Genomic DNA, 57,671 nt, shown 5'->3' on the forward strand with positions numbered 1-57,671 from the left:
TTTGCAAAAGTAACATAAAGCGAGTAGAGGTGCAAATTTTATTCATAAATCTTATTAATTTTAAACCGTATTTGCTATTTGATGAAGAAATAATACCTTTGTTTAAAGGTACAATAAGGAAGACTTCTGTAATCAAATTTTAAATTTAAGACATATGCTAGATACACATTTTGAATTTGAATTTGAGATAAAATCCTCACCTAAAGTACTTTACCCTTACTTAAATACAGCATCAGGCCTACAACAATGGTTTGCAGATAAAGTAACAGTACAAAATTCACAAAACTTTAGTTTTTTTTGGGAACAAGAGAATCATCCTGCTGTATTAATTGCAAGTAAATCAAATAAGTTTGTCAAATTTCAATTTCAAAATGCCAATCAATCCGAAAACTCAACCATCGAATTGATTTTGGAAGTCAGCGAATTGAGCAATACAACCTATTTAAAAGTCATAGACAAAGCATCCAATTTTAAAACGGAAGAAGATGCAACTGAGCTATGGGATTATTTAACAGACAAATTGAAGGAAATTGTTGGGAGTTAATATTCGTAAAATCGACAAATTAGTTTTAAATGCATTCTGGGGGCCATTTTTCCTGACCCTTGTTGTCGTTATATTCATTTTTCTACTCCGTTTGGTACTCTTTTATTTTGCAGATTTATTTGGCAAAGATTTAGGATTTGGTATCTATGTCGAGTTATTTTTTTACTTTTCTCTGATTACCATTCCCTTAGCAATGCCACTGTCTGTATTGCTCTCATCCTTAATGACTTTTGGAAAATTAGGGGAAAACTTTGAATTAACAGCCTTAAAAAGTGCCGGGATATCCATCTATCGAATTCTTAGACCTATATTTATTACTGCTTTCGTTCTGAGTATTTTCATGTTTTGGTTTACGAATGTGGCATTACCTTGGGCAAATCTAAAGGGTTGGAGCTTGATGTATGACATCAAAACCACTAAAACAACCTTGAACATCAAAGAAGGTATTTTTTATACGGATTTACCTGGATATACCATTAAAGTGGTCAAAAAATATCCAGATAACAAAACGTTGAAATCCTTGATCATTTATGACCACACACACAATGATGGAAATAGGCACGTCACCCTTGCCGACTCCGCTTTGATGTACACCATTTTAGATAAAAAATACCTCATTTTTGAGTTATTCAACGGAAAGGATTATTTGGAGGATGCGGATAAAGGTATTAGCAATGATCAAACAGACCTAGCAGTTCATAGCTTCAAAAAGAGTAAAATTGTGATGTCATTGGATGCGTTTGATTTACATAAATCACAAGAGAATCAATTCGCGCATCACCAAATTATGCGAAATAGCAATCAACTGTACGATGATGCCGATTCGATAAAAACGGTTATAAACAACATCAAAGAAGGTTTTATATCGGGCTCCAATGTTTATTTCATCTATTACAATAAACCGATAAAACCTTCTTTACAAAAATTAAAAAATTCAAATTGGGTTGAAAAAAGGATCCATACAGGTTTAGGAAGACCACTTGATAGACCACCATATGAATTAGCCCAACAACAGTCCAATAACATCATCACTTTTAGTGAGACCAATTTCATCAATCTAGAAAGCAAAATTGGAGATTTACGTAGAACGGAATTGGAATGGCATCATAAATTAACCACTTCATTGGCTATTTTAGTTATGTTTCTCATCGGTGCACCCTTAGGTGCTATTATCAAAAAAGGAGGATTTGGAATACCCGTTGTCGTAGCAGTTTCATTCTTTATAATTATGTATATTTTAACCCAACAAGGGGATAAAATGGCAAAAGAAGGTAAGGTTGTCGTTCAAATTGGCGCTTGGATTTCCAATATAATTTTGACGATAATTGGTTCCTATTTTATGAAAATTGCTTTACAAGATTCTCGATTATTTGAAGCTGATTTTTATAAAGTGGTTTTGGACAAATGGAAAGCAAGGTTTTCAAAAGAGAAATGAAGCAAGAGAGAAGATAGAAAACGGGAAAAGAGAAAATAAGAAAACAGTTTTCAAATTGATCCCGTAGGGAAGTAAAATTTGTAGCCTGTACTTTAGTCCGTGAGAAAGAAAAGAGCCCTTGATTCGCAATAACAAGTTTTAGTGAAGTTGCAAAATTAAGATGGTCAAGAGAAATAGTCAGATAAATATTATCCTATTTAATTAGGGATTTCAAATTTGCAATTTCCACTCAAAATGTGTATTTTTGCCAATTAATTTTTTATAAACATTTAAAACTGGTAAAAGATGTATTTGTCACCTGAGAAAAAACAAGAAATTTTTGAATCAAAGGGAAAAGCAAAGTCAAAAATCGATACTGGTTCTGCTGAGTCGCAAATTGCGTTATTCACATTCAGAATCAATCATTTGACTGATCACCTTAAGAAAAACAAGAAAGATCACAGCACTCGTTTGGGTCTTTTGAAATTAGTAGGTAAGCGTCGTCGTTTACTAGATTATTTAACTCGCACAGATATTTTACGTTATCGTGCAATTATTGCCGAATTAGGTATTCGTAAATAATTTCAAACAGGGTTTCATTCCAATGAAGCCCTGTTTTATTTACCTTTTTACCTGTTTGAACTCTTCAAACAAGCTTTTAAGCCGAGTAAGGTTACTCGGAAAATTATTCAGAAAACGATATGTCATTTAACATTATTCAAAAACATATTTCAATGCCTGATGGCAAGGAAATCCAAATTGAAACTGGCAAATTAGCCAAGCAAGCGGATGGAGCTGTTGTTGTAAGATCGGGAAATATGATGTTGCTTGCTACAGTGGTAGCCAACAAAGAGGCCAAAGAGGGAGTTGACTTCCTTCCATTATCAGTTGATTATCAAGAAAAATTTGCGTCAAATGGACGTATACCAGGTAGTTTCTTAAAAAGGGAAGCACGCCTTTCTGATTATGAAATATTAATATCTCGTTTGGTGGATCGCGCATTGCGTCCTACTTTCCCAGATGATTACCATGCTGATGTTCAAGTATTAATCAACTTGATTTCAGCGGATTCAGAGGTTTTACCTGATGCATTCGTTGGTTTAGCAGCTGCGGCAGCTTTAGCCGTTTCAGATATTCCATTCAATGGTCCTATTTCTGAAGTTCGTGTTGCTAAAATCAATGGTGAATACAAAGTAAATCCAAGTGTTAGCGAATTAGCTGGCGCCTCTCTAGAATTAATCGTTGCTGCCAATGAAAATGATATTCTAATGGTAGAAGGTGAAGGAGACGAAGTTTCTGAATCTGAAATGTTAGAAGCATTAAAGATCGCACATGATGCGATTAAAACTCAATGTGCTGCTTTAAATGAATTAACCATTGCTGTTGGTAAAACGGAAAAACGTGTTTACAGTCATGAAACGCATAATGAAGAATTACGTGCAGAACTTTGGAAAAACTATTACGAAAAATATTTAGCGGTTGCCAAATTGGCTAATCCTAAAAAAGAAGATCGTAAAGCAGGTTTCAAAGCGATTGTGGAAGAATTTATTGCGTCTTTACCTGAAGATCATACAGTTAATCTTTCTTTAGCAAAGGTTTACCTACATGATATCGAAAAAGAAGCTGCTCGTCAATTAGTATTGCAAGAGCGTTATCGTTTGGATGGTCGTAAATTAAATGAAATCCGTCAAATTACTTGTGAAGTTGATTATTTACCTACTCCACATGGTTCTTCCGTATTTACTCGTGGCGAAACTCAATCGTTGACCACGGTAACTTTAGGAACCAAGATGGATGAGCAAATTATTGATCAACCAATGACACAAGGATATAACAAGTTTATGTTACACTATAACTTCCCAGGTTTTTCTACAGGAGAAGTTAAACCTAATCGTGGCGTAGGACGTCGTGAAGTTGGACATGGTAACTTAGCTATGCGTGCCATCAAAAAAGTTCTTCCAAAAATGGAAGATTTCCCTTACACTTTACGTGTGGTTTCTGATATTTTAGAATCCAACGGCTCTTCATCCATGGCAACTGTATGTGCAGGAACTTTGGCATTAATGGACGCTGGTGTTAAAATCAAAGCACCTGTTTCAGGTATTGCAATGGGTTTAATTTCAGATGCTAAAACAGGAAAGTATGCCGTATTATCGGATATTTTAGGTGATGAAGATCATTTAGGTGACATGGACTTTAAAGTTACTGGGACTGAAAATGGAATCACAGCATGTCAAATGGACATCAAAGTTCAAGGTTTATCCTATGAAGTATTATCCGAAGCATTAACCCAAGCAAAAGAAGGTCGTTTACATATCTTAAATGAAATGAAAAAGGCCATGCCAGGTGTTAGAGAAGATTTCAAACCTCAAACTCCAAGAGCTACGGTTATTAAAATCAATAAAGACCAAATTGGATCGGTCATCGGGCCAGGCGGTAAAATTGTTCAAGATATCCAGAAACAATCAGGTGCAACTGTTACCATTGAAGAAAAAGATGATGCTGGTTATGTAAGTATTTTCTCATCCAATGGAGAAGCAATGGATAAAGCCATTAAAATGGTGAAAGGCATTGTAACAATTCCGGAAGTAGGTGAAATCTACGAAGGAAAAGTGAAAAACATTCAAGCTTTCGGCGCATTCGTAGAATTCCTACCAGGCAAAGATGGTTTATTGCACATTTCTGAAATTTCATGGGATCGCATCGATACCATGGATGGTGTTTTTCAAGAGGGTGATAAAGTGAAAGTGAAATTAGTAGAAGTAGATAAAAAAACGGGTAAATTCCGTTTGTCAGCGAAAGTGCTTCTACCAAAGCCAGAGCGTTCTGAGAAATCAGAAAACTAGAAAATAGTTTATGGGCTATTGGAACAAATAGCCCATTAATTTTGTAACAAGATTATGAGACAGCTAAAAATTAGTAAACAAATTACCAACAGGGAGAGTCAATCCCTAGATAAATACCTTCAAGAAATTGGTAAAGTAGATTTGCTTACACCAGACGAAGAGGTAATTCTTGCTCAAAAAATTCGTGATGGCGATCAATTGTCTTTGGAGCGTTTAACGAAAGCCAATTTACGTTTCGTCGTTTCTGTTGCTAAACAATATCAAAACCAAGGTCTAAGCCTAGGCGATTTAATTAACGAAGGAAATCTAGGATTAATTAAAGCTGCTCAACGTTTTGATGAAACACGTGGATTTAAATTCATTTCTTATGCGGTATGGTGGATTCGTCAATCTATTTTGCAAGCATTAGCTGAACAATCACGTATCGTTCGTCTTCCTTTGAATAGAGTTGGATCTTTGAATAAAATTTCCAAAACGTTTTCCGAATTAGAACAAAAGTTTGAACGCGAACCTTCACCAGAAGAATTAGCCGAAGTATTAGAAATATCCACTGGAGAGGTTGTCGATACCTTGAAAATATCAGGTCGTCACGTTTCAATGGATGCACCATTTGTTCAAGGAGAAGAAAATTCTTTGTTGGATGTTTTGGAAAATGATTCAGAAGACAAGCCTGACTCAGGTTTGATCAATGATTCACTTCGTCGTGAAGTTCAAAGAGCCTTATCAACACTTACTCAACGTGAAGCAGATGTTGTAACGCTTTATTTTGGATTAAATGGCGAACACGCTATGACATTGGAGGAAATTGGAGAAAAATTTAATTTAACACGTGAACGTGTACGTCAAATAAAAGAAAAAGCTATTCGACGCTTACGTCACACCTCAAGAAGTAAAGCATTAAAAACTTATCTTGGATAATTTTAAAGCCTCTCTTGAGGCTTTTTTTTGATATGGCCTTTCCAAATGGACTTGTAGATTTAGTTGAAATTCTAGCTTTGCATGGGGTAGAAGATGCCGTTATTTGCCCTGGTTCAAGAAACGCACCCATCATGCTTGCCTTGGCAAGGAATCCCACCATAAAGTGCTATTCTATTTCAGATGAAAGATCTGCTGCGTTTTTTGCCTTGGGATTATCCCTTAAATCGCATAAACCTACAATTGTATGTTGTACCTCAGGATCCGCTGGACTCAATTTTGCTCCAGGAATTGTAGAGGCTTTTTTTCAAGAAATCCCCATCATTGTTCTAACTGCTGACCGACCTAAAGAGTGGATTGGTCAATGGGATGGACAAACCATTTATCAAGAAAATCTTTTTGGAAAACATGTAAAAGGGTTTTGGGATTTTAATACCCAGAATAAACAATCAGAGGAAGATATTTTGAGTCAAATTTCAGCCTGCTTTATCCACTCAATGGCAGAACCTAAAGGCCCAGTACATATCAATATACCCATTTCAGAGCCATTTTACCCTGAATTGAAGGAAGATTTACCAATCACACAAATTTCAAGTGTCAAAAAATTTAATGTCGAATCGAAGGTATTAAATAAGGAAGAAAAGAATTTTATTCAACAACATATTACTCAATCGAAAAATATCCTTGTGACAGTTGGACAAAATGAAAAAAACGAAGAATTTTCTTCCCTCATTAAAGAACTTATCCATTTAGGAATACCTGTTATTGGTGATTCTACTGCTAATTTACCTAATGAATGTTTGCTTTATCATGACCTAATTTTAGTCAATGAAGAATTATGGCCATCATTAAAGCCTGATTTACATATTCATTTCGGCAAGTCCTTTGTCTCTAAAAGAATTAAACAATTTTTACGCAGTCAAAAACCTCAACAATCTTGGTTAATTCATCCAAATCCTATTGAAAAACCTGATCCATTTCAATGTTTAACTAGGATTTTTAATGTACCTGCAACCCAATTTTTAAAAGAATTGATATCGCTTCATTCGAATAAATCGGATGAATTTTACCAAAAATGGTTAATCGAGAAATACCACATTATTAAAAAACAAAAAGAATTTAACCAATCAAAAAATTGGACAGAGATTTACATTTTCAATTATTTGACTAAAATATTAAATGAAAATCCTGCCGATTTACATGTAGCTAATTCATTAGCCGTCAGGTATTTAAATTGGACTGAAGAGCAAATAGATCAGTTGGAAATATTTTCAAACCGAGGTACAAGTGGTATTGATGGCTGTTTAAGTACAATGGTAGGAGCAAGCCAAAGAAATGATCATTTAAGCATTTCCATCATTGGAGATGTAGCATTTCATTATGACAAAAATGCACTTTGGAATAATTATATTTCAACTAATGTAAGAATCATTGTTTTCAATAATCAAGGAGGAGGAATTTTCCGAAACTTAGCTGGAGCTAAACATTTACCTGAATTAGAAGAATTCATGGAAACCAAACAAATGTTCACAGCGGAAAATACAGCGAAAGATGCTCAAATAAATTATTTTGGAGTAAGCAATTGGGAGGATTTAAATCAAAAATTACCCACATTTTTATCGCAATCAACGAAAGCAGGCATCTTAGAAATCTTTACTTCATCACTTGAAAATGCGGAAGAATTAAAAATCTACATGGATTTAATTCGAGCTTGATTGCTCTTCAATTTTCGCTAAGTTTTTTAAATACAATTCATTTTCAGGCGACATTTTTAACGCTTTTGTAACCCATAAATGAGCTAACTTCCATTGCTTTTTTTGTATCGACAAATAACCTAAGTTATTATAAATCAAATCTTTATACTTATTTTTGGTCAGAGCTTTTTGGAAGGTTGCTTCTGCTAAATCCAACTCATTCATTTCTTGTAGCACAACACCTTTATTGATCAAAGCTTCTACTAAATTGGAATCTATTTTCAAGGCAATTTCATAAGAAGCCAAAGAATTAGTCAACTCCTTTTTTTGAAAAAGTACATCGCCTTTTAAACGATGATTTGCAGCAGAATCTGGAAACGCCTGAACCAATTTATTAGCTTCTTCAGTCGCTAAATCGAATTGCTCCAAAGACTGTAATATTTCGACTTTTTTAAATAGGGCAGGTGAGAATTTAGAATCTAAATCGAAGGCAAGTGAAAAATCCTTGAGTGCTTCCTCATTTTTTTCCAAAGCTTGAAAACATAGCCCTCGATTATAATAAGCATCTGAAAAGCCCTTTTGTTTATTGATTGCCTCTCCAAACCATTTAATGGCTTCGAAATATTCTTTTTCCTTCAACTTTTGATTTCCGCGCAAGAAAAAGTCGCTTGCTTCTTTTTTATCCTTATCTGTTGAACAAGCAGTTAAAAGAACAAAACTCCATATAATTAGTAAAATGTACTTCATACTTTGAAATTAAGGCAATTTTTTCAGAAAAGGAGAGAAGTGAATAAGAATAATTTGAAATTTCATTCGCATCTTTGTAAACAAATTTAAAATAATAATATGGCATACGCAGAAATGTTAACGGATAAAGGTTTAATGAAAATTGAATTTTACACCGAAGACGCACCCATTCACGTTAAAAATTTCATTGATTTAGCAGAAAAAGGATTTTATGACGGTGTAACTTTTCACCGTGTCATCCCTAATTTCGTTGTACAAGGTGGTGATCCAACTGGAACAGGAGCCGGTGGACCGGGTTATACAATTCCATGTGAATTAACAGGGAATAACCAATACCATGATAGAGGTGTTTTATCAATGGCACACAGAGGACCTAACACAGGTGGCTCTCAGTTCTTTATTTGTCATTCTCGTGCAAATACCTCTCATTTAGATCGTAAACATACCTGCTTTGGTAAAGTAATTGAAGGATTGGATGTCATTGATTTAATTCGCGAAGGTGATGTGATCCAAAGTGTAACCATCATTCAAGACTAATGCACTTCATCAAAGAAATTCCACACGAATCTATTCGTATTTCTCTATTTGAGTGGAATTCTAAATATATATTAAAGTTTGAGACACCACATTTAGAACAGAGTTATAAATTTTCGGTTTTAGATTTTGGTTCTCAGAAAGAAATAGAGGAGCTTGCAATAAGCTCCTCTTTTAATGATTTTGTGACAAAAACCTTTACCGACATGTATGCTGAAATGGCTAAAGCCACTTCATACTAAATTCCTAACCAAACTTTACGAAAGGCTTTTTGTTGATCACTTACATTATTGGAAGGATTCAAGACAAAATTTCGAATGGGACTTTGAGCAATTGTAATCATGAAATTTCGCTCAATTCCGTCTCTTTTCACAGTAAATAATACCGCGTCATTTGGTTTTTTATTTGCCAGAAGTTTATCAACCCCTTCGAAATCAGCATTATTCACCTTCAAAATTTCATCACCCACATTTAAACCATATTGATAAGCTGGTCCACCTTTAAATAATTGGGTAATTCGATTATTTGAAACATTGAAACCCAAAAATGGAGTTATTTTTCCTGCATTTGCGTTCGTCCAAGTGTAACCAACTTGATTAAATAAATCCTCGTAATTGGGAGTAGTTAATCCATAAATATAAGTATCAAATATCGTTTTGGCAGATTTTCCAGCTATTTTGGTAAATGCATCTTCCAATTCAGCATCGGTAAAACCTTGTTGTAATTTTTTATAATAAGTAACATATAAATATTTGAAAACATCATCCAATGATTTTTTTCCTTCCGATTGCTGAATGATCCATAGGTTAAGAACGCTACCTAAAACAGAACCTTTGTCATAATAAGAAATGGTAGAGTTTTTAGAATTTTCATTCGGACGATAATATTTTATCCAAGCATCCCAACTTGCTTCAGCAGCAGATTCAACTTGGTTTCCTGGTTGATTTTCGACAGCCGAAATTTCTTCGCCTAAACCTGTTAAATATTCAGAAGAATTAATGAAACCAGCACGCTGACTAATCATATCGGCATAGTAACTTGTAATGCCTTCTGATAACCATAAATTATGGGTATAATTTTCATTTTCATAATCGAATGGACCTAAAGCCTTTGGACGAATTCTCTTTACGTTCCAAAGATGAAAATATTCGTGAGCCAAAAGGTTTAAAATTCCTTTATACCCTTTATCTGTCTCATAATTACCTCTGCTAACTTGACATGTCGTAGAATACAAATGCTCTAAGCCACCACCACCACGGAATAAATTATGAATAATGAATAAATAATGATCACAAGGGTGTTCACCAACTACATTTTGGGCTGTTTCACACATTTTTTTTACATCCGCAATAAATTTTACCGAATCAATTTTAGCAGGCCCATAAAATGCAATTTCGTGTGGAACATTACCAACTTTAAATGCAAATATTTTATGATTTCCAATTTCAATGGGAGAATCGATTAATTCATCTAAATTTTTTGCCTGAAAAGTGAACCTATTAATTTCCTTAAGTGCGGTGGAAACCTTTTTAAAGTCCTTAAATGGCAAGATTTCGACATCCTGAGATTCATTTTTTAATTCATTCACATACATTAAAACACTCGCAGGATTTATATAGCCATGTGAATCGTCTAAAAATGATGTTCTAACAGATAATTCATTGGCGTACACTCGATAGGATAAATCAATCGGAGAAGCACTGTTTTCCTTATTGAAAGATACTCGCCAAGTATTTTTGTTGATTTTTTGGACATTTAATTTTCTCTGATTTGAATTTGCTGAAACAGTTTCAACATTTTTTGCAAATTCTCGAATCAAATAAGAACCTGGGGTCCAAGCAGCCATCTTAAAATCAACATAAGATTTAGCGATCATCTCTTTTGTCAAATTCACTCGGGTTGTCACCTCAAAATAATGAGTATGAGGTTCTGGCATTGCAATTTTATGGCTAATTCGACTTGCAGAAAAAAGAGAGAAGCTTAGAAAAAGGAAAGAAAACAAACAGGTGGATTTCAAATAGAATAATTTATTGTTCATTGATTGTCAGTGTATTGAATGAATATAGGTATAAAAAACAAATATAGAGGATTAGAAACTTTAAAACCAATTTTAAGGCTTTTGAGTACATTTATGAGTAATTAAATAAGCCCTCACATACAATTATTCGCGAAAAAAATCGTATTATTGTAGTAATTGTGAATGCTGTAATCATTAAATAATGAGAAAACATACTTCTTTAGCAGGCTTATTTTTAGCACTGATATTTTTACTAATCAATTTTTCCATATTTGCTCAACAAACGTTCAGTTATAAAGATCATACTTTGCACTTCAGGCAAGCGAAAGAGTATTTTGATTCAAAAAACTATGTTGCTGCGAAAGAAGAATTTTCTGCCTATCTGGCAAGTTTAGAACCGTTGACGATTAGAGAACAAAATGGTCAAAAGGTTTTAGCTGAATATTACATTACCATGTGTTCATTGTATATGAGTCAGCCAGAAGCTGAAATATTAGCTGAACGCTTTATCGCGGAAAATCCTGAACATCCTCAAGCAGTCAAATTATTAAGAGGAATAGGTACATTTTTTTATGATAATGGTGATTATTTGAAGGCCATTAAATATCTAAGTAAATCATCTGAGACAAATTTAGAAGCAAAATATAAATTGGCTGTAGCCTATTATGAAATGAAGGATTTCAGAAATGCTTTACGTTATTTTAATGAAATCAAAATTGAACCTGAAGAAGAATACGCGTTTGCGGCATCTTATTATGCTGGAATTTTAAATTTCAAAGAAAAAAGGTACGCGGATGCGGTCAAAGATTTTAGTAAAGCAGAGGGTAGTAGTAAATATCGAATGGATATTCCGAATTGGATCGCCATGTGTTTTTACCATCAAGGAAGATTCAATGAATTATTGAGTTATGCTGAGCCACTTTTAAAGCAAAAAAATTCTCAATATAAATTGGATGAACTTTCATTATTAGTTGCTGAGGTACAATTCAAATTAGGATATTACGAGAAATCAGCGGTTAGTTATCAAATTAATAGTAACCTGAACCCTCAATCGGTAACCAACCAAGTACATTATCGATACGGTTTTTCTTTGTACAAAATTAATAAATTCAATGAAGCAGCTGATGAATTGAAATTTGTTGTGGACACAAAGGATAGTTTATCGCAATATGCAGCATTTACTTTAGGACTTGCCCAATTAAAAGCTGGGAATTTAGAGGCCACCTTATTGGCATTTGAAAAAGCAAAATCATTGAATTTCAACAAGGAAATCCAGGAAGAGGCAGCATTTAACCACGCCAAAGTCCTTTTAGATTTAGGAAAAGCAAGCGAGACTATTTATGAAATTCAAGAATTCAATAAAAATTATCCAACTAGCAAATTTACCGAAGAGGCGAATGAAATCGTGGCTGATGCCTTTATCAGTTCAAATAATTTAAATGCTGCGATGGATTATTTAAAATCCTTACCCAATCGCTCCAGTAAATTAAATGCGGCCTATCAAACATTGAGCTATAATTTGGCGGTAAAAGCTTATAATTCAAATAAATTCACGGAAGCTATTGAATATTTCAATACATCGATCAGTAATTCAGAAATTGAAGAATTAAAATTTCAATCCAATTTTGGGAAAGCAGAGGCACTTTCTCAACTGAAAAAATACCAAGAAGCTATTCAAGTTTATAGTCCACTTTTGATCAATAATCCTCCGGTTGCTAAAGCAGGTGAATTTATTCAAAAAGTTAGAATTGGATTAGCCTATGCCTATTTTAACACCAAAGACTTTAACAAGGCAAATACACTTTTCAAATCATATGTTGATAAAGAGTTATCATCACCTAATGGTAAAAGTAATTCCAATGTTTTGTTACGTTTAGCTGATACCTATTTGGTTTCTAAAAATTACGAAGAGGCTTTAACTTATTATACCAAAGCTTTTGATCAAATAAAAACGGAAAAAGATTATGCCTTGTATCAAAAAGGAGTAACATTAACCTATCTAAATAAGGAAGCAGAAGCTAAACAAACTTTCAAACAAGTTCGTTTAGATTTTCCAAATTCCAAATATGTGGATGATGCTGTTTATCAAGAAAACGTAATCTCGTTTGATAACAATAAGTACAAAGATGCCATCATGGGTTTTACCGATTTGATTGATAATAAATCAACTAGCCCATACTTTACTCAAGCATTATTGAAAAGAGCCCAAGCATACGCTAATACAAGTCAACACGAACTATCCATAACAGACTACAAGAAAATTATCAATGAATTCCCAACCGATAAAACAGCAAAAGATGCATTGATTGGTCTTCAAGAAGAATTAAATGAAGTGGGCAGACCTGAAGAATTTGGACAATTATTAACTACTTTTCAAAAAAATAGTCCAAATGAAGCAGAAAATATTGATTTAGAATTCAGAGCTGCTAAAGGTATTTATTTAGGAGAAAAATACGACAAAGCTATTGCTCCATTAAAATCCTTTATAGAAAAATATCCAAACAATGAGAATATAGTAGAAGCCACATATTTAATTTCTGACGCAGCATATCGTGTAAATAATAAAGAGGATGCCCTTACTTATTATAAAAAAATGATTGAGCAAAATGCTCATCCACAAATCAATAGAGCGATACAAAGATCCGCAGAAATTGAATTGAGTAATAAAAACTATAACTCAGCGATTGAATTATTCAAAAAATTCAAAACCAAAAATTTAGAATTGAAAGAACTACAAATAGCTAACAATGGATTAATAACAGCATTCCTTGAAAGTAATTCCGTTGATTCGGCATCTATTGTGGTAGATGAAATTATTGGTATGCAAAATATCACTGATGTAGAAAAAGCAAGTAATGCATTAAAAATAGCTGATGTTTATTCTTCAAAAGGGGATATTGAAAAGGAAAAAGCTTGGTTGAACAAAACCATTGCTTTAGACAAAAATGATCTTGGAGCTGCATGCCAATTGCGATTAGCACACCAATTATTCAAAGAAGGTAAATTCAAAGAGTCCAGTGATATGATTTTGGATAAATTTAGAAATCAATTTTCTGAAGCATCCGATTCAATTTTAGGTAAAGCCTATATTTTATTGGCAGACAACTTTGTAGAGTTGAAAAATTTACCCCAGGCTAAAGCTACTTTAAAATCAATCATTGACAATTCAAGTGATACGGAAGTGGTTGAATTAGCCAAAACAAAATTAAACGCGTTACCAATTAAATAACAGCTTAATTAAGAAAAAATGAGATTCAGCGGTTTAGCAAAAAAGTTTTATTTATTAACAAGCATTAGTATGTGTGCGTTTTCTTTCCAAGGAATTGCTCAACAAACTAAGAAGGAAGGTTCTATTCAAAATGAAGATATCATCATTGACAAGGAACGTAAAATTGAATTACAACCACAAGTAAGCAGGTCGTTTGATCCTTTAAATGAGATAGAAAATCAAAAGAAGGGCAGAAAAATGAAGTATGATTTTTTAGAAAGAAGATGGGAGGGATTAAGTTTACCGACTTTAACGAATACTATCTTAGGGCCTAGAGATGGAGATGAATTAATTTCAGCATATGGTTCTAAATTTCAAAATGTCATTAAAGCAGGTGTGGGTAATTATGGCCATACTCTATTAAATGCTCATTTTGGTTTTACACCTTCCGAAAATCAATTTAGAGGTATTTACGTGAGTCATGATGCCAACAGAAAAGGTCCGAATTTATCAACCAATTCCGCTCGCAATGACAATGAAATTAAAGTTTACAGCAAAACTTTTACCGAAAACTATTTATTAAACGGTTCAATAAATTACAAAAGAACTTCTGCCTCTTTTTATGGAAGAAAAGATTTCGTTAATGTACCCAATGACGATTATCTAAATATCAATTATGACAAATTTAATTACATTGGAAGTATTAGCAACTCTAAGAAAGATGCCAAAATTGATTACAAAGCTACTTCTGGCCTTACGTTTGTGACAAGTAACAAATTGGATAAAGAATGGGTTTGGGATAGTAAAATTCAAGCGGTTATGAAATTGAATGATAATTTATTCGCCTATTTTAATGGGGATATGTTATTATCAGAATATACCAGTTTAGAGAACAATAGAAGACAATTGTACCGTGTAAAACCTAGCTTTTTATATAAAAACAATCGTGTATCTGTTCACGCGGGAATCAATGTTGTGAATGAAAAGGATCGTATCGAAGGAGATAATCAAACAAGTTTATTCCCTGTGGTGAAAGTCGATTTTAAACCGACAGAATTTCTACATGTTTTTGCAGGTTTAGGAGGGGATACCTATTTCAATACCTATGATGCCACTATCAAGCAAAATCCTTGGTTGAATAGAAATATTAAATTGAAAAACACACAACAAACTGCTAATATCTTTGGAGGATTGAAAGGCAGTAATGAAAGAAATATTGATTTTGAGGTGAAAGTGGATTATTCTGAGTTTAGTAATTTGAATTTCTTTGTTAACTCAGCTTCTGATTCTTCAAAATTTGAATTGACATACGTTGGGGGGCAAAAGAAATTACAACTTTTAAATTTATCAGGTCAATTGAACTACCAAATAAATGAACGATTTTTATCAGTTTTGAAATTTGATTATAATTCCTATTCCAATTTAACCGAGATTGAAAAACCTTATGGTAGACCATTATTTAATATTTCATTTACTAATTCCATCACTTTTAAGGATAAGATAATTATTTCTCCTGATGTTTATTATATGAATGGATTATATGGTTGGAATCCAAAAGAAAAAAAATCCGTTCAACTTGATGATATCCTTGATATCAATTTGAAAGTAAATTATTTAATCACCAAAAAAATCAATGCCTTTGTAAGTACCAATAATTTGTTGGGCAAAAACTACCAACGATATTTAAATTATCAATCTTTAGGTTTAAATTATACAGTAGGTTTAGCATATTCGTTCTAAAAATGAAAAATTATCAATCGATTATAACTCTTATTGAAAATTTAATTAATGAACATGATTGTATCATTATACCCAATTTTGGAGGATTTGTTGTCAAAATTGAAGATTTTAAATTAAATCAAAATGATTGGGTGATCAGTCCTAGGAAAAGATGGATTGCCTTCAATAAACAATTAAAATCAGATGATGGATTGTTGGCCACTCAATGGGCCAACATGAATCAGATAAGCCATAAAGAAGGATTTCAAGAAATAAATCAATTCAGTAAATTCATCACTGCTGAATTAATAAAAAATGAGCAATTAGCCTTCGGAAATATTGGAGAATTTCAATTAAGCGCTGAGTCCAAAATTACTTTCATACCTAATTCAGAAAAAAATTATGACTTGAGTATGTTTGGATTAACTTCGGTAAATATCGTTCCAATCACTTCTACTAAGAATAAACCTGAATTAATAGAACCAAAAATTGACACTACCTATCATGAAGAGATAAGTCAAGTGGAATTAGAATCAGAAATATCTCATTCAAAATCCATCTTACCTAAACATATTATTTATACAATTCTTGCTTTCATTTTCGCCGGATTTAGTGCCTATTTTCTCACTGAACCTAACTCAAGGTATGTCAATAGTTCTTTTAGTCCATTTACAATTAAAATAGCTAAAAAAAATATTGAGACGCCAATTAAGAAAAAAGTCGCAAATCAAACGATAAATTCAGGATTAGAGGAAAACGAAATTCGTCCTGCCATAGATTCGAATAAAATAACGCAAGTACCAGCTAATAACATCTCATTGGATAAAATTGAGCTAATTGCTGCTAGTTTTTTAACGATGGAAAAAGCAGAAACTGCTTTAGCAGAATTCCAATCAAAAGGATTTACCGATGCTAAAATTTTAACAAAAGGCGAAAATGAAAAATTTTACCGTGTCAGTGTGGGGATTGAATCAACTTTTGAATCTGGATACAAAACAGCGGCAAGGCTAAAAAAAGAAAATAAATTAGATATTTGGGTATATAAACCAACGGCATTATGAATCAAATCCTTTCACAACAAGAAGAGGAAAAAAGAAATCGAATAAAGGCATTAATCTATACGATTTTGATTAATGGCTTATTGTTTTTTATTTTTTTGACGGTTAATATTTGGTCTGGTGAAGAAATTAAAATGGAATTACCTGCTGGAGGTTTTGAAATCAATTACGGCAATTCAGATATTGGAGGGGGAGATATTCAAACTAAAAATCAGGTGAACGAACTTCAAAATGATGATGAGTCAAAACCTGCTGAAACAATTGCTAGTACAGTAAAAGAAATTAAAAAAGAGAAAATAGAAGAAGCTACGTTGATAACTTCAAAGGTAAAGAGTCCTGTAAAATTGGAAGCGAAACCCATTGAAAAGAAAATTGAAACGGCTAAAGTGGTAAAAAAAGAAATAGTTCCAGTTGAAGTTGCTCCAAAAATAGATGAAAATGCCTTATTTAAGAAAAAATCATCCAGTAATGGAACTAAAGGTACTAACCCCAACTCGGGTGGAAATTCCAATGGTACAGATGTTGGTAAGATAGGAGATAAGGGTCAATTAAATGGTGATATAAATAATTCCGCGATTTATAAAGGACCCAAAGGAAATAACGGCGGGGCAAATAATGGTTTAGGTGGTGGTAATGGCCTTTCTGTGAACTTAACAGGTTGGGCGTTAGCCTCAAGACCACAAGTAAATGATGATTCAGACGAAACAGGAATTATTCGTTTTTCCATTAAAATTGATGAAAATGGTTCTATCATTTCATTGAAAATTGTTGAAACAACTCTGTCGGCAACAGTTGCTCAAAAATATAAAAGAGCCATTGAAAAACTAAGTTTTAAACCGACTTCATCTGGTGAGAGGCCTGAGGTTTCTACAGGAACAATCATGTTTAAAATAAATTCCAAGTAATTAAAAGATTTGTTGATTTATGAATTATAAAGAAGTAATCACTTTTTTATATTCCCAACTTCCTGTTTTTCATCGAGAAGGGAAAAAAGCCTACAAACCTGGCTTGGATAATATTATAGCACTCTGCAATCGATTTGATAATCCTCAAAACAATTTTAAATCATTGCACATAGCCGGAACAAATGGAAAAGGCAGTTCATCGCATTTTATGGCTTCCATTTTGCAAGAAGCAGGTTTCAAGGTTGGCTTATACACATCGCCTCATCTAAAATCGTTTACGGAGAGAATAAAAATCAACGGATTAGAAATAGACGAAGAATGGATTGTTGATTTTGTTACAAAAAATCAAACCATTATCGAAGATATAAAACCATCTTTTTTTGAATGGACAGTAATTTTGGCATTTTGTTATTTTAGCGAGCAAAAAGTCGATTGGGCTATTATTGAAACAGGATTAGGTGGACGCTTAGATTCGACGAATGTGATTTCACCCGAAGGATGTTTAATCACCAATATCAGTTGGGATCACCAGGATATTTTAGGAAATACGTTAGAAGAAATTGCCAAAGAAAAGGCTGGAATTATAAAAGAAGGGATTCCTGTGACAATCAGCGAATTACAGATTGAAACAAAAAATATTTTTATAAAGCATTCTCAAGCGCTTCAGTCTGACATTCAATTTTCAGAAGATCTAATTGAACTAAGAAAATTTGAGAACAAAAAACAAAATTTACATCTAACGTATCATTCAAGTTTTTTGGGAGAAATAAATTTAACTAGTCCTTATGCTGGTAAATATCAAATTAAAAATATTCAAGGAATATTAGCGTGGTGCCAACAATTGATTCAACACCAAATTATAAATATTTCATTGGACCAAATCATTCATGGCATAAATAATGCCCGAAAGAATACCCATTTAAAAGGTCGTTGGGAAATTTTACATGAATCTCCAAGAATGATTGCTGATACAGCACATAACGAAAGTGGGATAAGTGAATTAATGAATCAAATATTCATAGAAGATTTTGATCAATTATACATCATTTTAGGAATGGTGGCAGATAAAGATATTGATAAAGTATTATCGAAACTACCTCAAAATGCCATTTACCTATTTGCCCAAGCAGATAATCCTAGGTCTCTTAAAGCTGAAGAACTTCAAAAAATAGCTAGAAAAGCCCATTTAATAGGAGAGGTGTGTACTGAAATTAATCAGGCCATTGCACATGTAAAAAAATTGGCCAAAGAAAATGATTTCATTTTAATAACCGGAAGTACTTATTTAGTTGCCGAGATAGATCTGATTTAAATTGAGCAGAAGAAAACAACATAAATACGATTTGGCATTTGAATTGGAAAATGTCATTCAAAGTCCAATGGAATTTCATGAAAATTGCAAAGGAAAATGGAATAGCACATTTTTTAAAAATAATCATCCTATCGTTCTAGAGTTAGGTTGTGGAAAAGGTGAATATACCTTGGGACTAGGTAAATTATTTCCAGAAAAAAATTTTCTTGGAATTGATATCAAAGGAGATCGTTTAGCTTCGGGTGCCTTAAACGCTCAAAAGCTTAATCTCACAAATGTTGGATTTTTAAGAATTCAAATTCAATTTATAACAGATTTTTTCGAAGAAAATGAAATTGATGAAATCTGGATTACCTTTCCAGATCCTCGACCGAAAGATAGAGATGAAAAGAAAAGACTTACCAATCCTTTTTTTCTAGATAAATACCAGTCTATTCTAAAATCAACAGGCCTTATCCATTTGAAAACTGATTCAGATTCACTTTTTGAGTATTCTCTTGATACACTCAATCTACCTAAATGGGAAAAAATGGTTGTTACGAATGATCTATATAAATCAAAATGGAACAATGATCATTTTGGAATAAAAACAAGATTTGAAGATATGTTCTTTAATAAAGGATTCTCTATCAAATACATAAGAGCCACAAACAAAAAAGAGGCTTAAAAAGCCTCTTTCCTGTATAGTATATATTTTGGATATTATCCAACACGAGCAATTAAATCAGCTGCACGAGAAGAATAACCAAATTCATTATCATACCAACCTACTACTTTTACCAAAGTACCCATAGTAGAAGTTAATTTTGAATCAAAAATACATGAATGAGGATTTCCAATAATGTCGATTGAAACAATTTCATCTGTTTGGAATTCTAAGATACCTTTCATGGAACCTTCTGAAGCTGCTTTCATTGCTGCGTTAATTTCGTCAGCAGAAACTTCTTTTTTCAAGATAGCAGTGAATTCAGTAACTGAACCATCTGGAGTAGGAACACGCATAGAACTTCCATCCAATAAACCTTTTAAGTGAGGCAAAACTAAACCTACTGCTTTAGCTGCTCCAGTTGAAGTTGGAATAATAGAGTAAGCTGCAGCACGAGCACGACGTAAATCAGCATGGGGAGCATCTTGTAAATTTTGATCTGCCGTATATGAGTGGATGGTTGACATATATCCTTTCTCTAATCCGAATGCATCATCTAAAACTTTAGCCATTGGAGCTAAACAGTTAGTCGTACAAGAAGCATTTGAAATAATTGTCATTTCATCTGTTAATGTATCTTCATTAACACCTAAAACCACTGTAGGTACATTTCCTTTAGCAGGAGCAGAGATAATAACCTTACGAGCACCAGCAGTTAAATGTTGACCAGCACCAGCCTCATCTACAAAACGACCTGTTGATTCTAACACAACATCAATTCCTAAAGCACCCCAAGGTAATAATTTAGGATCACGCTCGGCTAAAGCTTTGATTGATTTACCGTTAACAGTAATTGAATCTGAATCAGATGTAACAGTACCATTGAAACGACCATGAACCGAATCGTACTTTAACAAATGAGCCAATGTAGCATTATCTGTTAAATCATTGATAGCCACAATCTCAACATTTTCCTTTTCTAATAATCTGCGAAAAGTAAGTCGACCAATACGACCAAAACCATTAATAGCAACTTTAATTTTTTTCATTGAATAAATTAATTTGATTTCCTGTAAAGCTCAAAAATACCAAAAAATCATCAGAATTACAAAACAAGAAAAGCGATTATACTTTCTAGGTATCACAATAACCTATATACAAAAGTAAACTGAATAAGATATTAATTACCTTATGTGCTAAATAATAAAGCATGTCGATTTTTTTTCACATGAATACGTTTTTTATTCAAAAAAAATATGCATATTTGTATAGCAAAGACATTGCAAATCCAATAGGAGAGTGCTACTGCCAGAATGTCACTTGTTCATTTTGCTAAATTCATTCCATATTTCGGCAAAATAATATTTGGAACAAATTATCAATTAACTGATAATCAATAAGTTAACTTATTAAAGTTATAGTTAAATTTTACATACAATTATGATGAATACATTGGAAAAAATCATCCAAGAGGCTTGGGATAAACCCGAATTGCGCCAACAAGCAGAAACCATTAAAGCAATTGAAGAGATTGTTGATTTAGTTGACAAAGGAGAATTAAGAGTTGCTCAACCCCTACCCGATGGGAGTTGGCAGGTAAACGAATGGGTAAAAAAGGCCATTGTGATGTATTTTCCTATTCGTCAGATGGAGGTAAGCGAGATCGGTATCTTTGAATACCACGATAAAATGCTTTTGAAAAAGAATTATAAGTCGCTAGGAGTTCGTGTAGTTCCACCAGCGGTAGCTCGATACGGTGCTTACTTAGCTAAAGGGACAATATTAATGCCTTCTTATGTCAACATAGGAGCTTATGTGGATGAAGGAACAATGGTAGATACTTGGGCAACCGTTGGGAGTTGTGCTCAAATAGGTAAACATGTCCATTTAAGTGGAGGTGTAGGGATTGGTGGAGTATTAGAACCGCCACAAGCGGCGCCAGTAATTATTGAAGATGGTGCATTCATTGGATCAAGATGTATTGTTGTCGAAGGTGCCCATATTGGCAAAAAAGCCGTTTTAGGAGCAGGAGTAACTATTACAGGTAGTTCTAAAATCATTGATGTTAGTGGTCCGGAACCAATCGAATATATTGGATATGTACCTGAAAACTCAGTGGTCATTCCTGGTACGATCCAGAAACAATTTGCTGCTGGTACATATGGAGTACCATGTGCCTTGATTATTGGTAAAAGAAAAGAAAGTACTGATCTTAAAACTTCCCTTAACCAAGCACTAAGAGAAAACAATGTTGTAGTTTAATCTAGACAATTTACTGTACCTTTATACCCGGTTTTAAACACCGGGTTTTTTTATGGAAAATGAATTAAAATTAGGCGAATACAATAGCCTTCGAATTATTAAAGAAGTACCCTTTGGACTATATTTAGACGGGTATGAAGATGAAATACTTCTTCCTTTGCAATATGTCCCAGAAAATTATGAGATAGATGCTTTTATTGAGGTATTTATTTACCGAGATTCAGAAGATCGAATCATTGCTACTACATTAAAACCATTAGCAACCATTAATCAATTTGCTTACCTAGAAGTTAAAGAAGTAACGCCATTAGGCGTATTTTTAGAATGGGGTTTAGCCAAGGATTTATTAGTACCCTTTGGACAACAATGGCAGAAAATGTCGGTGGGCCGCTCTTATATGGTATATGTTTATATCGATGCTCAAACTGACCGAATAGTGGCTTCTGCTAAAATCGAAAAATTTCTTATCGATGAATCAGAATTAGATTCAGAACTATTTACAATTGGAAATAAAATAACAGTTATACCGTATGAATTCACAAATCTTGGAATCAAATGTTTAATACACAATTGTAAAATTGGTTTGTTATTTAAAAATAAAGTGTTTACAAATGTCACATTAGGTTTACCTATGGAAGTTTACATTGATAACATTCGTGAAGACGGTAAATTGGATTTAAGATCTGAGGAAATTGGAATTGTTCGTATTGATAAGCAAAGAGATGCATTATTGAATGCCTTGAATACTCATAACGGAGTTCTCTATTTACACGATAAAAGTCCTGCAGAAGAGATCTATCAACAATTAGGTATGTCGAAAAAAGACTTTAAGAAGGCAGTAGGCGGTTTATACAAAAGTAAATTAATAGCTTTACACCAAGACTGCATTTCACTTTTGTAAACATTTTATTTTTGTGTATCTTTTGAATTAATTTACAAATGACATTTGTTTTTTACTCGGAATAATTTAACTTTGTTACATCTTAAATTTAACAAAGTAAATTTCAATGAACTTAAGTAGAAAGATAGAATTGTTAATTCAGAAGAAACAAATGTCATCTTCTCAATTTGCTGATAAAATAGGAATTCCTAGGAGCAGTATATCCCATATATTATCTGGGAGGAATAAACCTAGTCTAGATGTAGTTCAAAAGATACTGAGTAATTTTCCTGAAATATCAGCTGAAGAATTACTGTTCGAGGATCAATCTTTGAAAATATTAAGTGCATCTTCTATTTCATCGCTTGATCCGACCAAGTCCAAAGAAGATTTTGTATCAGGAACACTTTTTGATCCAAAATTCATAGAGCCTCTAGAATCCGATAAAAAAAATCATCCGGAGTCAGTTACTGTACAACCGATTCTCAGGCGACAGAAAGAATCACAAGAAAAAAGCGTTACTCAACCCAATAATCAACTCAAAGCCCTTGATTCTATTGCCAAGTCATCTCAAATAAATGAATTCAATGAGTTTGTTCATTTGAAAAAAGATCAAAGCCATTTGGCTAAACAAATTGAACGAGTTATCATTTTTTATTCAGACGGTACATTTTCTGAAAGTAAGAGTTCCAATTAATAATTGTCTCTCATCTTAAATACTTACCCACAAGTTATCCACACTTGTGCACATTTGTATTTCAGTTATCTACATTTTACCTGATTTTTCCAATTAATATCCGATTCTTTGATCTTGGATTAAACTTATCCACAAAATTATGTGGATAAAGCGTTAATATGTGTACAAATGGAAATCTAACAACTCAAATATTGATAATTATCAATCAAATTAGATTTTAAAAAGGGGAAATAATTGCTTAATTTTAACTTTATTCGAAACGATTTTATGAAAAAATTAGATTCCCTCAATCAAGTTGCTTTATTTCATCAAACCTTTGGTGCACCAGTCGTAGAAACACCTTCCATTCCATCAAAAGAACGCTGTAAGCTTCGTGTGAGCCTTTTAGCGGAAGAATTAGATGAGTTAAAAGCCGCTATTGATGATTATGATATAGTGGAGATTGCAGATGCCTTATGCGATTTACAATATGTACTTTCAGGCGCTGTTTTAGAATTTGGTTTGGGTGAAAAATTTGTTGATTTATTCAATGAAGTTCAGCGATCAAATATGTCAAAAGCCTGCCAGTCCTTGCAAGAAGCAGAAGCTACCGTCGAACATTATTTCAAAAAAGATGGCACCGTAGCCGAAATTTTAGAAGAAAATGGGATTTGGAAAGTTTATCGAAAAAGTGATAATAAAGTACTTAAATCAATCAATTATTCCCCAGCAAACCTTGTAGATTTATTGAAATAATGATCAAAATTCTACTAATTGAAGATGAGCCTAAAACAGTCCTGTCCTTGAAACAAGGACTGGAAGAAAATAATTATGAAGTAGAAGTCGCTTATGATGGCTTAATTGCCAAACAATTAGCTACACGAAACACCTACCAATTGATTGTCTCGGATATTATTATTCCAGGCATCAATGGAATTGAACTTTGTAAACAATTAAGGCAATTAGGAATACAAACACCTATTTTGATGTTGACGGCCCTAAGTACTACCGATGATAAACTCATAGGATTTGAAGCTGGAGCAGATGATTATTTACCTAAACCATTCGACTTCAAAGAATTTTTGGCGAGGGTTAAAGCATTGATTAAACGCTCCAATCAGACCATATTAGAAGCGCAGGTTTTAAAATTTCACGACTTGGAGCTCGATTTAACTAGTAAAATTGTGACACGAGCAGGTCAAAAGATTAATTTAACAGCCAAAGAATTCCAACTTTGTGAATATTTTCTCAAAAACCAGGAAAAAGTTATTTCTAAAGCTGAAATCGCAGAGAATATTTGGGAAGTAGAGGATGAAAATAGCGCCAATTTGATCGAAGTTTATGTGAATTACCTTCGTAAAAAAATTGATAAGGGATTTTCAAGTAAATTAATTCATACTCAATTTGGAATGGGATATATTCTGAGACAAGAATAATACGATTTTTACCATGCAGATACGATCTAGATTAACTTATCAGTTTACTTATTTGGTTTCTGCCATCTTATTCGTTTCCTATTTAATTATTTATTTATTCTCTCAACAGAATTATCGCGATAAATTCTACAGTCGTTTAAGGCAAAAAGCTAATACCGCAGCGGAATTATTAGTCAATGTCAACCAAGTAGATTCCAAATTACTACGCATCATAGATAGAGCCAACAGAGATATTCTCTACAAAGAAAATATCATGGCATATGATACGTGCAATGAGCGTATTTATCGTTCCAATGACACCATTAACTTTCATATCGATGTTTCCAGGGTCAAAGAAGTTCGATTAAAAAAAGAAATCCGATTTCATCAAGATGATTTAGAAGTATTAGGTACTGTTTTTGCCACTCCAGAAGGTCGAATTGTCGTATTTGCGGGCGCTGTGGATCAATATTCGGCAGAAAATGCCAAAGATCTAAAAAACATATTAATTGCGTTATTTTTACTTTTTGTCTTCATTGTAGTAATTTCTGGCTGGTTTTTTGCGGGTCAGGCGCTTAATCCAATTTCAAAAGTTATTCAGCAAGTAGATCAATTGTCGCCCAAAAGGCTAGAGGAGAGACTAGAATCAACAGGTTCTGAGGATGAAATAGGGAAGATGGTCTATACGATTAATCGGCTGTTAGAACGCATTGAAAACGCATTTAAATTTCAGAAAACGTTTATTGCCAACGTATCACATGAATTGAAAAACCCTTTGACCAAAATATCTTCTCAATTAGAAGTAAGTTTATTAAAAGAAAGAAATGTAGAGGATTATAAACAAACCATACAATCTGTTTTGGAAGATACTCAAGATCTTTCAGCGATTACTGAATCTTTGTTGGAATTAAACAAAATCAGTGTTACAGACTATCAGGCAGGATTTAACATAATTCGGGTAGATGAAATTATGTGGGAAGCACGTAGCTTAACTCAAAAATTACACAATGGTTATAAAGTGATTATCGACACTGAATTTTTACCGGAAAACGAAGAATTATTGGAAATCAAAGGTGATGAAATGCTTTTATTAACAGCAATTAAAAACCTGATGGAAAATGGCTGTAAATTCAGTTTCGAAAAAAAATCATTCGTTTGTTTAAAAATTCAAAAAGATTCAATCAAATTGATCGTTAAAAATTTAGGTAAAGGGATTCCAAAATCAGATTTACCATTCATTTTTCAACCATTTTTCCGTGGTGAAAATACAGCTAATTCTAAAGGCTATGGCATTGGCTTATCTTTGGTTGAGCGTATAATCACACTGCACAACGGCAGTATTCAAGTCCAATCAGATACCAATGATTGGACGGAGTTTGTGATTAGCTTGCCCATAGCGAAATTGAATTATGAATTGTGATTATAGATTTTGAGTTATGAATCTCAAATAATTCTGAATTAATATTGTTATATAATTTATATTATGTTAAATAGATTCAAATAAGACAGTACTAGTGATCATAAGTTTCTATCAATAAAAAAGCCTGCGATTTTCATCACAGGCTTTTTAAAAATGATCAGATCAGATGAAAATTACTTTTCTAATTCTGCTAATTTAGATTCCAATTTCAATTCACGATATACTTGCTTAAGGTATTCTTTCAAATCTTCATCTTTTTTAATGCTTAATGCTTTTTCCCAAAATGGTAAAATTTCATTGTATTTAGCTAAATATTTCGCTTCCACATTTTTACCTTCTTTCTTATAGGTTTCCATATCCATGGCATTCACTTGCTTCTTGAATTCCGCTGCATCATTGAAATACAAGGCACCCATTTGATATAATGCATCATAATAAGCAGGATCGATCGCTAATGCCTTTGTATAATACTGTGGTACATCATCACGAATGGCTTTAATTTTAGCCGATAATTCTTCTACTTTCGCTTTATTTTGAGCCACATCCCCTACCAAGGCTTCTTGTTTTACTAATTCAGCTTTTAAATCGTCCAAAGTCTTATTTTGTTCTGCAACTGTTCCTTCTAACTTAGTAATTTGCGATTGAATTACAGCTTTTTGCTTTGGTTGAGCAGTCTTTAACTTTGCCTTCGTACGTTTTACTTCATCTAAATAAACATCTACCTGATCTTTTTGACTAGCTATTTTTCTTTTAGCATCTTCAACTTTGAACGTTTTGTCTGAAATTTTTGAAATTTCATCCTTCATTCCAGACATCTTATTCTCATACAATAAACCTAAATTAACCAATGACATGGCATCTTTAGGATCTGCTGCAATGGTCTTGTTTAATTGAATGATGGCTTGATCAATACGATTAAAAGCAATCAATGTATTGAACTTCTCATTTTTTAAATCCTTATTGCTAGGATAAATTTTGATTCCCTCATCCAATAAATTCAAAGCCTTATCTTCTTGTTTTTCCGATTTATAAATTTGAGCTAAACCGTAAATGATAGCGATATCCTTCCCTCCTATGCTCATATAATGCTCATAAGCTACTTTTGCTTCTGCATCTTTTTGACTCAATTGAGCAACCACTCCGGTGTACATCGAGGCAGTTGTGTCTTTTGGCGTAATTTCAGATGCTTTTGACATGTATCGATAGGACTTAGCAAAATCCTTTCCTTGGTATTTGATTACCCCCATGTTCATAAAAGCTGTATATACTTTTTTATCCTCAATTAACTTTTCAGCATCTTTGGCAGTACTACCTTTTTTTCCATCTTTAGTATCCAATTTAACAGCTTCATTGATATAATCCAAGGCTTTAAAAGCTGCATCAGCATCTGTTAAGGCTAACGTTGAATCAGGAAAAGAAGCTAAATCTAGATAAGCTTGCGCTCTAGATAACCAAGTCTTTGCTTTTGTTGGAGCTTTCTTAGCTTCATCATCCGACTTTTTTACAGCCTCTAAAATAGCTTTCTTCTGAGCTTCTACCAAAGCTTTATCCGCTTGAGCGAAAGTCGAGCCTGCAGCGAATGCCACAGTAAATAGGGTTAAAACTAGTTTTTTCATGTTTACATATAAATTAAGAAAAAGGCCTGAGTTTCCTCAGGCCATAAAAAATTACTCTTCAATAGGTGTTTCTGTTGAATCACTTGCCTCTGAACCTGTTTCTAACGTTGAATCAATTGAATCAGTTGGTAACATTTCTACCGAAGTTCCTTCCTCATTGACAATTTCAACCTCTTCTGGTTCTGGTTCTTTCTCAATTTTGGTAACTGAAGAAATCGCATCTGTTTCATTTTTCAAACGAATCAACTTCACTCCTTGGGTGTTTCTTCCCATGACACGAAGCTCTGCAACGCTCGTACGAATCAAAATACCGGCTTTTGTGATAATCATTAAGTCATTGTTATCATTAACCTCTTTAATCGCTACCAAAGCACCTGTTTTATCGGTGATATTCAGGGCTTTAACACCTTTTCCTCCCCTATTGGTTAAGCGGTAATCTTCTACTTCAGAACGCTTACCAAATCCTTTTTCTGAAACCACTAACAATTGTTGTACTGAAGGATCCGAAACGCAAACCATTCCAATCACCTTTTCATCTGCTTGCTCTTCATCTATCCAAATACCTTTCACACCAGCTGCTGAACGGCCCATTGGACGAACGCGTGTTTCTTCAAATCGAACCGAACGACCTGTATTGGTGGCAATCACGATTTGATTATTTCCGTTAGTTAATGCTACATCTAACAAGCGATCACCTTCCCGGATAGTAATGGCAATGATACCGTTTTGACGTGGGCGAGAGTATGCTTCAAGAGATGTTTTCTTAATCGTACCATCTTCTGTACACATCACAATGTAATTATTGTCGATATAATCAGGATCCGTGATCGATTTAACATTGATAACTGCACGAATGGTATCCCCATTCTCAATATTCATCATGTTTTGAATAGGACGTCCTTTGGATACTTTGGAACCTTCAGGAACCGCATATACGCGTAACCAGAAACATTTTCCTCGTTCGGTAAAGAACAATAACCAGTTATGCATCGTAGCAGAGAATAAATGCTCGGTATAATCGTCATCTTTCGTAGCTACCGCCCTAGAGCCTACTCCTCCTCTTGTTTGAGAACGGTATTCCGTAATTGGCGTACGTTTGATATAACCTTGTGCTGAAACAGTGATTAACATTTCATCATCCGCAATCATATCTTCTACGGAGAACTCTTCATCTGTCATATTAATTTGCGTTCTACGCTCATCTCCATAACGTGCTTTCATCTCTGATAATTCATCTTTGATAATTTGCAACTGACGTTCTGGCTTAGCCAAAATATCTTCCAAATCATCAATCAACTTCATCAGTTCAGCATATTCATTCATGATTTTCTCACGCTCCATTCCTGTTAAACGTTGTAAACGCATCTCAAGAATAGCTTTTGCTTGAATTTCCGATAAATTAAATGATGCCATTAATCCGGCTTGTGCAGCAGCTGGGTCTTTCGACTCACGAATCAACTTGATCACTGCATCCAAATTATCTAAAGCAATGATAAAGCCTTCCAAAATATGGGCACGCTTTCTCGCCTCTCTTAAATCATACTTTGTTCTACGAACAATAATTTCATTTCTATGCTCAACAAAATGATGAATTAAATCTTTCAGATTCAACATCATCGGGCGACCTTTTACCAAAGCCACGTTATTTACACTAAACGATGATTGAAGAGCGGTATGCTTGTACAAATTGTTCAATACGACATTCGCTACAGCATCTCTTTTTAAATCAAAAACGATTCGCATTCCTTGACGATCCGATTCATCTCGGATTTCAGAAATACCTTCAATTTTTTTATCATTAACCAAATCAGCACATTGTTTGATCAATGTGGCCTTATTTACCATGTATGGAATCTCCGAAACAATGATTTGCTCCTTGCCTGTTTTGGAAGTATCAAAAGTGGCATTCCCTCTTACGACAATCCTACCTCTACCAGTTTCGAAGGCATTTTTTATACCTTGAACACCATAAATAGTACCTCCTGTTGGAAAATCAGGAGCTTTGATATATTGCATCAACTCTACTATCGTAATATCACGGTTATCAATATAGGCATGAATGCCATCAACCACCTCGGAAAGATTATGGGGAGCCATATTGGTCGCCATACCTACCGCGATACCCGAAGTACCATTCAATAACAAATTGGGAACTTTAGCAGGTAAAACCGTTGGTTCTTCTAAGGAATCATCGAAATTGGGCTGAAAATCAACCGTTTCTTTGTTCAAATCCGAAAGCATTTCATCAGCTAACCTTTTCAATCTGGCTTCCGTATAACGCATGGCTGCAGGAGAATCTCCATCCACTGAACCAAAGTTACCTTGACCATCGACCAAAGGATATCGCAAGGACCAATCTTGGGCCATCCTTACCATTGTATCATAAACAGAAGAATCACCATGTGGGTGATACTTACCTAGCACCTCCCCGACTATACGGGCAGATTTTTTATATGATTTATTGTAGCTGACACCCAATTCCTCCATACCAAATAATACACGACGGTGGACTGGTTTAAGACCATCTCGAACATCAGGAAGTGCCCGAGAAACAATTACAGACATTGAATAATCAATGTACGCCCCTTTCATTTCATCTTCGATGTTGATTGGGATAATATTGGAATTTAAAGACATAAATAAACGTTGGTTTTTTGAACAAACCGCTGTAGCAAATCAAGATTTAATTAATTTCTACACAGTTTTCCAATAGCAACAAATATCTTAAATTTTGCCTATTTTTCCAAGAAAAAATTCAGTTATAATTCTTCTGTTGAAATACTTCACTTAGATCACTTAATCGACGATTCTCGAACAACTAATCTCGTTTTTAGCACTTCGATTTGAGGCTCTTGATTTTCGGATTTATTTTCAATTTGCTGAATCAATAATTCAGTCACAAGTCGACCAATTTCATCCAATGGTTGTGAAACAGATGATATAGTAGGTGACACGACCGTACAAATAGGTTCATTATTAAAACTCACCATTTTAACATCCTTGGGTACACTTATATTTAATTCTTTTAAGGCAACCATCACCCCAAGTGCTAAACGATCCGAAACCACCATGATTCCATCAGGACGTTGATCACTGCTCATTAGTATGTGGGTTTGAGAAATAGCAGTATCTTGAAAATAATCGGAATGAATAATTAATGACGCATCCAAAGGAATATTAGCCTCTTCTAAGGCTCTCAAATAACCCAATCGACGCTGATTACTAACAGAAACATTTTTTGGGCCGGCAAGAAAAGCAATGCGTTTGCAACCATTTTCAATCAAATGCTTTACTGCTTCATAGGCAGATTGTTCATTGTCGACCATCACCTTTGAAGCAACAATTTCCTCACAATCGCGATCAAAAAATACCAAAGGAATTCCTCGCTTTTGCAATCGTTTCAGATGATCAAAATTGGTAGTTTCACGAGAAAGTGAAATGATGATACCCTCCACTTGTGATCTAGATAAATTCTGAATATTTGTCAATTCACGTTCATAGGATTCCTGGGTTTGAGTGATCAACAAACTATATCCTGCTTTTATAGCAGCCTCTTCTATAGATTTTACGACAGTAGAAAAGAAATAATAACCCAAATCTGGAACGATAAGTCCTAAGGTCTTTGTCTTACTTTTGACCAAACTAGAAGCCAATATATTGGGTTGATAATCCCATTCAGCAGCTAAATCAAGAACCGCTTTCTTTGTATCAGGATGAATATCCGGAAGATCTCGCAAGGCCCTTGAAACTGTTGCAACTGAAATGTTGAGTTGCCTAGCAATATCTTTTATAGTAACCTGATGACGCATATTCAATAAAATGATATCAAAAATAAACTATTTTAATCAAATTACCTCTATTTATTCCATTCAAGGGAAATAGATGAACTACCTGCACTTAAACCCAAAGGAGGATTTTCTTTGACAAGACTTAATTTAATTTGTTTTATCTGACTAGATGTATGTTTTAATTTTTCTAAAATTGCTTCCAACACTGTTTCTAACAAATCAACTGGATGATTCATTACTTGTTTACAAATAGCATACAAAGTTCCATAATCCAAGGTTTGATTCAACTTATCATCAATTGCTTGGCTATTCAAAACCAAAACTTCCAAATTTAAAATAAACCAATTTCCTAAAATACGCTCCTCAGGAAAATATCCATGATAAGCATAAAATCGAACATCCTTTAATTTTACTTGATAGTTCTCCATGCTTAATTTATATCTCCGATTTTACCTTTAGGCCCATTAGATTTGGCATATGCCTCCAAAACCTTGTTTAGAGTTGGTAAGCTTTCATCCTCCAACAATTCTGATTTCGGAACAATGGATTTTACTATGGATTTTACTGAAGGTTGCTCGGAATTAACATCCTTATCAATTTTCCTACTTTCACTTTTCTTACTACTTGAAGCAGTATTTACTTTTTTCGAATTATTAGGAACATTTTCACCCTTTTTTTCTTGAACTTCTTGTACTTTTTCTTTTGAATTATCTACCAAAGAAGACCAAGATTTCACTTTTTCGAGAGTTAATTCCGAAATTTGAATCAACTGACTAGCAACTTCTTTTTGAGCTGCTTGCAATTCCAATAATGTTCTGTTTTGTTGAATGGTTTTTTGATTTGCTTCTTCAATGATTAATTTTGATTGATTATCCGCTAACAGTTTTGTCTTAAAAGCTTCTTTTTCCGCATTCTCAACAATTTTGGAGGCTTTTTTTTGAGCCTCATCAATCAATTGATTCACTTCTGAATCCATCTTATTTAACCAATTTTGTTGCGCTTCCTCCGCCATTTTTAAAGCACGAAAAAGCGAATTCTCCACCTCTCTCAATCTCGAAACTTCTGTTTCTAAATTTTGGATTTTTTCCTCTAATCTGATTTGTATTTGATTAGCCTGTTCAACGATAAAATCAATTTGGGAAAGATGCTCGTTGACTTCTGAAACAGAATAACCTCTAAATGATTTCGAGAAATTGCCTTCGGGAATTTGAATTTTTTGCTCCATAATCTGCTAAAATAAAAAAAACTTTTAATGAATTGTCCAAACAGATATTTTTTTATCATCAGAACCTGAAACAAGTTGGTTCTCAAAATTTGTCCATATCAATTTATTCACGGAGTTGCTGTGCCCACCATGGCGAGCCGCATCAACAACTTTTAATAATTTCAAATCCGAACTCTGCCAAATTTTAATGGTCTTATCCATACTGGCAGTTGCCAATAATTGTCCATCCGGACTAAAAGAAACATCATTTATCGTATATATATGACCAATTACTTCGGCAGGTTTCTGAATGAAATTTTCTAAAGTCATATCCCATTTTTTAATTTTCGCATCCCGTCCAACAGAAATCAAATGTGATGATTGACTATTATAGTCCAACGAAAAAACACTATTGTCATGAGCTTTCCATTGATTGATTAACTGATAATTATTATCAATCAAACGAATAAAACCATCACTAAAAGCTACAGCAATGATATTTTCATTAATAATGACAAATTTCCGAACGCTCTTTTGACTAATTTTAATATGCTTTACAATGGATCTTGTCGGTATGTCGACAATAGAAATCAATCCATCGTTATGGGCTACCCAAATTTGATCATGAAACTGAATCATATCAAAAACAGATAAAGATTCCATTTTTATAGAAAATAATCGACTTTGATCTTCCAAATTAATTCCATGAATTCCTTCATTATTTTGTGCCACCCACAAAATTTCCTGATTTGTATCTAAATTCATAGAATATACTGACCCTTCTACCTGAGCTATAACTTTTCCAACATCAGGTTTCTGAAGGTTCCATTGAACAATCCAACCATCTGCACCAGCGGAAAAGAATAAATGATCTTCCATTCCATTTTCCAGGGAATAAATAGCACCACGATGTCCCGAAAATGTGTCAATTTTTGAAATCTGCAAGGTAGATTGGGGTTATCTTTAGAAGTATTCCATACAAAATTGATAATTTTACAAGCAAAACAAGAATTATGCCTGAAATTTTCACTTCACTTCCTTTAGATTCCTCTGAAATATGGGTTAAAATCTGGAAAATTGAAGAATCCATTGAATTTTTCAAAGATATTCCCTCATCGTGGTTTGAACCCATTGTGAAAATTAAAAAAACACCCATTCATCAAATAGAATCCATTGCAGCTAGGTTTTGTCTCTATTCTATTTGTCAAGAGATCGAATTGAGCGACATACACTTGCATATAAATGAAAAAGGCATCCCCTATTTTTCAAATAGTGAATGGCAAATTTCCCTAAGCCACTCCTACCCTTTTGTCGGAGCAGTCCTAAGCAAAATGAATTCAATCGGAATAGATTTAGAAAAAAAAGGAAGGAAAATTGGCCAAATAGCTCCCCGATTTTTAAGTGATAAGGAGTTGCCACAATTTCAACATAATAGCGATTTACTTACCCTTGCTTGGTCTTCAAAAGAATCCGTTTACAAGTCATTAAAAATCCCAGGTTTATCCTTCCAACAATCAATTCGCTTGGAAAATTTTAATGTTAACCCACTAAAAATCAATGTTTTAAATAAAAAAATTACCATCTATTGGGAAGATTTCGAGGAATTTGTTTTAACGATTGGAAAAGTGGAGGACAATTAGGTAATAGGTAAAAGGTAATAGAAATAAAATTTAATCCAAAATGCCAATTAAATCATTTAATTCATTTTTTCTATCATCATCACCTGCCTTTTCAAAAGCCATGATTAGGTTTCTAATAACACGACGAATAATTTCAAGATTAGAGCAAGGATTATAATACATGTCATTTTGGGGCAAATTCAATTGTACCAAATAATTATCGATATCAACCCGATTAAATATTAGGCCTTTGTTAAAAACATTGATATAAAAATTCACACCTTCGTGCTTATAGACTAAAACGAACAAATTGGGTAAATTGACCCCATAAACAGGAAATCCTAATTTTTGAGCAAGCCACATATAAATCACGCATAGGCTAATGGGATTACCTTTTTTTGATTCCAATACTACATTGATGAATGAATTATTGGCCGCATGAAAGTTTTTGGTGTTTGCACCGAATTTTAATTGATCAAAAATTATTCCATTCAATATCTTAATTTGATCCACGGGGTGGAGATTTTCCCTAATTTGAGGCCAAACATCATAATAAATCTGGTCCATTTGTAAACGCAATTGTTCATATGAATAATCGGGAAAACGATATGTTGAAATGATCCACATGGCTTCCAAAATATCCATAGAACCTGCCTCCTTCCAATGCAACAATCGATCTTTCACTGATTGTAATTGAAAATCATGAATAAGATTCTCAATTTTTTCTTGTAACAAAGGATTGAAAGATAAGCCTTCCCATTCGGATTCTAAGATCGGAATAATACTGGTTCCGAGGGATCGAATTTGCTCTTCCACCAATTGAACCACCTCTGTATCAGAGTCGTCCAACAATTGGATCATAGCTTTAATGGAAGATTCGTTCATTTGAAAAATTTTAACAAAAATAAATCAAATATTCGCAAAAGGAAATTTTTTCCTAATTGTTACAATCTATTAAATTGTTTATTCCTTTATTTTTTAATGAATGATTAAAAAACTAAATTTGTAGCTAAATTTTTTCTCGTTTATGAAAATTCTCATTACTGGGGGCGCTGGTTTTATAGGTTCACATACCTATGTTGTTTTGAAGGAAAATGGATATACTCCAATCATTTTTGACAATTTCTCCAATTCATCGATCAACGTAATTTCAGCTTTAGAAAAAATTACTGGATCTGAGGTCATTTGTGTAGAAGGCGATGTAAATAATCCTGACCATTTGAATGCTGTCTTTAAACAACATCAAATCGATGGAATCATTCATTTTGCAGCTTCAAAAGCCGTAGGTGAATCGGTTGAAAATCCTTTGAAATATTACCGAAACAATGTTTCTGCAACCGTTTTATTATTGGAAAAAATGATAGAATTTGGGGTAAAAAACCTTGTTTTTTCTTCCTCTTGCACGGTTTATGGCCAACCTCATTCTTTACCGGTCACAGAATCAGCTGAAGTGCAAAAAGCAACTTCTCCCTATGGAAATACCAAACAAATCGGCGAGGAAATTATTTTTGATACAGTCCAAGCAAAAAATAAAATATCCGCCATATCATTACGCTATTTCAATCCAATTGGAGCACATTCTTCAGGATTAATAGGAGAATTGCCATTAGGGCCACCTGCAAATTTGATTCCTTTTTTAACTCAATCAGTGGCTGGATTGAGAGGTACCTTAAATGTATATGGTAACGATTACCCTACTCCAGATGGAACAGCCATCAGAGATTATATTCATGTCACAGATTTAGCCAATGCTCATGTAAAAGCATTGGAATATTTACTAGAAAAAAACGAAGAAAATTTCTATGATTTTTTCAATATTGGTACCGGAAATGGCAGTTCTGTTTTGGAAGTTATTCAAAGTTTTGAAAAAGCAACAGGTGAAAAAGTTAACTTTACCATTCAACCAAGAAGAGCAGGAGACGTTACAGCTGTTTACGCTTCTACTGAAAAATCAAATAAAATACTGAATTGGAAGGCTGAAATAAGTTTAGAGCAATCATTAAAAGATGCATGGACTTGGCAACAAAACCTTAGCAAGAAATAATATATGAAAAAAATTGTCATCACAGGTGGTGCTGGATTTATTGGATCTCATGTAGTTAGGCTATTTGTTCAAAAATACCCCAATTATCACATCTACAATTTAGACGCTTTAACGTATGCTGGAAATCTAGCAAACAATGAAGATATCGCAGATGCCCCGAATTACACTTTTTTGAAAGCTGACATTACGGATGCTGATCAAATAGATCAATTATTCGCTAAATATCAATTTGATGGGGTATTACATTTAGCTGCAGAATCGCATGTGGACCGTTCCATTACCGATCCTTTGGCTTTTGTTAAAACAAATGTTTTAGGGACTGTCAATTTATTACAAGCTGCTAAAAAATACTGGAATGGTCAATTTGAAGGAAAACGATTCTATCATATTTCAACAGATGAAGTTTATGGTGAATTACATAATCCTGAAGAATTTTTTGTAGAAACCACTCCATATGACCCAAGATCTCCCTATTCTGCATCTAAAGCAAGTTCGGACCATTTTGTTCGGGCATTTCATGAAACATATGGTTTGCCGGTGGTTATCACCAATTGCTCCAATAATTATGGGCCAAATCATTTTCCTGAAAAGTTAATTCCATTAATGATTCATAACATCATTCATTCAAAACCACTTCCTGTTTATGGAAAAGGCGAAAATGTTAGGGATTGGTTATTTGTCATCGATCATGCACGAGCAATCGATACCGTTTTTCATGATGGAAAAGACGGAGAAACTTATAATATCGGAGGATTTAATGAATGGAAAAACATTGATTTAGTTCACTTACTTTGTGATATAATGGATCAAAAATTGGAGAGAGAACAAGGAAGCTCTCGTCAATTGATAACTTATGTAACCGATCGAGCTGGACATGATTTACGTTATGCGATAGATGCCAATAAAATCATGAAAGAATTGGGTTGGGAACCTTCTTTGCAATTTGCTGAAGGTTTAGAAAAAACAGTTGATTGGTACTTAAGCAATGAAAAATGGTTAACAGATGTGACCTCTGGAGCCTATCAACAATATTATTCAAACATGTATCAAGGAAGATAATATGAAAGGAATTATTTTAGCTGGAGGCTCTGGAACTCGTCTTCATCCGTTAACGTTGGCTGTTAGTAAACAATTAATGCCTATTTACGACAAGCCAATGATTTATTATCCCCTTTCCATTTTAATGTTGTCAGGGATAAAAGAAATATTAATCATTTCCACCCCACATGATCTTCCCCATTTTGAAAAATTATTGGGCGATGGGTCCCAAGTGGGCTGTAAATTTGAATATGCAGTTCAACCCGAACCCAACGGTTTAGCTCAAGCATTTGTGATTGGAGAAAAATTTATTGGACAAGAAAAAGTTGCCTTGGTTTTGGGCGACAATATCTTCTATGGTTCTGGATTAAGTAAATTATTGCAAGCCAATAATGACCCAGATGGTGGTGTAGTTTACGCCTATTCAGTGAATGATCCTGAAAGATATGGTGTGGTAGAATTTGATGAGAACAATAAAGTGATTTCAATTGAAGAAAAACCACTTAAACCTAAGTCGAATTATGCTGTTCCTGGTCTATATTTCTATGATAATGAGGTAGTCGAAATCGCAAAAAACATTGCTCCTTCTGCACGTGGTGAATACGAAATTACTGATATTAACAAAGAATACTTAAAACGAGGGAAATTATCTGTAGGTATATTAAACCGTGGAACTGCTTGGCTAGACACTGGTACATTTGCCTCTTTGATGCAAGCAGGACAATTTGTGCAAGTAATCGAAGAACGCCAAGGCATGAAAATTGGATGTATCGAAGAAGTGGCCTTTAGAATGGGATTCATCAATGGAGAACAATTAAAAGAAATCGCTTTGCCTTTGGTAAAAAGTGGTTATGGACAATATTTGCTGAATCTAATTCCTTAATTAATTATAATTCCTATTGCTAATGCTAGTATAAATAATACAATAGAAGGCAATTTGGTATACTGAGAAGCCAAAAAAGAAATGGCAACAATAAGCAAGGCGATCAAATTATCTGTTAAAATCATAGGGCTAAGAAAGACATAAGCTGCCACAAAAGATAAACCCAAGGAAGCTGCTTGAATACCTGCTAATGAGGCTCTTATAAATCGATATTGTTTTAATTGCCCCCAAATTCGATAAATAAAAAATATCAAAAATGTGCCTGGCAAAAAAATACCAGCTGCACCGATGGCACTGCCTGTCAACTGTCCAAATAATCCATAATCTCGCATGAGTAATACGCCTAAATAAGAGGTTAAGGCAAAAATGGGCCCTGGCAAAGACTGTGATAAAGCCATGCCAGTTAAAAAATCATCCGCATTGATTAGGTGTTTAAATTCAACAAATTCGGTAAACAAAACTGGCGCTAATACTTGTCCGCCCCCAAAAACCAAACTTCCATTTCGATAAAAATTTTCAAATAAACGAATGGGAAAAAAATCAGTGAAATTACCTAAAAGCGCAAGAAAAATAAAAAAACCAATGAATAGGTAAAAGTTCGCCCAAGGAATAATCATTTTATGCTTATTTTGTTTAGGGTAAACTTTGTAGTTGAAAGAAGAAATTACACCTCCAATTAGTAATACAACGGGAAATAAATAAGGTGTTTGGTACATCAAACCTATCAGAATGGTAAAAAGGCAAATAAGTACATATAGGGGTCCTGTAATTACTTTTTTTGCAAGTGAAAAACTAGCTTGTAACATCATTCCAATACCGACGGGTAAAACATACAATAGAATAGCTTTATTTCTCAGATAAGTCATCCCATATGCTGCCAATGTCATGATAAATACGGCAGGTGTAATCCAAACTAGGAGCGTTAAATAAGCCAACATTGGACCGCCTTTTCGAAATCCAACTGCCGTTATTATTTGAGTTGAAGTAGGTCCTGGTAAAACCGAGCAAAGCGCCTGAATTTCAAGCAAATCGTCTTCTGACAAATATTTTTTTTTGTGCACCAAGCGTTCTAGAAAGAGTGCAAAATGAACTTGTGGTCCTCCAAATGAAGTTGAGGCCAAAATAAGCACATCGATTAGGAAGTCGAAATGTTTTGGCCTCTTCATCTTATTTTTGCTTTTTTAATCCTAATTCAATCAAGCGTTCTTCTAAAAATTCACCTGCGGTCATGTTGGTATATAACTTCGGTTCCTCAACAGATACACAGGATTCTAGACAAGTTAAATCCATTTCGGATCTAGGATGCATGAAAAATGGAATAGAATACCTAGGAGATCCCATTTTATCTTTAGGTGGATTAACGACCCGATGGATTGTCGATTTCAATTTGTGATTGGTAAGTCTGTCCAACATATCTCCCACATTGATAACCACCTGATCAGGCAAGGCGGTAATGGGAATCCATTTACCATCTACCCTCAAAACCTCTAAACCTTCTGCTGAAGCTCCCATCAGTAAGGTAATTAAATTAATATCTCCATGTGCTGCAGCACGTACAGCACCTTCTGGTAAAGATTCTGGATTTAAAATAGGAAAATAATGAATAGCCCGAAGAATGGAATTTCCATTATTCACCTTTGCTTCAAAATAATCTTCAGGTAAATTAAGATAGAGGGCTATTGCTCTTAAAATCGATTTGCCGGCAGCCTCCAAGGTTAAATACGCCTCAAGTGTCAATTTACCAAATCCAGGATATTCCTTTGGAAATACATTTTCTGGATACTCACTCCAAACGAAATCTCCATCATTTTTATGAGGTTGACCCACATGGTAAAATTCTTTTAAATCCGGGACCTTAAAACCTTTGGCAGTTTCTTTACCTTTACCCACATAACCTCTTTGACCAGCGATTCCAGGTATTTCATATTGCTGTTTTAATTCATCAGAAGATTGAAAAAATTGTTCAACCTTTTTATATAAATCAGAAGTGAAACTATTCGTCAATCCATGGCCTTTGATGGCCACAAAGCCAATGGTGTTAAAGGCTTTCCCTAAATCTTGGACGAATTGATTTTTTCGTTTGTCATCACCTGAATTAAAATCCGCTAAATCCAATGAAGGGATTTCATCTAATAATTCCATATTTAAATTTATTTGTTGATGTTAGCAAACTGAGTAGAAACAAAATCCCAATTTAAAACATTCCAAAATGAGTTAATGTAATCTGCCCGTTTGTTTTGATATTTCAAATAATAAGCGTGTTCCCAAACGTCCAAGGCCATGATTGGAGCGCCTTTAACCTCTACCACATCCATTAAAGGATTATCTTGGTTGGGCGTAGAACTGATGACTAATTTTCCGTCTTTAACCAATAACCATGCCCATCCGGAACCAAATCGGGTTGTTGCAGCTTTGGCAAATTCTGCTTTAAAATTATCCATTGAACCAAAATCTTTTTGAATCTGATTAGCCAATTCTGTACTCGGACTAGTTTTGGAAGGACTTAGTAATTGCCAAAAAAAACTATGATTCCAGTGTCCTCCCCCATTATTTCTAATTGCAACTGGATGTTTACTTATTGAGGTAAGAATGTCCACTAAACTTAAGGTTGACAATGCTGTATTTGCTACTGCTTTATTCAAATTATCGACATAGGCTTTGTGGTGGCGATCATGATGAATTTCCATGGTTAATTTATCAATTGAAGGCTCTAAAGCATCAAAAGCGTATGGTAATGCAGGTAGCGTAAAAGGTGAGTTTTCCGATTGAATTTCAGAAAATTTGGGAGTATTTTTCCGTGTGGTAAAACTTGAAACCAAAAAACCAGCACTCAGTAGTCCGATAGTCTTTTGCAAAAAACTGGAACGTTTCATTATCATTGGGTTTAAATTATTCATATACTACTCGGCCTACTATACTTCGTCCAAGGGTAATTTCATCTGTATATTCCAAATCACCTCCAATAGGTATCCCTCTTGCGATGGTTGAAATTTTAACGGGGAATTCTTTTAATTTTTTGGTCAAATAAAATGCCGTAGTGTCACCTTCCATAGTAGGACTTAATCCCAAAATAATCTCTGCCACTTTTCCAGATGCTACTCGATCTACCAAGGAATTTATTTGTAAGTCATTGGGAGAAATACCAGAAAGTGGGGAAATAATTCCACCCAATACATGATAAAGACCTGAATATTGGCCAGTATTTTCAATGGCTAAAACATCACGCATATCTTCAACTACACAAACGATACTTTCATCTCGTTTGATACTCGAACAAATTCCACAAAGACCTCCATCCGAGATGGAGTGGCATTGTGGACAAAACTGAGTCTCTGTTCTTAATTGTACAATTGCATGTGCCAACTGAAGTGACTGATTTTCTGGTCTTTTTAATAAATGTAGTGCTAAACGCAAAGCTGATTTTTTACCAATCCCCGGCAATTTCGAGATTTCCTCAACAGCTTGTTCAATAATTTTGGAAGGGTAAATATGGATGGCCATCTCTTTTAAATTGATTCAATTTCAGCAGAAATACCCCTGCGACAAATTTCGTTTCTCATTTTTAGTAATTCTTCATACTCACCGTTTTTAACGGAGCATTTACCTTTAAAATGAATTTGAAGAGTGCATTGTTCTGCTTGTTGCTCGCTATGTTCACAAACTTCTATCAGCGTTGTAATAACATATTCAAACGTATTCACTTCATCATTGTAAACAATCAAATGATATCCGGGTAAAATATCCTCCTCGACCAATACTTCGGTATCCTCTTGCCACTTTTCTTTATTTTCAGAAGAAAAGCTGGAAAGAAAAAACTTATTAAGAAAGATTTGCATATTTTTGACTAGTTTTAAAAAACCACGTTATACAAATTTAAAAAAATAATTCTATTTAAATTCTATGTCGGTACAATTAGCAGGTGGAATTCTAGTTCTATATTTTGGTCTATTAATCGCAATTTCCTATTTCACTTCCAAAGGGGCTGATACTCATTCTTTTTTCACAGCGAATCGTCAATCCCCGTGGTGGTTAGTGGCTTTTGGAATGATTGGCACATCCATTTCTGGATTAACCTTCATTTCTGTGCCAGGTGCTGTAGGGAAAACTGATTTCACCTATTTTCAAATTATTTTAGGGCATTCCATCGGGTATTTAACCATTGCATTGGTTTTATTGCCACTTTATTATCGATTAAATCTTATTTCCATCTATTCCTATCTGGAAACAAGATTTGGTTTTTGGGCTTATAAAACAGGCTCTGCATTTTTTTTACTTTCTAGAACCATTGGCTCAGCTGCACGTTTATATTTAGCCGTTAATGTCCTACAAATAGCCATTTTTGAATCAATTGGTGTACCTTTTGCCGTAACTGTTTTTATCTCAATTTTACTTATTTGGGTTTACACACACAAAGGAGGAGTTCAAACAATTATTTACACGGATACCCTTCAAACTTTGTTTTTACTCGTTGCTTTGTTTATTACAATCTATTTGGTCAGCCAACAAATGCATTTGAGTCCTTCCCAATTATTTCACACCATTCAAGACAGTAAATATTCCCACATGTTTGAGTGGGATTGGAAAAACAAACATTTTTTTGGCAAGGATTTTTTAGCTGGAATTTTTATAGCCATTGTTATGACCGGATTGGATCAAGATTTGATGCAAAAAAATCTAACTTGTAAATCCATTGGAGAAGCACAAAAAAACATGTTTTGGTTTTATTGGGTATTACTTCTAGTTAATATTCTTTTCTTATCACTTGGTGCAATTTTATACATCTATTCCAATAACCAGGGAATAGCAATTCCTACTCAAACCGACAACCTTTACCCTTCTCTTGCTTTAGGAGGGCAATTTGGGACTTTAGCCGGTGTAACTTTTTTATTAGGTATCATTGCGGCAACTTACGCAAGTTCAGATTCAGCCCTTACAGCCTTGACGACCTCATTTTGCATTGATTTTTTGAGTATTGAAAAATTCAAAGAAAAGAAACGAATCAAACTGAAGAATTTTGTTCACTTAGGTTTTTCCTTTTTATTCTTTTTAGTCATTCTTTTATTCCATGTCTTTAACAATCAGGAATTAATAGCTGCTGTCTTTAATTTAGCAGGTTATACCTATGGGCCATTACTTGGGCTTTTTGCTTTTGGACTTTTCACCAAAATTCAAATAAAAGATAAATTAGTGCCCATCATTTGTATTTCATCTCCCATCATTACATTTATCTTGGAAAGTCAAACACAAGAATTGTTTGGCGGATTTGGCTTTGCCAAACTAATTGTCAATGGGTTGATTTGCTTTGGATTGCTTTGGGCAATTAGAAAATAGGGTGTAATAGGTAATAGGTAAGAGGTAATAGGTAAAAGGTAAGAGGTAATAGGTAATAGGTAAGAGGTAATAGGTAATAGGATTTTCTAACTTCTCTTTTCCAGTTTCCTCTTTTCTCTTTTCCAGTTTTCCAGTTTTCTCTTTTCTCAAACAACCACCACTGCCTTAATTACTTTATTTTCAGGTTTTGAAATATCAGCAAATTGTTCTGTTAGTTTGTCAAATGGGATTTTATGAGTAATATAAGAATTCAGATTTAACTTATTTTTCTGTAAACAATCAATCACAAATTCAAAATCTTCTTGGGTGGCATTTCGACTACTCATTAAAGTGCCTTCCTTTTTATGAAAATCTGGATGAAGAAATTTAATTTCACCTAATTGTAAACCAATCAAGGTATAATTACCCGCATGAGCCATATAATTAAAACCATTATTGATAGCTCCTAAATTCCCGGTTGCATCAATGACAATTTCAGGCATAGATCCTCGAGTAATATCCAATAATCGCAGCTTTATATCTTCTTTTCCATGGATAATATGATCGACCTGCCAATGATTTAGACAAAAATCCAATCGACTTTGGTTGAAATCTAAGGCAATTACTTGGGCTCCTTTGATTCTTGCAAAAGCCATTGCGGCTAACCCTATTGGTCCCGCTCCGATGACCAAAACTACATCACCTTGCTTGACTCCTGCCCTACGAATGCCATGAGCACCAATGGCCAATGGTTCCACCATTGCTAAGTAATCTAAAGTAAGATCATTGGCTTTAATTACATACTGCTTGGGAATTGACATATATTCAGTCATAGCGCCATCTGTATGTACTCCTAATACCTGTAAAGATGAACAACAGTTGGTTTTGCCAGAATGGCAAGCGGAGCAATGACCACAATGTAAATATGGAATGACGCAAACTTGATCCCCTACATGTAGTTCTTCTTCATTTTCATCCAATTCTACTACTTCTGCAGCAAATTCATGACCCAATACTCTCGGATAAGAAAAAAATGGCTGAGTACCTTCAAAGGCATGCAAATCTGTTCCACAAATACCTATTTGCTTAATTTTTACAAGAATTTCTCCTGATTTACGAATGGGTTTTTCAACCTGATTCCATTCAAATTTACCGGGCTCCCTACAAATTAATTGCTTCATCATATGTTTAAAATTTATAGCCACTCCTTACTGCAAAATAAAAAACATCTTTCCCTTTTCCTGTATCTTTTAGGTAATCGCCTGCTTCACAAACTCCTAATTCCAGTAGTCCTACCCATCTTTTAGAAAAATTAAAATTTGTTTCCAAGGTATAAATATTTCCAACACCTTTAGCTGATGATTCCAGAGAATGATTTGGTAATGGTCGCATGGGTGTCATATTGGGTGTGTAAATTCCATCAGCTAAACTTTGGCGAGTAACAAACGAAGCTCTTAATGTCATATTATAAAACTCATTAGGCTGAAATCTAATATAGGGACTTAAATTTAAGGTATTGCTAATGTTTAAACTTACGGTTTGTCCAAAAGGAGGACGGGCAAATAAGGTATTGAACGTATTGAGTTGATTGTCACCATAATCTCGATCACCTGGAACCCAATTTCCACTAAACCCTGCATAAAAAGAGTGATTCATTTGCCTTGATACGTCAAAAATAGTCATGAATGCCTGTATGCTTCGATCCTGAAAAGTACCAAATTGATAAACATTTTCAATCGAATATTGCCATTTATTAGGTTTAGAAAAGATTCGAAAGCCAATCGAATTTCGTTTTTCCTCTCCAATTCGAAATAGATATTCCCGCTTAGGACTTTGGAAATAAATCGAATAGAAATCAAATAAAAATGGTTGATGAAAATCGACATTACTAAGATAAATTCCCACCAAATGTTCTTTTGAGATCTCATCATCCCATACACCAGGTCTCATAAACATGGGTCTAACCCAAAAAGCATCAGCGGTGTAGTTGGCATTTTTAAATCGATAATGCAAACCCGCATGGGTCATTCGAGTATTGGGACCTTCCCTACCAGCCAAAAGTCGTTCTCCTCCAAAAATTTCTTCTTGCTTACCAAAGCGTAAAAAACTGTTTTTTGAAAGTGGAACCTCTAAAAATAGTTGCTGGAAAGCTAAAACATTTTCATCAGCTTGATTATTGATCGGATTATCATTGAAATACCTTTTCGTATGATTCAATTGTGTAAATAAACGAATGCGATTTTTCCATGAAACGGACACTTGCATTAAGACTCTTTGTAACAACTGATCTGGAGATTCATTGACGAAATTGGATGGTATTTCACCAAAATTGACATGGTCATAATGTTGAAAATAATACCTTAACTCCCCTCCTAAGGACATTTGAAAATCTTTACCTAATTGAATTCCTTTTAAAGGAAGCGACCAATGCTTGGAAGTCGTATCCATCTTCCATAATTTTTCATTATCGTCAGATCTCGATTTTCCAAAAAACTGCGCATTTATTTCATTTGAAAAAATGAGGAAGAACAAAATCAAAAAGAATACTGAAATTCTCAAAATCAACAATTTAATTTACTACAAAGGTAAACAATTTGGAATTTTACTATTTTTTAAATTTCCTCAAAACATGGAGGAACATTGATTAAAAGGAATACTATTTGGCAAAAACCTTCAATTTAAGGCAATAATCACACTTTCTTGTTGGAATAATAGTAAAATAACAACTATCCATTCTAAACAACAAATTCAAGATTTTTAAAAAAATTAAAAAAAAACAAGATTTTTTTAGAATTGTTGCAAAATCACAATTTTTGACGAAAAAAAAGGAAGTAGATTTGTTTAATCCTAACCAAGAAGGTAACCTTTCATAGGTTATTTGGGAAAAAGATTGATGATATAATTTAGAACACAGAACAATAAAGGTTAGACTTACTAAGTCTAACCTTTTTAGTTTTTATTCAAGTATGTGCTCTACTTCTCTTTGAATTTTTTGATCACTTTCGACAAATAAGTAACCTCTACGCCCAAAAATGAAGCGATATGTTTTTGACTAACTCGTTCCAAAAGATCTGGATAAAATTGTTTTAAGAAAAGATATTTTTGTTCGCTATTCAATGTTCTTAATAAGATGGTTTGATTTTGAAACTCGCATAAATTTTCCATCAATTCTACGATAGAAAACATGGCAAATCGATTACTTAAACCAATTAATTGTAAATACAATTTTTTACGGATTCCATAAACCACACAATCCTCCAAAGCTTCAATGGATTCATGGGATGGAATATCGTATTGAAAACTATTTACAGGCGTAACAAACTGTCCTTCATGAACAAACCAAGTGGAAACCTCAACCCCCTCTTTATCTGAAAATAAACGAACTAATCCTTTTTCGAGATAAAACATTTTATCACAAATTTCACCTTCATGAACTAAGATATCTCCTTTTTTTAATTTGACAGAGAATATCAAACTCATAATTTGGTCAATTATTCGAGTATCAAAATTATTTTTTAAATATGGGCTGGCTTTAAATCTTTCTAATAATTTCATAAAACTTAATGGTCAAGAACTTGCTATATTGTTAAAAAATCAAATTTATTTAAAATTTAGAATTAAATTGCAAACTAGAAAGATTAAAAAAAAATATTACACTTAATACAACTACTTTTAATAACACACTAGTAACATATGAGATTATCACAAAGGCTATTAGAATCGATGGGGAAAAATTCTGACTCATCACAAAAAATTGTTCAATTTATTCTAGACGCTGCATTTGCTCAAAAGCTCAAAAAAGGGGATAAATTATACAATTTAGGAAAAGTAGAGGACAAGGTATGTTACGTAGAAAAAGGGCTTTTGAAAAAATACACCATTGATGCCAAAGGGAAAGAGTATATCAATTGGTTTTCTATGGAAGGAGATTTTATTCTATTACCCAAAAGCTTTATCCGAGGAGAAATTAACGAAGAAGTAGTGGAGGCTTTGGAAGATTGCGTCATCTTTTCCATGCGAAAGGGCGTATTATTCAAAATTATGGAATACAATAATAAAATTTGCTTAACCATGGTAAATGAATTATTTGGTTACCTCTGTGTACTTCAAAACATTTGCATTTTCTTACGCTCTTTAGATGCATCCGAAAAATACACCTTTCTAAAAAGTTTTAATCCCAAATTAGTAAAGAGACTGAATCAAAAACAGCTAGCCAATTTTCTTGGGATTGATACCACCTATTTATCCAAAATACTTAAATCATTAAACGAATAGATATCAGCTTTTATCGTTACATTGAACTACATTTCTAAATTATAAACTCTCATGAATAAATTAATCAATAAAGTAGCCATTGTAACAGGTGGAGGTTCAGGTATTGGACAAGCCATTGCTATTCTATTTGCCAAAGAAGGAGCGAAAGTAGTTGTGGCAGATATTGATGACTTGGGAGGACAGAAAACAGTAGATAAAATTATTAGTCTAGGTGCTGAAGCCATTTACGTGCATTCAAACACATCAGAAGCAAAAGAAAATCAACTGCTAGTAGAAAAAACAATAGAAAAATTCGGTAAGTTAGATATCGCATGTAACAATGCAGGTATAGGAGGTTCTTCTCATCCAATAGCCGAATATCCTCTTGAAGATTGGGAAAAAGTCATATCTGTTAATTTATCAGGAGTGTTTTTTGGAATGAAATATCAAATCTCAGCCATGCTGAAAAATGGAGGTGGAAATATTATCAATATGTCATCTATCCTAGGTAAAGTTGGTTTTGCACAGGCAGGCGCCTATACTGCAGCGAAACATGGTGTTTTAGGACTTACAAAAGTCGCAGCTTTGGAATATGGCACTCAAAATATCCGTATAAATGCCATTTGTCCTGGATTTATCAAAACACCTTTATTGGATAAAAGTTTAAACGAAGATTCGATTGAATACATTGCTAGCAAACATGCCTTAAATCGTTTAGGAACGTCAGAAGAAGTCGCAAAACTAGCATTATGGTTAGCAAATGACGATTCATCCTTTGTTACAGGTGCTGAATACTTGGTAGATGGAGGATATACAGCACAATAAGCGTTATGCTATGAGTAGCTGGTATATTTATCGAATTAGATACCCAATAACCGTTTCACAAAATTTTTAAATTTTTGGAAGTTGGAAATCCAACTTCCTTCATAATGATGTATCGTAAATGTATTGGAGGTAATATTCAATTCCTTTGTTATCCATGATTTAGGACAAAAATATTCTTTCGGGTAAATGGCCAAGCTGGAAACCATTTGATATTCATCTTTATTTTCCAATCCTCTTTTTAGCAATAATTCGGTTAAATTCTGAGGCCCAGTTTTTAAATTCAAGGTATTATCAGGATTGATAAATTGAGTATTCTCGAAAATTTCCATCATATCTTTCATCAAAAAATTCCCTTTTAGAGAACCTAAAATTAATCCTGGTGCAACCAAATGATTATCTTCAAAACCTGTGAATGATTCATGAGAAAGAAAGCCGTCTAAATTTCTTAAAACTTCTACATCGGTATCCAAATAAATGCCCCCTTCTTCAAATAAAACTTTATAACGAAAGTAATCGGACACAAAAGCATACTTTTTTAATCGATAAGCTTGAGCCATATGTGGAATACAATTCACATCAAAATTTGATTCATCCCAACGTTTAATTTGGTAATCAGGCAGGTATTTTTCCCAACTTGCCAAACATTTTTTTCCTAAAGAAGTTAAGGGTTTTCCTCCAAACCAACAGTAATGAATGATTTTGGGAATTTGATTATCATTAATTATATCCATATTTGACAGAACCACAAGAATTTCCAAATTAAACAAAATAATCTAGAAATGAATTTTAACATATTTACTGGATGCACCAAAACTAGCAATAAAATACCAAATTGAGTAAATTCTACATGATTTGATTACCTTCCAAAAGATCCTATTTAATTAATTAAGTCCAAAAAACATTTTAATTGCATTTTTAAATTTTTGAAACTTAGAAACCCAACTTCCTTCAAAGTGATGAATTGTATAAGTATTTAAAGTAATATTTAATTCTTTGGTGACCCAGGATTTTGGACAAAAATATTCCCGAGGATAAATGGTAAAACCGTTAATTTCTTGATATTCATCCTTTATTTCTAAGCCACGCTGAATCAACAATTCGGTTAAATATTGAGGTGCAGTTTTTAAATTTAAAGTAGCATCTGTATTAATAAATTGTAAATTCTCATACATATGCATCAAATCAATTAAATGAATATTTCCTTTCACTGACCCCAAAATTGACCCAGGATTCACGAAATTGTAATCTTCAAAACATGAAAAAGCTTCTTTATCTAAAAAAGTATCCAGATTTCTTAGAACTTCAACATCCGTGTCCATGTAGATACCACCGTGCTCATATAACACCTTACATCGAAGGTAATCGGAAACAAAGGCGTATTTTTTTACTTGATAAGCTTGTGCAGTAAAAGGAATACCATTCACATCCAAATTTGATTCATCCCACCGTATAATTTGATAATCAGGCAGGTATTTTTTCCAACTCGCCAAACATTTTTTACCTAAAGGAGACAATGGTTTTCCACCTAACCAGCAATAATGAATTATTTTTGGAATAGATTCCTGCTTCACTGTTTCCATAGTTTGTTGTCTTCTATATCTAATTATTATTAATCAAATTCAATAAATAGTTTGAAGTGGATAGAAATCGATTTATAACTCTTAAAATCAGCGGATGGACAATATTTTATTAAAAGCTGAATTAGGGGAATATGAAAGAGTAGTTAGAATCTACAGAATAAATATAAATAAAATTAAAAAAAATGACTTATTGGTCTGTTGGGTTAAAAACGATAAATAAAGATTATGTGCTTAGTCCATCAAAATCTGCTAAAATGTATCTTTTGTTTGATGTCAAGTTAATTTGGCAAAAGTTTGAAATATATTTTGGGTCATATCATGCAAAGGTTTTTGAGGCTTTAGGATTTCTTCATCAAAATTGCTCAATTTCCGGGTACTTGGAAAAGCAATGCATTGACAGTCGTAAGAATATCCAACGATAAGTGCATGCATACGTCCGGAAAAAATAATTTCGGATGAACTAATGACTTCAACGAGGGATTCTAGATTTTTGGGAATGCTTACCTCCGCTTCAATCTTTAATTCAAGTAGTTTAGCTTGAATCTGTTGTAAAATTTCTAAGTCTTGTGAGGCCTCGGAAGTAGATAGTCCGATAAGATAACCTCTTTGATGCCAATTTTGAATACTTTTTATGATAAAATTAAAATAGTCAACTTCTTGTGAAATTGGCTCCTTTAAAGAAGGTTGGCTTCTATACACATCGTAATTGAGTGGAAAAAAAGTTATTTTATGGGTGATACGTGGACTTGCTGCCATAAACTTACTAATAGTAAAAGCCACATCGTGCATAAATTTACAAGAAACCCCAAAATCCTCTTGAAATCTTATGATGGAAGACGCATCTCTTAAATAAATTTCATCCACATATTTCAATGCACTTTTCACCATTATTTTGTCAAATATGCTCAAGCCATATCCATAACCCATTCCCAAGAGTATTTTTTTCTTTGATTTGATCCCGCAAGCCCATATCCAGAATGCAAAAGGATACATCCAATAGCCATCTATCAACGGTCCTCCACCAATCACCACCAAATCATAATTAGAATTTCGATGTTTTACAATCAGCTCCTTAAAATTCTGAAAAAACCAACGGGTCCTGTAAATCAATTTTAGAGGCAAATATTTCCTTATAGTCCTCAGAAAAAGATTTTTAGAGGTTAAAGATGCTTGTAGATTGTTATTAAGAGGTGGTATATACTTCCCTCTATACGACTGAAATGAAATATTGGCGTCTGGGAATTTATATAGAAGTAAATTATTCATACAAAATTCAATAGCATCGTCACCAATATTTTCCGTAAATGCATCGTCTATGACCAAAATTTTCATTTTCAAAATTGATTAATTTAAATTGAGAGTAATTAATATTTTAATTTAGAGTTGTTTGAAATAATTTATAGGTAATAATTTCGATCGCATTTTATAAGCTTTAGTAAATATTAGATACTTATAGACGTAGTTAGATATAAATCCTGCAAGAATTGAAAATTGATGGCAAAAGTAGTTCTATAATATGGTTAGTCTCTGTAATTTTGAGATTGAATTCCATTTTTTTGTTTTCAAAATAATGTCAATATTCTATTTATTCTTAGCTTAAAAAGTGGTTTAATTTCAATTCAATCGCATTCAACGGACTCTTTTTATGTTTATATTTCTCTAGTTGATAATAATGTATATCATTCAAGGCAGTTATTTTTTTGTAATGTAGATTCCCATATATTTGAGTCCTTTGAAAATTCAAATGATTGTAATTGAGTTTTACAGCATGAAGTGTTGGAGGATTATCGGAAGGCTTAAAAAGAACAATACTATTATTTTCATTTGTTTTGATAACTGTTTCGCAATAATCCCATGGTACCCAACAGCAATGCACCTTAGGATTTAATTGCCAAAATTTTGAAATCCACTCATATTCTGGTTTAAATTTTAACAAATGAGTGTGGACATCTTCCGAGTCTATATCACTGCTTTGATTCAAATTTAGCAAGTAAGTAAGCGCTTTCATGCGCCAATCAGGATGCGGAGAAATCTCATAACCTGTCAAATATTTTTGAACACCACTTATTATGGATGTTTCCTCATCGATATTAAATTTTTGGTGCAAAGCTTCCTGGAAAGCAGAGCCATTTAAATAAGTAATTAGTTCTTGAATCAGTGGATTTTGAATTTTTTGAAGCCGAAATGCCATTCCATACCCTTCAACAGGCATCCCTTTGATTTTATGGAAATTTTGGACTAAATTTTCTTTATATTCATGCCAATCATAGATACAACCTGGAAATTTTTTAATTATTTCGTACCCTTCACTAATCAGAGTTTCATATAGAGCATCTTGGTTTGGCAAGGGCTTGAAATGAATTTGCTTATCTCCTATTATTTCCTCGAAGTGTTCAGCAATAAGAAAATTTTTGATTAACAAATGTGGAAAAGGATTTTCTGCAAAAGGTTGGCTGATAATTTTTTCAGCTAGATAATCGAATCGGGAGTTCATATTTAATTAGAGCGATGAAATAATGCAAGAATAGAAACAACAGAAAATATTTAATTGAAATGTACATATAAAATCTGATTAGGTCACCCATTTAAGTCAATTTTAGCCTTAAAGATGGCCAAGATATGTACTTTTCAAATTGGCCAAAACAAATCAATACTAGAGAATTGCTATCGATTCAATTCCTGATTTAATTAAAAATGTCAAGAGAGCTACAAATAAGCATTTAGGGAAATTTGTCAATATTAAGTCAAAATACAATTTTACGGAAAACCGATTTGAAACAACTTAAAATTTAACAAAAACATTCGAATAAGCTAAAAACAAAAAAACCACTCGCCATGAGTGGTTTTTTGCCTACCTAAGTAGTCCGTACGGGAATCGAACCCGTGTTTCATCCGTGAAAGGGACGTGTCCTAACCCCTAGACGAACGGACCATTTTCCTTTATTGTGGCACAAAGGTAGATGTTTTGATTAATAATTCAAATACATGAACTAAAAAAAGTAATATTTTTTTTAAGAATTAATTTAGTATTTTAGCCTAATCAAAAAAACAGATTTTACATGTCACAAGTCAAACCCTACTCACTTCTAAGCGATTTCGATATTGCATTGTTTCTAAATGGTAGACATACAAGACTTTACGAAAAGCTAGGGGCATTCGAATTAAGTTTTGAAAATGAGATTGGGACCTTTTTTGCGGTGTGGGCACCCAATGCTGAATCAGTACATGTCATCGGAAATTTTAATTTTTGGGACAAATTTTCTCATCCACTTTTTAAAAGATGGGATGAATCAGGCATTTGGGAAGGATTTATTCCTGGTATTAAAAATGGTGAAACCTATAAATATGGGATTCAAGCAAAATCTGGTGAATATCTAGAAAAATTGGATCCGATGGGTTTATATTGTGAAACCCCACCTAAAACGGCAAGTATTATTTGGACGACCTATAAGGAATGGAATGATCAGGTTTGGATGCAAGAGCGTAACATAAAAAACGCGATGAACGCACCCATGTCCATTTATGAAGTTCACCTAGGTTCATGGCAAAAAACCATGGACAACGAATATCTTAGCTATGACGATTTAGCAGTTAAGTTAGTAGATTATATCAAAGAAATGGGTTACACACATGTGGAATTTATGCCCATCATGGAACATCCCTATTCTCCTTCTTGGGGATATCAAATAACCGGCTATTTTGCACCTTCTTCTCGTTTTGGAGATCCTCAGGGATTTATGCGATTGGTTGAAAAATTACATCAAGCTGGAATAGGTGTTATTTTAGACTGGGTTCCCTCCCATTTTCCAGGCGATGATCATGGCTTAAGAAATTTTGATGGTACATGCTTGTACGAACATTATGACCCCAAAAAAGGATATCATCCCGACTGGAAATCATACATCTTTGATTACGGAAAAAATGAAGTTCGTAGTTTTCTTTTATCAAACGCCGCATTTTGGTGCGATAGATATCACATCGATGGATTGCGAGTAGATGCCGTAGCGTCCATGTTATATTTGGATTATTCCAGAAATGATGGTGAATGGGAACCTAATCAATATGGTGGTAATCACTATTTAGAAGCTGTTTCCTTCTTGCAAGATTTAAACGTACATATTTATGGAGAATTTCCTGATATTCAAGTAATTGCTGAAGAATCAACTAGCTTTCCAGGTGTAACAAAACCCGTTTACCAAGGTGGCTTAGGATTTGGTCAGAAATGGATGATGGGCTGGATGAATGACACCTTGCGATTCATGCAGAAAGACCCCATTCATCGAAAATACCATCTAAATGAATTTACCTTTTCTTTAGTATATGCATTTTCAGAAAACTTTTGTCTACCCCTTTCTCATGATGAGGTAGTCTATGGGAAAAATTCTTTATTGACGAAAATGCCTGGTGATGATTGGCAAAAATTTGCTAACCTTCGACTTTTATTTAGCCAACAATTTGCACATCCTGGAACAAAATTAATGTTCATGGGTGGAGAATTTGGACAGAGAGAAGAATGGAATCACAATCAAAGTTTGGATTGGCATTTAACGGACAATCATTTTCATAAAGGTATTCAGAACGTCGTTAAAGCGTTAAACAAACTCTACAGAGAAGAACCAGCCTTTTATTTGAAACAATTCTCTCATGAAGGCTTTGAATGGATTGAGTCCAATGACCATGGGAATTCCGTTATTTCATTTATGCGGAAAGGCGAAAACAACAAACAAATCGCGATTGTTGTCTTGAACCTAACGCCTGCTCCGAGAGAGGACTATCGAATTGGCGTACCACTTCCTGGTATTTGGAAAGTTATTTTCAATTCCGATAAAAATGAATTTGGCGGTAGCGATTATCCTGTTCCAGGCGCTATTATGACCGAAGAAATCAATTGGCAAGGTAAAGCCTTCTCTATATCGGTCAATTTACCACCTTTATCGGCCTTGATTTTAAAAGCTTAGTATTGTGACACAAACAATTGGATTTGTTTAAGGTCATCAATAAAAGAACAAAAAATAGATGGAATTAAGTATTAGTACTCCTGCCTTATTGTTTTCAACGGTATCATTATTGATGATTGCCTTCACCAATCGGTTTATGTCAATGGCCTCATTGATCCGAGATTTACATGAAAAATTTCAAAAAAATCCCGATGATTCCATCTTAATGCAAATTATGAATTTGAGAAAAAGAATGTCTCTAATTCGAAATATGCAAATTGTGGCAATAGTCAGCCTGCTTTTCAGCGTTTTTTGCATGTTCTTCTTATTTTTGGAATATCAGGTCATTGCTAGATGGCTTTTTGGACTTGGGTTAGCAGGAATGAGTGTTGCATTAATGATGAGTGCCTGGGAGATCACCATTTCTACCAATGCCTTAGAAGTTGAGTTATCTGATATGCAGGAAATTTTAGAAAAAAAACGAAAGAGATAAATCGTCTTTATTTTTTTTCTCTCTTCTCTCTTCTATCTTCTTTCTTCTATCTTCTCTCTTCCTTAAAACAATAAAGACTCAGAAAAATCCCGAGCCTTTATTCAATCCGCCTAAGTAGTATTTTTTCTTGAATTAAATTCAAGTCTTATTTTCGTAAAATTGTACACAAAAATAGTAATATAATTCAAAATCAAAAATGAATTTCTTTAAATTTTTCATATTTGAATAAAAAATTGTACTTAAAGCTTATTGAACAATAAAAATAAAACCCGCTTGTGTGCAAGCAGGTTTTTAATATTTGAAACAAATAGCGAATCCTTATTTTTTCCAATACAAATCTAAATAACGATTCATTTCTTCTTGAATTTTTCGTGCCTCACGAGCTGCTGATTGTGCTGTATCATCTCCGGCATAAATAATTCCACGAGAGGAATTAACCAATAATCCAACATTGGAATTCATACCATATTGGGAAACATCCTCTAAGCTGCCACCTTGAGCACCTACACCTGGTACAAGGAAAAAATTATCAGGAGCAATTTCCCTTAAGTAGGATAAATGTTCAGAACGGGTGGCTCCTACGACAAACATAATTTGTTCGGGACTACCCCACTCTTGGGCTTTTCTCATCACATTTTCATACAAAGCTTGTCCATTTTCTGTGGTCAACAATTGGAAATCCAAACTGCCCGGATTAGATGTTAATGCCAATAAAATCACCCATTTGTTCTCAAATGTCAGAAAAGGCTGGACAGAATCATGCCCCATGTAAGGCGCCACGGTGATGGAATCAAAATCAAATCCACTTTTAGAAGCATCAAAAAAAGTTTGAGCATATTTTAAAGCGGTATTGCCTATATCTCCCCGTTTGGCATCAGCAATGGTAAAAACATCCTTAGGAATATAATCCATCGTTTTTTGCAAACTCTCCCAACCTCTTGGACCCATGGCTTCATAAAAGGCAATATTAGGCTTGTAAGATACACAATAGGGTATAGTTGCATCAATGACAGCTTTATTGAAAGCAAAAATGGGATCTACCTCACTTTTAAACCTTTGGGGAATTAATGCTAAATCAGTATCAAGTCCAACACATAAATATGACCTTTTTAATTCAATTTGTTTTACTAATTCGCTCGAATTCATTTAGAAGAAAAATCTAAGGCTTTTGTATTAATGCCTAAATATGAATAATTTTGACGCAAATTAAGGTCTTTAAAATCAATATCAAAAAAACAGACCTTTTAAGAATCAACTCTATGCAATTTATCCAACACAAATTCCCTGGTGTCATTGAATTTATCCCAACCAAATATTATGATGATAGAGGTCATTTTTATGAATCCTATAATCAAAAGCTTTTTTCAGCCAATGGAATTACCGAAAACTTTGTTCAGGATAATTATTCTTTCTCAAGTAAAGGTGTTGTTCGTGGATTACATTTTCAGAAAAATCCCAATGGACAAGGAAAATTGGTGCGTTGTATGACCGGTAAAGTGTTTGATGTGATTGTGGATTTACGACACGAATCTCCCACCTATGGACAACATGAAAAATTTCTTTTAGAGGCTGAAAAAGGAAATATGTTGTATGTTCCCATCGGTTTTGCGCATGGATTTGTTGCCTTGGAGGAGACTATCTTTGTGTACAAGTGTACCGATTTTTGGAGCAAAGAGTCAGAATCAGGAATTCGATGGAATGATCCAGTGTTGAACATAGATTGGGGGGTAGAAAACCCGATTGTTTCTGAAAAAGATCAAATACTACCTTTATTTAATGCAGAAGAGCGTATATTTTAGATAAAAATATTAATACCTTTGTAAGAATGAATCGGAAACTGATTTTATCGAGTCCTTTACTAGAAATAA

At 33.8% G+C, this 57,671-nt stretch carries 54 protein-coding genes and 1 tRNA gene (1 of these 55 only partly in view); 31 read left to right on the forward strand and 24 right to left on the reverse strand.

The features are described 5' to 3' along the window. Window positions 1–154 precede the first annotated feature (154 nt). From V7S76_RS07020 to menD, 6 genes are all read left to right on the forward strand, one after another. Complete coding sequence (locus tag V7S76_RS07020; protein ID WP_459509348.1) at window positions 155–544, forward strand: START-like domain-containing protein; 390 nt, start codon at window positions 155–157, stop codon at window positions 542–544. After that, window positions 534–1,979 (forward strand): LptF/LptG family permease, encoded by a 1,446-nt coding sequence (locus V7S76_RS07025; RefSeq protein WP_459509435.1) that lies wholly within the window; start codon window positions 534–536, stop codon window positions 1,977–1,979. Before V7S76_RS07020 ends, V7S76_RS07025 begins: the two co-directional genes overlap by 11 nt. 285 nt (window positions 1,980–2,264) lie before the next feature. Next, window positions 2,265–2,540 (forward strand): 30S ribosomal protein S15, encoded by a 276-nt coding sequence (gene rpsO, locus V7S76_RS07030; protein WP_459509349.1) that lies wholly within the window; start codon window positions 2,265–2,267, stop codon window positions 2,538–2,540. Window positions 2,541–2,659: 119 nt separating this feature from the next. After that, window positions 2,660–4,804 carry a polyribonucleotide nucleotidyltransferase gene (gene pnp / locus V7S76_RS07035; RefSeq protein WP_459509350.1) on the forward strand — a complete coding sequence of 715 codons (2,145 nt, stop codon included), beginning with the start codon at window positions 2,660–2,662 and terminating at the stop codon, window positions 4,802–4,804. A gap of 54 nt (window positions 4,805–4,858) precedes the next feature. After that, window positions 4,859–5,722, forward strand: a complete 864-nt coding sequence (locus V7S76_RS07040; protein ID WP_109323139.1) for a sigma-70 family RNA polymerase sigma factor — start codon at window positions 4,859–4,861, stop codon at window positions 5,720–5,722. 14 nt (window positions 5,723–5,736) lie between these two features. Continuing rightward, complete coding sequence (menD, locus tag V7S76_RS07045) at window positions 5,737–7,434, forward strand: 2-succinyl-5-enolpyruvyl-6-hydroxy-3-cyclohexene-1-carboxylic-acid synthase (protein ID WP_459509351.1); 1,698 nt, start codon at window positions 5,737–5,739, stop codon at window positions 7,432–7,434. Here menD and V7S76_RS07050 read toward each other — a convergent pair. Next, on the reverse strand, window positions 7,420–8,160 hold the full coding sequence (locus V7S76_RS07050) for a tetratricopeptide repeat protein (RefSeq protein WP_459509352.1): 741 nt from the start codon (window positions 8,158–8,160) through the stop codon (window positions 7,420–7,422). The two genes, menD and V7S76_RS07050, sit on opposite strands and share 15 nt — an antisense overlap. 99 nt (window positions 8,161–8,259) lie before the next feature. Here V7S76_RS07050 and V7S76_RS07055 point away from each other — a divergent pair, with 99 nt between their 5' ends. Then, entirely contained in the window at window positions 8,260–8,697 is a 438-nt protein-coding gene (locus tag V7S76_RS07055) for a peptidylprolyl isomerase (protein ID WP_459509353.1), read from the forward strand. Continuing rightward, window positions 8,697–8,936 carry a hypothetical protein gene (locus V7S76_RS07060; RefSeq protein ID WP_459509354.1) on the forward strand — a complete coding sequence of 80 codons (240 nt, stop codon included), beginning with the start codon at window positions 8,697–8,699 and terminating at the stop codon, window positions 8,934–8,936. The genes V7S76_RS07055 and V7S76_RS07060 overlap by 1 nt, the downstream gene beginning before the upstream one ends. Here the strand turns inward: V7S76_RS07060 and V7S76_RS07065 are convergent. Next, window positions 8,933–10,732 (reverse strand): M61 family metallopeptidase, encoded by a 1,800-nt coding sequence (locus tag V7S76_RS07065; RefSeq protein ID WP_459509355.1) that lies wholly within the window; start codon window positions 10,730–10,732, stop codon window positions 8,933–8,935. The two genes, V7S76_RS07060 and V7S76_RS07065, sit on opposite strands and share 4 nt — an antisense overlap. A gap of 181 nt (window positions 10,733–10,913) precedes the next feature. Between V7S76_RS07065 and V7S76_RS07070 the strand changes: the two genes are divergently transcribed. Genes V7S76_RS07070 through trmB form a run of 6 tightly spaced genes read left to right on the forward strand, consistent with a single transcriptional unit; the run spans window position 10,914 to window position 19,580 of the window. After that, a complete protein-coding gene (locus tag V7S76_RS07070; protein WP_459509356.1) occupies window positions 10,914–13,940 on the forward strand; it encodes a tetratricopeptide repeat protein in 3,027 nt (1,008 codons plus the stop codon). 18 nt (window positions 13,941–13,958) lie between these two features. Then, window positions 13,959–15,659 (forward strand): porin family protein, encoded by a 1,701-nt coding sequence (locus tag V7S76_RS07075; RefSeq protein WP_459509357.1) that lies wholly within the window; start codon window positions 13,959–13,961, stop codon window positions 15,657–15,659. Between the two features lie 2 nt (window positions 15,660–15,661). Next, window positions 15,662–16,699 carry an HU domain-containing protein gene (locus V7S76_RS07080; RefSeq protein ID WP_459509358.1) on the forward strand — a complete coding sequence of 346 codons (1,038 nt, stop codon included), beginning with the start codon at window positions 15,662–15,664 and terminating at the stop codon, window positions 16,697–16,699. Next, on the forward strand, window positions 16,696–17,601 hold the full coding sequence (locus V7S76_RS07085) for an energy transducer TonB (RefSeq protein ID WP_459509360.1): 906 nt from the start codon (window positions 16,696–16,698) through the stop codon (window positions 17,599–17,601). Before V7S76_RS07080 ends, V7S76_RS07085 begins: the two co-directional genes overlap by 4 nt. Before the next feature lie 19 nt (window positions 17,602–17,620). Then, window positions 17,621–18,913 carry a bifunctional folylpolyglutamate synthase/dihydrofolate synthase gene (locus V7S76_RS07090; RefSeq protein WP_459509361.1) on the forward strand — a complete coding sequence of 431 codons (1,293 nt, stop codon included), beginning with the start codon at window positions 17,621–17,623 and terminating at the stop codon, window positions 18,911–18,913. A 1-nt stretch (window position 18,914) separates the two neighbouring features. Further along, complete coding sequence (trmB, locus tag V7S76_RS07095) at window positions 18,915–19,580, forward strand: tRNA (guanosine(46)-N7)-methyltransferase TrmB (protein WP_459509362.1); 666 nt, start codon at window positions 18,915–18,917, stop codon at window positions 19,578–19,580. A gap of 35 nt (window positions 19,581–19,615) precedes the next feature. On the opposite strand, the gene gap is transcribed toward trmB, so the two are convergent. Continuing rightward, a complete protein-coding gene (gene gap, locus V7S76_RS07100; RefSeq protein ID WP_459509363.1) occupies window positions 19,616–20,608 on the reverse strand; it encodes a type I glyceraldehyde-3-phosphate dehydrogenase in 993 nt (330 codons plus the stop codon). A gap of 394 nt (window positions 20,609–21,002) precedes the next feature. Here gap and V7S76_RS07105 point away from each other — a divergent pair, with 394 nt between their 5' ends. The 6 genes from V7S76_RS07105 to V7S76_RS07130 all read left to right on the forward strand — a co-directional run bounded on the left by V7S76_RS07105 (window position 21,003) and on the right by V7S76_RS07130 (window position 26,212). After that, window positions 21,003–21,821, forward strand: a complete 819-nt coding sequence (locus tag V7S76_RS07105) for a 2,3,4,5-tetrahydropyridine-2,6-dicarboxylate N-succinyltransferase (protein ID WP_459509436.1) — start codon at window positions 21,003–21,005, stop codon at window positions 21,819–21,821. Between the two features lie 52 nt (window positions 21,822–21,873). After that, window positions 21,874–22,722 (forward strand): CvfB family protein, encoded by an 849-nt coding sequence (locus V7S76_RS07110; protein ID WP_459509364.1) that lies wholly within the window; start codon window positions 21,874–21,876, stop codon window positions 22,720–22,722. 151 nt (window positions 22,723–22,873) lie between these two features. After that, window positions 22,874–23,398, forward strand: coding sequence for a helix-turn-helix transcriptional regulator (locus V7S76_RS07115; protein WP_459509365.1), 525 nt, complete (start codon window positions 22,874–22,876; stop codon window positions 23,396–23,398). A 267-nt stretch (window positions 23,399–23,665) separates the two neighbouring features. Then, a complete protein-coding gene (locus V7S76_RS07120; RefSeq protein WP_459509366.1) occupies window positions 23,666–24,133 on the forward strand; it encodes a pyrophosphohydrolase domain-containing protein in 468 nt (155 codons plus the stop codon). 2 nt (window positions 24,134–24,135) lie between these two features. Next, window positions 24,136–24,813 (forward strand): response regulator transcription factor, encoded by a 678-nt coding sequence (locus V7S76_RS07125; protein ID WP_459509437.1) that lies wholly within the window; start codon window positions 24,136–24,138, stop codon window positions 24,811–24,813. 13 nt (window positions 24,814–24,826) lie between these two features. After that, window positions 24,827–26,212 (forward strand): HAMP domain-containing sensor histidine kinase, encoded by a 1,386-nt coding sequence (locus V7S76_RS07130; RefSeq protein ID WP_459509367.1) that lies wholly within the window; start codon window positions 24,827–24,829, stop codon window positions 26,210–26,212. Between the two features lie 173 nt (window positions 26,213–26,385). On the opposite strand, the gene V7S76_RS07135 is transcribed toward V7S76_RS07130, so the two are convergent. The 6 genes from V7S76_RS07135 to V7S76_RS07160 form a co-directional block, all read right to left on the reverse strand. After that, entirely contained in the window at window positions 26,386–27,828 is a 1,443-nt protein-coding gene (locus V7S76_RS07135) for a tetratricopeptide repeat protein (protein ID WP_459509368.1), read from the reverse strand. A gap of 51 nt (window positions 27,829–27,879) precedes the next feature. After that, a complete protein-coding gene (gene gyrA, locus V7S76_RS07140; RefSeq protein WP_459509369.1) occupies window positions 27,880–30,465 on the reverse strand; it encodes a DNA gyrase subunit A in 2,586 nt (861 codons plus the stop codon). A 155-nt stretch (window positions 30,466–30,620) separates the two neighbouring features. Next, window positions 30,621–31,637: a LacI family DNA-binding transcriptional regulator gene (locus V7S76_RS07145; RefSeq protein ID WP_459509370.1), complete on the reverse strand. Its 1,017-nt coding sequence runs from the start codon at window positions 31,635–31,637 to the stop codon at window positions 30,621–30,623. 47 nt (window positions 31,638–31,684) lie between these two features. Continuing rightward, on the reverse strand, window positions 31,685–32,044 hold the full coding sequence (gene folB / locus V7S76_RS07150; protein ID WP_459509371.1) for a dihydroneopterin aldolase: 360 nt from the start codon (window positions 32,042–32,044) through the stop codon (window positions 31,685–31,687). A 2-nt stretch (window positions 32,045–32,046) separates the two neighbouring features. Further along, window positions 32,047–32,841: a DivIVA domain-containing protein gene (locus tag V7S76_RS07155; RefSeq protein ID WP_459509372.1), complete on the reverse strand. Its 795-nt coding sequence runs from the start codon at window positions 32,839–32,841 to the stop codon at window positions 32,047–32,049. A gap of 24 nt (window positions 32,842–32,865) precedes the next feature. Beyond that, window positions 32,866–33,765 (reverse strand): WD40 repeat domain-containing protein, encoded by a 900-nt coding sequence (locus V7S76_RS07160; protein WP_459509373.1) that lies wholly within the window; start codon window positions 33,763–33,765, stop codon window positions 32,866–32,868. Window positions 33,766–33,833: 68 nt separating this feature from the next. Between V7S76_RS07160 and V7S76_RS07165 the strand changes: the two genes are divergently transcribed. Next, the gene (locus V7S76_RS07165; RefSeq protein WP_459509374.1) at window positions 33,834–34,460 is read left to right on the forward strand and encodes a 4'-phosphopantetheinyl transferase family protein; all 627 of its coding nucleotides are present in this window, start codon (window positions 33,834–33,836) and stop codon (window positions 34,458–34,460) included. A 30-nt stretch (window positions 34,461–34,490) separates the two neighbouring features. On the opposite strand, the gene V7S76_RS07170 is transcribed toward V7S76_RS07165, so the two are convergent. Beyond that, on the reverse strand, window positions 34,491–35,324 hold the full coding sequence (locus V7S76_RS07170; protein ID WP_459509375.1) for a transglutaminase-like domain-containing protein: 834 nt from the start codon (window positions 35,322–35,324) through the stop codon (window positions 34,491–34,493). Window positions 35,325–35,466: 142 nt separating this feature from the next. Between V7S76_RS07170 and galE the strand changes: the two genes are divergently transcribed. From galE to rfbA, 3 genes are read left to right on the forward strand one after another with little or no spacing between them, the layout of a single operon-like run. Beyond that, window positions 35,467–36,483 (forward strand): UDP-glucose 4-epimerase GalE, encoded by a 1,017-nt coding sequence (gene galE, locus V7S76_RS07175; RefSeq protein WP_459509376.1) that lies wholly within the window; start codon window positions 35,467–35,469, stop codon window positions 36,481–36,483. A gap of 3 nt (window positions 36,484–36,486) precedes the next feature. Further along, window positions 36,487–37,542 carry a dTDP-glucose 4,6-dehydratase gene (rfbB, locus tag V7S76_RS07180; RefSeq protein ID WP_459509377.1) on the forward strand — a complete coding sequence of 352 codons (1,056 nt, stop codon included), beginning with the start codon at window positions 36,487–36,489 and terminating at the stop codon, window positions 37,540–37,542. A gap of 1 nt (window position 37,543) precedes the next feature. Then, window positions 37,544–38,404, forward strand: coding sequence for a glucose-1-phosphate thymidylyltransferase RfbA (gene rfbA, locus V7S76_RS07185; RefSeq protein ID WP_459509378.1), 861 nt, complete (start codon window positions 37,544–37,546; stop codon window positions 38,402–38,404). On the opposite strand, the gene V7S76_RS07190 is transcribed toward rfbA, so the two are convergent. Genes V7S76_RS07190 through V7S76_RS07210 form a run of 5 tightly spaced genes read right to left on the reverse strand, consistent with a single transcriptional unit; the run spans window position 38,401 to window position 42,240 of the window. Then, window positions 38,401–39,570: a chromate transporter gene (locus tag V7S76_RS07190; RefSeq protein WP_459509379.1), complete on the reverse strand. Its 1,170-nt coding sequence runs from the start codon at window positions 39,568–39,570 to the stop codon at window positions 38,401–38,403. The genes rfbA and V7S76_RS07190 overlap by 4 nt on opposite strands. A 1-nt stretch (window position 39,571) precedes the next feature. After that, on the reverse strand, window positions 39,572–40,546 hold the full coding sequence (locus tag V7S76_RS07195; RefSeq protein ID WP_459509380.1) for an isopenicillin N synthase family dioxygenase: 975 nt from the start codon (window positions 40,544–40,546) through the stop codon (window positions 39,572–39,574). An 8-nt stretch (window positions 40,547–40,554) separates the two neighbouring features. Then, window positions 40,555–41,277, reverse strand: coding sequence for a superoxide dismutase (locus V7S76_RS07200; RefSeq protein ID WP_459509381.1), 723 nt, complete (start codon window positions 41,275–41,277; stop codon window positions 40,555–40,557). A gap of 16 nt (window positions 41,278–41,293) precedes the next feature. Then, complete coding sequence (gene recR / locus V7S76_RS07205; RefSeq protein WP_459509382.1) at window positions 41,294–41,905, reverse strand: recombination mediator RecR; 612 nt, start codon at window positions 41,903–41,905, stop codon at window positions 41,294–41,296. Window positions 41,906–41,910: 5 nt separating this feature from the next. After that, a complete protein-coding gene (locus tag V7S76_RS07210; protein ID WP_459509383.1) occupies window positions 41,911–42,240 on the reverse strand; it encodes an ATP-dependent Clp protease adaptor ClpS in 330 nt (109 codons plus the stop codon). Window positions 42,241–42,304: 64 nt separating this feature from the next. On the opposite strand from V7S76_RS07210, the gene V7S76_RS07215 reads away from it, so the two are divergent. Further along, window positions 42,305–43,735 (forward strand): sodium:solute symporter, encoded by a 1,431-nt coding sequence (locus V7S76_RS07215; RefSeq protein ID WP_459509384.1) that lies wholly within the window; start codon window positions 42,305–42,307, stop codon window positions 43,733–43,735. 146 nt (window positions 43,736–43,881) lie between these two features. Here the strand turns inward: V7S76_RS07215 and V7S76_RS07220 are convergent, their stop codons facing one another. The 3 genes from V7S76_RS07220 to V7S76_RS07230 all read right to left on the reverse strand — a co-directional run bounded on the left by V7S76_RS07220 (window position 43,882) and on the right by V7S76_RS07230 (window position 47,194). Then, entirely contained in the window at window positions 43,882–44,898 is a 1,017-nt protein-coding gene (locus V7S76_RS07220) for a zinc-binding alcohol dehydrogenase family protein (RefSeq protein WP_459509385.1), read from the reverse strand. Window positions 44,899–44,902: 4 nt separating this feature from the next. Next, complete coding sequence (locus V7S76_RS07225; protein WP_459509386.1) at window positions 44,903–46,162, reverse strand: alginate export family protein; 1,260 nt, start codon at window positions 46,160–46,162, stop codon at window positions 44,903–44,905. Between the two features lie 525 nt (window positions 46,163–46,687). Beyond that, entirely contained in the window at window positions 46,688–47,194 is a 507-nt protein-coding gene (locus V7S76_RS07230; protein WP_459509387.1) for a Crp/Fnr family transcriptional regulator, read from the reverse strand. A 213-nt stretch (window positions 47,195–47,407) separates the two neighbouring features. Here V7S76_RS07230 and V7S76_RS07235 point away from each other — a divergent pair, with 213 nt between their 5' ends. Together V7S76_RS07235 and V7S76_RS07240 are read left to right on the forward strand one after the other, a co-directional pair. Further along, a complete protein-coding gene (locus tag V7S76_RS07235) occupies window positions 47,408–47,989 on the forward strand; it encodes a Crp/Fnr family transcriptional regulator (protein WP_459509388.1) in 582 nt (193 codons plus the stop codon). Between the two features lie 51 nt (window positions 47,990–48,040). After that, on the forward strand, window positions 48,041–48,793 hold the full coding sequence (locus V7S76_RS07240; protein ID WP_459509389.1) for an SDR family NAD(P)-dependent oxidoreductase: 753 nt from the start codon (window positions 48,041–48,043) through the stop codon (window positions 48,791–48,793). A gap of 35 nt (window positions 48,794–48,828) precedes the next feature. Here the strand turns inward: V7S76_RS07240 and V7S76_RS07245 are convergent, their stop codons facing one another. From V7S76_RS07245 to V7S76_RS07265, 5 genes are all read right to left on the reverse strand, one after another. Continuing rightward, window positions 48,829–49,524, reverse strand: a complete 696-nt coding sequence (locus V7S76_RS07245; RefSeq protein WP_459509390.1) for a glycosyltransferase family 32 protein — start codon at window positions 49,522–49,524, stop codon at window positions 48,829–48,831. 150 nt (window positions 49,525–49,674) lie between these two features. Beyond that, window positions 49,675–50,373, reverse strand: coding sequence for a glycosyltransferase family 32 protein (locus tag V7S76_RS07250; RefSeq protein WP_459509391.1), 699 nt, complete (start codon window positions 50,371–50,373; stop codon window positions 49,675–49,677). A gap of 273 nt (window positions 50,374–50,646) precedes the next feature. Next, window positions 50,647–51,705 carry a polysaccharide pyruvyl transferase family protein gene (locus V7S76_RS07255; protein WP_459509392.1) on the reverse strand — a complete coding sequence of 353 codons (1,059 nt, stop codon included), beginning with the start codon at window positions 51,703–51,705 and terminating at the stop codon, window positions 50,647–50,649. Between the two features lie 259 nt (window positions 51,706–51,964). After that, window positions 51,965–52,795 (reverse strand): hypothetical protein, encoded by an 831-nt coding sequence (locus V7S76_RS07260; RefSeq protein ID WP_459509393.1) that lies wholly within the window; start codon window positions 52,793–52,795, stop codon window positions 51,965–51,967. Window positions 52,796–53,233: 438 nt separating this feature from the next. Further along, window positions 53,234–53,305: transfer RNA gene (locus V7S76_RS07265), tRNA-Glu, on the reverse strand. Window positions 53,306–53,432: 127 nt separating this feature from the next. Here V7S76_RS07265 and glgB point away from each other — a divergent pair. Continuing rightward, complete coding sequence (gene glgB, locus V7S76_RS07270; protein ID WP_459509394.1) at window positions 53,433–55,331, forward strand: 1,4-alpha-glucan branching protein GlgB; 1,899 nt, start codon at window positions 53,433–53,435, stop codon at window positions 55,329–55,331. A 58-nt stretch (window positions 55,332–55,389) separates the two neighbouring features. After that, on the forward strand, window positions 55,390–55,803 hold the full coding sequence (locus V7S76_RS07275) for a DUF2721 domain-containing protein (RefSeq protein WP_459509395.1): 414 nt from the start codon (window positions 55,390–55,392) through the stop codon (window positions 55,801–55,803). 318 nt (window positions 55,804–56,121) lie between these two features. Here V7S76_RS07275 and pyrF read toward each other — a convergent pair whose 3' ends face one another. Then, window positions 56,122–56,949 (reverse strand): orotidine-5'-phosphate decarboxylase, encoded by an 828-nt coding sequence (pyrF, locus tag V7S76_RS07280; RefSeq protein ID WP_459509396.1) that lies wholly within the window; start codon window positions 56,947–56,949, stop codon window positions 56,122–56,124. A gap of 113 nt (window positions 56,950–57,062) precedes the next feature. Between pyrF and rfbC the strand changes: the two genes are divergently transcribed. Together rfbC and pyrR are read left to right on the forward strand one after the other, a co-directional pair. Then, window positions 57,063–57,602 (forward strand): dTDP-4-dehydrorhamnose 3,5-epimerase, encoded by a 540-nt coding sequence (gene rfbC, locus V7S76_RS07285; protein WP_459509438.1) that lies wholly within the window; start codon window positions 57,063–57,065, stop codon window positions 57,600–57,602. A gap of 26 nt (window positions 57,603–57,628) precedes the next feature. Next, window positions 57,629–57,671, forward strand: partial view of a bifunctional pyr operon transcriptional regulator/uracil phosphoribosyltransferase PyrR gene (gene pyrR / locus V7S76_RS07290; RefSeq protein WP_459509397.1) — the start only. It continues 497 nt past the right edge of the window; only the first 43 of its 540 coding nucleotides appear in the window; the start codon lies at window positions 57,629–57,631; the stop codon falls past the right edge of the window.

The organism is Aquirufa sp. ROCK2-A2 (assembly GCF_054558485.1).

Bases quoted from the DNA above. Each gene is read 5' to 3' on its own strand.
- V7S76_RS07020 (WP_459509348.1), top strand. From the start codon at position 155: ATGCTAGATACACATTTTGAATTTGAATTTGAGATAAAATCCTCACCT.
- rpsO (WP_459509349.1), top strand. From the start codon at position 2,265: ATGTATTTGTCACCTGAGAAAAAACAAGAAATTTTTGAATCAAAGGGA.
- pnp (WP_459509350.1), top strand. From the start codon at position 2,660: ATGTCATTTAACATTATTCAAAAACATATTTCAATGCCTGATGGCAAG.
- V7S76_RS07040 (WP_109323139.1), top strand. From the start codon at position 4,859: ATGAGACAGCTAAAAATTAGTAAACAAATTACCAACAGGGAGAGTCAA.
- V7S76_RS07050 (WP_459509352.1), bottom strand. From the start codon at position 8,160: ATGAAGTACATTTTACTAATTATATGGAGTTTTGTTCTTTTAACTGCT.
- V7S76_RS07055 (WP_459509353.1), top strand. From the start codon at position 8,260: ATGGCATACGCAGAAATGTTAACGGATAAAGGTTTAATGAAAATTGAA.
- V7S76_RS07060 (WP_459509354.1), top strand. From the start codon at position 8,697: ATGCACTTCATCAAAGAAATTCCACACGAATCTATTCGTATTTCTCTA.
- V7S76_RS07065 (WP_459509355.1), bottom strand. From the start codon at position 10,732: ATGAACAATAAATTATTCTATTTGAAATCCACCTGTTTGTTTTCTTTC.
- V7S76_RS07070 (WP_459509356.1), top strand. From the start codon at position 10,914: ATGAGAAAACATACTTCTTTAGCAGGCTTATTTTTAGCACTGATATTT.
- V7S76_RS07075 (WP_459509357.1), top strand. From the start codon at position 13,959: ATGAGATTCAGCGGTTTAGCAAAAAAGTTTTATTTATTAACAAGCATT.
- V7S76_RS07080 (WP_459509358.1), top strand. From the start codon at position 15,662: ATGAAAAATTATCAATCGATTATAACTCTTATTGAAAATTTAATTAAT.
- V7S76_RS07085 (WP_459509360.1), top strand. From the start codon at position 16,696: ATGAATCAAATCCTTTCACAACAAGAAGAGGAAAAAAGAAATCGAATA.
- V7S76_RS07090 (WP_459509361.1), top strand. From the start codon at position 17,621: ATGAATTATAAAGAAGTAATCACTTTTTTATATTCCCAACTTCCTGTT.
- gap (WP_459509363.1), bottom strand. From the start codon at position 20,608: ATGAAAAAAATTAAAGTTGCTATTAATGGTTTTGGTCGTATTGGTCGA.
- V7S76_RS07105 (WP_459509436.1), top strand. From the start codon at position 21,003: ATGAATACATTGGAAAAAATCATCCAAGAGGCTTGGGATAAACCCGAA.
- V7S76_RS07110 (WP_459509364.1), top strand. From the start codon at position 21,874: ATGGAAAATGAATTAAAATTAGGCGAATACAATAGCCTTCGAATTATT.
- V7S76_RS07115 (WP_459509365.1), top strand. From the start codon at position 22,874: ATGTCATCTTCTCAATTTGCTGATAAAATAGGAATTCCTAGGAGCAGT.
- V7S76_RS07120 (WP_459509366.1), top strand. From the start codon at position 23,666: ATGAAAAAATTAGATTCCCTCAATCAAGTTGCTTTATTTCATCAAACC.
- V7S76_RS07130 (WP_459509367.1), top strand. From the start codon at position 24,827: ATGCAGATACGATCTAGATTAACTTATCAGTTTACTTATTTGGTTTCT.
- V7S76_RS07135 (WP_459509368.1), bottom strand. From the start codon at position 27,828: ATGAAAAAACTAGTTTTAACCCTATTTACTGTGGCATTCGCTGCAGGC.
- gyrA (WP_459509369.1), bottom strand. From the start codon at position 30,465: ATGTCTTTAAATTCCAATATTATCCCAATCAACATCGAAGATGAAATG.
- V7S76_RS07145 (WP_459509370.1), bottom strand. From the start codon at position 31,637: ATGCGTCATCAGGTTACTATAAAAGATATTGCTAGGCAACTCAACATT.
- folB (WP_459509371.1), bottom strand. From the start codon at position 32,044: ATGGAGAACTATCAAGTAAAATTAAAGGATGTTCGATTTTATGCTTAT.
- V7S76_RS07155 (WP_459509372.1), bottom strand. From the start codon at position 32,841: ATGGAGCAAAAAATTCAAATTCCCGAAGGCAATTTCTCGAAATCATTT.
- V7S76_RS07165 (WP_459509374.1), top strand. From the start codon at position 33,834: ATGCCTGAAATTTTCACTTCACTTCCTTTAGATTCCTCTGAAATATGG.
- V7S76_RS07170 (WP_459509375.1), bottom strand. From the start codon at position 35,324: ATGAACGAATCTTCCATTAAAGCTATGATCCAATTGTTGGACGACTCT.
- galE (WP_459509376.1), top strand. From the start codon at position 35,467: ATGAAAATTCTCATTACTGGGGGCGCTGGTTTTATAGGTTCACATACC.
- rfbB (WP_459509377.1), top strand. From the start codon at position 36,487: ATGAAAAAAATTGTCATCACAGGTGGTGCTGGATTTATTGGATCTCAT.
- rfbA (WP_459509378.1), top strand. From the start codon at position 37,544: ATGAAAGGAATTATTTTAGCTGGAGGCTCTGGAACTCGTCTTCATCCG.
- V7S76_RS07190 (WP_459509379.1), bottom strand. From the start codon at position 39,570: ATGAAGAGGCCAAAACATTTCGACTTCCTAATCGATGTGCTTATTTTG.
- V7S76_RS07195 (WP_459509380.1), bottom strand. From the start codon at position 40,546: ATGGAATTATTAGATGAAATCCCTTCATTGGATTTAGCGGATTTTAAT.
- V7S76_RS07200 (WP_459509381.1), bottom strand. From the start codon at position 41,277: ATGAAACGTTCCAGTTTTTTGCAAAAGACTATCGGACTACTGAGTGCT.
- recR (WP_459509382.1), bottom strand. From the start codon at position 41,905: ATGGCCATCCATATTTACCCTTCCAAAATTATTGAACAAGCTGTTGAG.
- V7S76_RS07210 (WP_459509383.1), bottom strand. From the start codon at position 42,240: ATGCAAATCTTTCTTAATAAGTTTTTTCTTTCCAGCTTTTCTTCTGAA.
- V7S76_RS07215 (WP_459509384.1), top strand. From the start codon at position 42,305: ATGTCGGTACAATTAGCAGGTGGAATTCTAGTTCTATATTTTGGTCTA.
- V7S76_RS07220 (WP_459509385.1), bottom strand. From the start codon at position 44,898: ATGATGAAGCAATTAATTTGTAGGGAGCCCGGTAAATTTGAATGGAAT.
- V7S76_RS07225 (WP_459509386.1), bottom strand. From the start codon at position 46,162: ATGGATACGACTTCCAAGCATTGGTCGCTTCCTTTAAAAGGAATTCAA.
- V7S76_RS07230 (WP_459509387.1), bottom strand. From the start codon at position 47,194: ATGAGTTTGATATTCTCTGTCAAATTAAAAAAAGGAGATATCTTAGTT.
- V7S76_RS07235 (WP_459509388.1), top strand. From the start codon at position 47,408: ATGAGATTATCACAAAGGCTATTAGAATCGATGGGGAAAAATTCTGAC.
- V7S76_RS07240 (WP_459509389.1), top strand. From the start codon at position 48,041: ATGAATAAATTAATCAATAAAGTAGCCATTGTAACAGGTGGAGGTTCA.
- V7S76_RS07245 (WP_459509390.1), bottom strand. From the start codon at position 49,524: ATGGATATAATTAATGATAATCAAATTCCCAAAATCATTCATTACTGT.
- V7S76_RS07250 (WP_459509391.1), bottom strand. From the start codon at position 50,373: ATGGAAACAGTGAAGCAGGAATCTATTCCAAAAATAATTCATTATTGC.
- V7S76_RS07255 (WP_459509392.1), bottom strand. From the start codon at position 51,705: ATGAAAATTTTGGTCATAGACGATGCATTTACGGAAAATATTGGTGAC.
- glgB (WP_459509394.1), top strand. From the start codon at position 53,433: ATGTCACAAGTCAAACCCTACTCACTTCTAAGCGATTTCGATATTGCA.
- V7S76_RS07275 (WP_459509395.1), top strand. From the start codon at position 55,390: ATGGAATTAAGTATTAGTACTCCTGCCTTATTGTTTTCAACGGTATCA.
- pyrF (WP_459509396.1), bottom strand. From the start codon at position 56,949: ATGAATTCGAGCGAATTAGTAAAACAAATTGAATTAAAAAGGTCATAT.
- rfbC (WP_459509438.1), top strand. From the start codon at position 57,063: ATGCAATTTATCCAACACAAATTCCCTGGTGTCATTGAATTTATCCCA.